The organism is [Flexibacter] sp. ATCC 35103 (genome assembly GCF_001975985.1).
In the GTDB taxonomy this organism is placed as follows: Bacteria; Bacteroidota; Bacteroidia; order Flavobacteriales; family Flavobacteriaceae; genus Flavobacterium.
In genome coordinates this window covers 1-57671 of sequence record NZ_MTQF01000017.1, presented here as the reverse complement: position 1 = coordinate 57671, position 57671 = coordinate 1, and the positions used below count along the sequence as shown (strand labels likewise).

Below are 57671 nucleotides of genomic sequence, written 5' to 3'. Positions count from 1 at the left end.
TATCAGGATTTTAATGAGTTTCAAAAAAATGCAGGAATTCAATTTATTGAAAATTCAATTTGCAACGGAAAACTACCCGTAAATATTGACTTACAATAAGTTACAAATCAACAAAAAGAATCTATAGTCAAATACTATCAATCAATAAATTTTTATAATCACAACTTATTGTAAGTAACCTTACTTATACCCTACTTTTGCACCAGAAATAAATTTTTAACGTAAAACGAAAAATATGTCTTTAGTAGGAAAAAAATTCCCAAGTATTGCAGTAGATGCTATCTCAGAAATGGGTGACAACTTAAAAATCAACATTTTTGAAGAAGCAGTAAACAACAACAAAAAAGTATTATTGTTTTGGTACCCAAAAGATTTCACTTTTGTATGTCCAACTGAATTACACGCCTTTCAAGCTGCATTACCAGAATTTGAAAAAAGAAATACTATCGTAATCGGAGCTTCATGTGACACAAACGAAGTACACTTTGCCTGGTTAAACACTCCAAAAAACAATGGTGGAATCGAAGGTGTAACTTACCCAATCTTAGCGGATACAAACCGTAACTTATCTAATATCTTAGGAATTTTAGATATCGATTCTACAGAATACAGCGAAGAAACTGACTCAGTTATCATCGAAGGTTCTAACGTAACTTACAGAGCTACTTACCTTATTGACGAAACTGGAAAAATCTTCCACGAAAGCGTAAACGACATGCCATTAGGCCGTAACGTAAACGAATATTTACGTATGGTTGATGCTTATACTCACATCCAGGAAAAAGGAGAAGTTTGTCCAGCAAACTGGGAAGCTGGAAAAGAAGCTATGTCTGCTGACAGAATTAGTACTGCTGAATACTTAAGCGCAAACTAATTTTTTTATAAAAGGTACAAAGGTTCATAGGTACAGAGTTGCAAAGGTTTTTGCTGCTCTATAACAAAGTTTAAAAACTTTGTTCTTTTGAACCTTTGTCACTTTAAAATTATTCTAAAACATACAAAGCTACAGAGCACGAAGAATAAACGAAGTTTAAAAAAAACTTTGTCCCTTTGAACCTTTGCCTCTTTGAACCTTAAAAACAAAACAAATGTTAATCGACTTAAACGAAGATACGTTAGCAGATTTAGTTGCTAAAAACGAAAAAGTAGTAGTACAATATTCAGCTTCATGGTGTGGAAATTGCCGTATTATGAAACCAAAATTCAAAAAATTAGCAACTGAAAATGAAGCTATCACTTTTGTTTTGGTTGATGCAGAAAATTCTCCGGAATCAAGAAAATTAGCCAATGTAAGCAACTTGCCTACTTTCGCAACTTTCGTAAACGGACAATTAGTTGGAGAAACTCAAACCAACAAACAAGAAGTTCTAATCGACTTGGTAAACGCAATTGCTTAATGAGATTGGTTAGACTTACTTAGATTTTTAGACTTCATAGACGTTGTCTAAATTTTCAAAAAAAGTCTAAGAAGTCTAAGAATGTCTAAAAATCTAAGAAATCTAATTATGAAATTACCCGTAATAAAGCAATTGACCCAATTTATCGAAGAAAACGATCAGGATTATATCATTGAAACGATTGAAGTTCTGGAAGCGATGACTGAAATTCCGTCTTTAAAAGATGAAGAATTAGATGTAATTGGCGAATTAATTTCAAATATGTATGGTGCGCTTGAAGTACACAAAATGGTAGTTCAGGGCACAGATAAAAAAGAAGCTTTAAATGCGTTTATGAAACGTGTTTTAGGTTCTATCGATAAATAATCGACCTCTTTTCCTAAGAAGAAAAATAAAAAAACATGACTTAAAAAACGCTTTCATTCCAAGGAGGCGTTTTTTTTTGGTTTTCAGTTTTTAGTCGCAGTTTTTAGTGTTCAGTCTCAGTGTTCAGTCTCAGTATTAAGTCTCAGTTTGCTGTTTTCAGCACAATCTTGTCATCCTGAGCGAAGTCGAAGGTTACATCAGAAACTCCGTAATCAAAAGCGAAAATCTTTGTCGAGCTTCTTGTGGAGATTTATCATTCCTCAAAATGAAAAATTGAACAACAAAGTCCCATAAGGGACGAATTATATTGTAAGGATGGATTTTAATCCATCTACACAATCATAATCGACAATCTTTATCGAGCTATTTGTTTCCCTTCGACTTCGTTCAGGATGCCAAAAATGAGAAAAAAAAATCTGTGTAAATCCGCAGAAATCTTTATTATCCGCGTACAATCCATACCCAAACCTTAGATACCTATTCATAATAAAAATCAAGTCTTAATCTATACTTAAAGCCGTAACAAATACTTTTAGATTCAAATTTTAATCCTTACTTTTGAACCTCATTAAAAAAAATTATCATGGCTTCAATAACATTAGGAGGAAATCCTGTTCATACATCTGGTGAGTTACCAACAGTTGGATCACAACTTGCTGATTTTAAATTAGTACAAAACGACTTATCTGTTGCTTCATTAAGTAATTTCGCCGGAAAAAAATTAGTTTTAAATATTTTTCCAAGTGTTGACACAGGAACTTGCGCAACTTCTGTTAGAAAATTCAACGAAAGTGCCAGCGGATTAGAAAACACAACTGTTTTATGCATCTCAAGAGATTTACCATTTGCTCAAAAACGTTTTTGTGGAGCTGAAGGATTAGAGAATGTTGTAAATTTATCTGATTTTCAAGAAGGAACTTTTGGAAAAACAAATGGTTTAGAAATCGTTGACGGACCTTTAGCAGGTTTACATTCAAGAGCTATTATTGTTGTAGATGAAAACGGAAAAATTACTCATACGGAACAAGTTGCTGAAATTGCAAACGAACCAAATTACGAAGCAGCTTTAGCAGCACTATAATACAATAATACCCTATAAATGGAGTTTCAAAAAGATAATACTTTTGTTACAGGTCGATTAAAAAGTATGACATATGCTTTTAATGGTGCTGTAAAACTTATAAGAACAGAACACAGCATTATGGTTCAATTTTCCTTAGGGATTTTTATGACCATTGCAGGGTTCTATTTTCATATTTCACAAACCGAATGGCTTTGTCAGACAATGGTAATCGGTTTGGTTTTAGCTGTTGAGGGATTAAATACAGCTGTTGAAAAAATAGCTGATTTTATTCATCCAGATTACAGCAAACGCATCGGATTTATTAAAGATATTGCTGCAGGAGCGGTATTTTTTGCCGCAATGACAGCAATAGCAATAGGCTTGATCATTTATATCCCAAAATTTATATAGGCAACAGGAACGCAAGAATGGCAAAATCAACAAAAAAAGAAACTGTAGACAAAAAAAACGCACCAAAAACCGAGATTCTGAAATCTTGGAGACCCAACAAACAACAACGCTTTGTTTTGGGTTGCCTTTTGGTACTATTTTCTATCGCATTATTAGTTGCATTTATTTCTTTTTATGTCAACGGACAATGGCAAACAGATCAAAGTGCGGTGAGCCAGCTTGGCGATCGCTCTGAAGTAGTGCAAAACTGGCTCGGGAAATTCGGTGCCTTTCTTGCCGATCTTATTGTATATAAAGGTTTCGGAATTGCCTCTTTTGTATTAGTTCGATTATTTTTTCTAACCGGAATGTTTTTAGCATTAGAACTCTCAACCAAAAAATTAAAAGGTATTTGGTTCTGGGATTTATTTGCCATAATCATTATTTCTGTTTTATTTGGGTTTTTCGCAACATCTGCACCAGAATTAGGCGGAACAATTGGATATGAACTAAATTTATTCCTGCAGGATTATATTGGAAAAACAGGTACTTTACTAGTATTGCTTTTTGGATTAATCATCTATTTGATCTTTAAAATAAAATTATCGCCGGAGAAAATTCAATCTTATTTTGATTCTACCAAAAAAGAATTCAAATCTGAATTGGGTTCTCTAAAACCTCAGGCAGAAAGTGCTTATAATCTGGAAGAATTTGCGATCGAAGAAGATCCTGAATTGGATAACATTCACTTAAAATCTAACGATACTCAATTCGAAATCAACAAAGAAGCTTTAAAACCTACTATAAATCACTCGTCTGAAATAGATTTGAATCCGGTTGTAAAACCAGTTCAAATGGATATAAAACCAACGATAGTTACTCCTGTCGTCCACACGGAAGAATTTGTTATCGAAAAAGCCGAGGAAGAAGATATTATAGAAGAAAACCTGGCTTCACGCCTTGTAGCTGATTTTGGATTATTTGATCCAACGCTGGATTTATCGAATTATAAATTTCCAACCATCGATTTATTAAAAGAATATTCGACTGGCGGAATTACCATTAATCAGGAAGAATTAGAAGAAAATAAAAATAAAATTGTAGATACACTTCGCAACTACAAAATAGAAATTGCACAGATTAAAGCAACCGTTGGACCATCTGTAACTTTATACGAGATTGTACCGGAAGCAGGAATCAGAATCTCTAAAATTAAAAGTTTAGAAGATGATATTGCGCTTTCATTATCTGCTTTAGGAATTCGTATTATTGCGCCAATTCCAGGAAAAGGAACAATTGGTATTGAGGTTCCAAACAAGAACCCAACAATGGTTTCTATGAAAAGCGTTATTGGATCTGCGAAATTTCAGGAAGCTGAAATGGAGTTGCCAATTGCATTAGGAAAAACAATTTCGAACGAAACATTTGTTGTCGATTTAGCCAAAATGCCTCACTTATTGATGGCAGGAGCTACCGGACAAGGAAAATCTGTTGGACTGAATGCTGTTTTAACTTCACTTTTATACAAAAAACATCCAGCCGAGGTGAAATTTGTTTTGGTTGATCCGAAAAAAGTAGAGTTAACATTATTTAATAAAATAGAAAGACATTATTTAGCCAAACTTCCAGATGCGGGAGACGCTATTATTACTGATAATGCAAAAGTAGTCAATACTTTGAACTCACTTTGTACTGAAATGGACAATCGTTATTCATTATTGAAAGATGCGATGGTTCGTAATATCAAAGAATACAATGATAAATTTAAAGCGAGAAAATTAAATCCTGAAGCAGGACATCGTTTTCTTCCTTATATTATATTAGTTGTCGATGAGTTTGCCGATTTGATTATGACTGCCGGAAAAGAGGTAGAAATTCCTATTGCGCGTTTGGCTCAATTAGCGCGTGCAATTGGTATTCACTTGATTATTGCAACACAAAGACCATCTGTTAACGTTATTACAGGTTTGATTAAGGCGAATTTCCCTGCCAGAATTGCTTTTAGAGTAACCTCAAAAATTGACTCGAGAACGATTCTTGATACACAAGGAGCTGATCAGTTAATTGGTCGTGGAGATTTATTATATACCAACGGAAATGATGTGGTACGTGTACAATGTGCCTTTATTGACACTCCCGAGGTCGAAAAAATTACGGATTTTATTGGTTCCCAAAAAGCATATGCCACAGCATATTTGCTTCCGGAGTTTGTTGGAGAAGAAACTGGCATTAATCTTGATATGGATATTTCTGAAAGAGATACCTTATTTAGAGAAGCTGCTGAGATTATTGTCAATGCACAACAAGGTTCAGCTTCATTATTGCAAAGAAAATTAAAATTGGGTTACAACAGGGCCGGTCGTTTGATCGATCAGCTGGAAGCAGCAGGAATTGTTGGACCGTTTGAAGGCAGTAAAGCAAGAAGCGTAAACATATCTGATTTAAGTGCTCTTGATCAATTTTTTAATAATGAACAAAATTAATCCAATCATGAAAACAAAAATTCAGGAAATCCAAAACAATTCTATTACTAAGATGACTAAAAAGTGCTTTCAAATAGCCGCTATATTGCTTTTGAGCTTCACTTCTATTCAGGCTCAGGATAAAAAAGCCAAAGATTTATTGAACGAAGTGACTAGTAAAATAAAGAGCTACGACAATATTGTTATTGATTTTAAATATTCTTTGAACAATGCTAAAGAAAATATAAATCAGGACAGCAAAGGAAATGTAACCATGAAAGGAAATCAATATGTATTGAATTTTATGGGCGTTACTAAAATGTTCGACGGGCAAAAAACTTACACAATCAACCCTGAAGACGAAGAAGTGACCGTATCTAAAGTAAACGAAAAAGATGACAATGCAATTACACCATCAAAAATGCTTACTTTTTTTAATTCCGGTTATAAATACAACATGGATATTGTGCAAAATGTAAAAGGAAGAAAAATTCAATACATAAAATTAGCCCCAACCAGTGCAAAAGATCAAAGAAAAGAAATTCTTTTAGGTATTGATGTTCAGACAAAACACATCTACAATTTAATTGAAACTGGTAAAAATGGAACAAAAACCACTTTAACCGTTAATTCTTTTAAAACCAATCAGCCTTTATCAAAAAATCAATTTACCTTTGTAGCGAGCAAATACCCAAAATACTACATCAACAAATTAGACTAATTAAGGTTGAAAATTTTAGACAAATACTTACTAAAAACATTTCTGATTACATTTACTACGGTATTTGTAATCCTTTTTTTTATATTCATACTTCAAACCGTATGGCTTTTTATCTCTGAACTTGCAGGTAAAGACCTTGATTTGCTATTGGTTATAAAATTTCTTTTATTCTCAATGCCCCGAATAATTCCGTTGGTATTACCATTATCGGTTTTACTGGCTTCTATTATGACATTTGGAAATTTGGCCGAGAATTATGAATTCGCCGCCATGAAATCTTCCGGGATATCACTTCAGAGAGCGATGCGGGTTTTGATAATTTTTATCTTCGTTTTAAGCATTGTAGCGTTTTGGTTTGCGAATAACGTGATTCCATACGCTGAATACAAGTTTATCAATTTCAGAAAAAATATCGCTCAGGCAAAACCTGCAATGGCAATTGCTGAAGGGCAATTTAATGATGTTGGTTTTTATAATATTAAGGTAAATAAAAAATCAGGTGAAAACGGAAATATTTTAACCGGAGTTACTATTCACGAAAAACCCAATAACGTTGGCGAAAACAAAACAGTTATTAAGGCAAAAGACGGGGTATTAATGAGTAATGAAAAGTCCAGCATTTTAAAACTTGTTTTAAACGATGGGTATTATTATCAGGATGTTACTCCAAAAAAATATGAAGATCGTGCAAAATTACCTTTTGTAAAATCTTCTTTTAAAAAGCAAATCATCAATATTGACTTATCTGAATTAAACAAAACCGACGAAGACAAAGAAAATATAAACGGTACAAATGCAATGCTAAATGTTAACGAATTGCGTTATACTTTAGATTCATTGAATAAAAACCTGGATAATGAGATTATATCCTTTTCAGAAAACATCAACCAGCGTGTTGGAATTAGAAAATCTCCTGTTGTTATAAAATCAGATAAGAAGAAAAAGGTACTTCCTGACAATCTTTTATCTCTTTACACGAATAAGCAAAAATCAGATATCCTGAAAATGGCTACCGGCAATGTGACCAGTAACATTTATTCGATTGAAACGACTCAAAAAGATTTAAAAGATAAACAACGCGAAATAAACAAACATCTAACTGCTTTATATGAAAAGTTTGTAATTGCTTTTGCATGCTTTTTAATGTTTTTTATTGGCGCTCCATTAGGCGCTATTATTCGAAAAGGCGGACTTGGTTTGCCAATTGTCTTCGCTGTTTTAATTTTTATTACTTTCCACTTTATCAATACTTTTGGAAAAAGAGTTTCGCAAGAAGGCGGTATGACTCCGTTTATGGGTTCATGGATGTCCTCATTTATATTGTTGCCACTGGCTGTATTATTAACATATCGTGCGACAAACGATAATGGATTAATCAACTTTGACGCCATTACTACTCCAATATCACAACTGTTTCAAAAAATTTCAGAGCGGTTTTTCCCTGCTCAAAATCAAAAATAATTATGTCAACAACAAAAATACAACTGAATACCATTGAAGAAGCTATAGAAGATATTCGTCAAGGTAAAGTAATCATTGTAGTCGATGATGAAGATCGTGAGAACGAAGGTGATTTTTTGGCTGCAGCCGAAAAAGTAACACCTGAAATGATCAATTTTATGGCTACTCACGGACGTGGATTGATTTGCGCTCCTTTAACTGAAAGCCGTTGCAAGGAATTAGATCTAAAACCAATGGTTACCAACAATACTGATCATATGGAAACTGCTTTTACAGTTTCGGTTGATTTAAAAGGACATGGTGTAACTACAGGAATTTCTGCCGCAGACAGATCTAAAACTGTTTTAGCATTGACAGATTCTAATATCAAACCTCATGAATTAGCAAGGCCAGGACATATTTTTCCTTTAGTAGCCAAGCAAGGAGGTGTTTTAAGAAGAACCGGCCATACAGAAGCCGCTATTGATTTCGCGAGATTAGCAGGATTTAAATCAGCAGGTGTTATCTGCGAAATTTTAAATGAAGACGGAACGATGTCACGTTTGCCTGAATTGGTAAAAGTAGCTAAGAAATTTAATTTAAAATTAGTTTCTATCGAAGATTTAGTTGCTTACAGAATGCAGCACGATAGCCTGATTGTTAAAAAAGAAGATTTTGATATCGAAACCCGTTTTGGAACTTTTAGATTAAGAGCTTACGAACAAACGACAAATAAACAAATTCATATTGCTTTAACAAAAGGAACATGGAATCTTGGAGAACCAATCTTAACAAGAATTAACTCTTCGCAGGTAAATAATGATTTGTTAGGCACTTTGACTAATAATGCCGAGCAGCAATTAGACGATATGTTTAAGGTTATTAATGAAAACGGAAAAGGTGCCGTATTATTCATAAATCAGGATATGACAGCTGTAAACTTACTAAACAGAATTGCCGAACTTAAAACATTGCAGGCAGAAGGTACAATGAAAGCACCAAAAGTAATTATAGACAGTAAAGATTACGGAATTGGAGCTCAAATTTTACATGACATTGATATCTCTAAAATCAGATTAGTATCAAATACAGAACAAACAAAACGTGTTGGAATGATTGGATATGGACTTGAGATTACAGAATACGTAAGCTACTAACATATGGGAACATTAGAAGAAAGAATTGTAAAATCTGAGACGCACATATTTAAAGCCGTTTTTCCGAGTACTACAAACCATTATGACACGTTATTTGGCGGAACCGCGCTTCATCTTATGGACGAAGTTGCATTTATTTGTGCCACACGTTTTAGCCGTAAAAAAGTAGTTACAATATCGACTGGCCAAATTGACTTTAAAAAAGCGATTCCGGCCGGTACATTAATCGAATTAGTAGCAAAAGTAGATAGCGTTGGAAGAACCAGCTGTAAAATTCATGTTGATATTTTTATGGAACAAATGTATTCTGAGCTTCGCGAAACGGTAGTTTCAGGAACTTTTTCGTTTGTTGCGGTTGATGAAAACAAAAAACCAACACCAATTTTAGATGATTTGGATTAATTTTTGAAAAAAAATGATTTTCGGGAATACTGATAATTAGACACTTAAAAATTAAGTTAAAAAAATCGCTAAAAAAGTTTTTATAATCGGAAAAGCGCACTATATTTGCACTCGCAATCACAAAATGATCGCGACATACTGGAGAAATGGCAGAGCGGTCGAATGCGGCAGTCTTGAAAACTGTTGACTGTAACAGGTCCGGGGGTTCGAATCCCTCTTTCTCCGCCAGTATTTAAACCCTCAACAATCGTTGAGGGTTTTTCTTTTTTATTATATTATTTTCTTTATAAATAGTTCCCGAAAAAGTTTTGAGAACCGAAAAAGCGTCTTATATTTGCACTCGCAATCACAAAATGATCGCAACATACTGGAGAAATGGCAGAGCGGTCGAATGCGGCAGTCTTGAAAACTGTTGACTGTAACAGGTCCGGGGGTTCGAATCCCTCTTTCTCCGCTGAAGGCGTAAAACGAAAGAAAACAACTTTTACAATAAGCCTGGAAAAAAGCAAAACCTGCAAATCAAATGATATGCAGGTTTTTTTATTTTATACCCGTTTTTTATATTTATAAATAGAAATCCCTCCTACTCAGGTTTATTTAGTAAAACTATTTTTAGTCACAAAACCTATAGTTATAATTGGCTATAATCAAATAGATGACCCTATTAAAAAGAAACTATTCAGTACAACATATATAATCAAATTTGATCGTTAAAAACTACTAATTTTATTCCTTTAATTTTTTAAAAAGTTAAAACTATCATTTATTGCTTTTAATTCATTACCAACAAATTCAACATCAATAATCGCAGCTTTTCTTGGAGAAACAGCACTTTCACTAAAGTGGGTATGTAAGACATAATGCATTTTATTGTTTTTATCCAAAAAAACATCGCCATGACCTATTCCGTTTTGTTTGGTATTTTTTCTACTAATGATCGGACTGTCTTTTGATTTTTCCCAAGGTCCAAGCGGACTTTTACTAGTGGCATAACCTACAGCATAATCTAAATTTCTGAAATCATTTGCAGAATAAATCAGGTAATATAAACCATTGTGTTTTAAAACAGTGGGACCTTCTGTAACTGGCCAGCTTACATTTTGCGTATTTTCCCAAGGTAAAGTTCCGGAAATACATTCGGTTAAGGTTTCCGATTTTATACTTTGAAGATCGTCGTTGATTTCTGCGACAAAAATCCTGTTACCGTTGGTTAATCGAACATGATACAAATATTTTTTTCCATCATCATCAAGAAAAACAAACGGATCAATTTGGTTTCCGGTTTTTATAATTGGTTCTTTTGATTCATTTTTAAATGGTCCAAGCGGACTGTCGCTCATTGCAATCGCAATATTTTCATTCGCCGTATAAATCATGTAAAATTTGTTTTGATACGAAAGAATCTGGGGTGCCCAAAAGCCTTTGTCTCCAAAAGCATCCCCTTTTTTTAGGGCAAGACCATTTTGTGCACCAACTGGACCTTTCCAGTCTTTTAAATCTGATGAAATATAAACCTGAAAACCTTCGCCATTTGGAGTATCTCCTGTTGTGGTTCCGTACAAATAATAGGTTCCTTTATTATAAAAAATCGTTGGATCAGCCAGTAAAATTGAATTCGATTTTACTTCTTTTGGTTTGTCTGCATTTTTTTCCTGCGAACAGGCTGAGAAAATGCACAGTGATGTTATTAGGGTTAGTATTTTTTTCATTTTTTGATGATTTAAAATTGATCCATCTCAATCGCAAAGAGCGTTAAGTATTTCTTTGAGCAGAAAATTATTTTTGCGCTCTTGCTAAAACCGCCTTTTGCGATTAAACTACTTTTTCACAGAAAACTGATAATAAGAAACCGTATGATACTTTTCTCCCGGCTTTAAAACAATTGGTGCAAATTTTAGCTGATTTGGTGCGTCTGGAAAATGTTGTGTTTCTAGTGCAAATGCCGTTCTGAAATCGTCTTTTGAACCCGATTTAAAAGTATTTTTTGACTGCATGAAATTACCGCTGTAAAATTGCAATCCCGGCTCTTCTGTAAAAACATCTAAAATAATTCCTGATTTATCTCCGGAAATAGTCGCCGCATGATTTAATCCGTTTTTCTTTGTTCCGTTTAAAACATAATTATGGTCATAGCCTTTTCCAAATTTTAACTGCTCCTCTTTTGTTTCGATTCTTTCGCCAATAGTATGTTTTGAAGTAAAATCAAAAGGGGTGTTTTTTACCGGTCTTAATTCACCAGTCGGAATTAAACCTTCATCAACAGGAGTAAATTCATTTGCATAAATCTGCAATTCGTGATTTAAAATGGTACCGCTTCCTTCTCTGTTTAAATTAAAAAAAGCATGGTTTGTTAAATTAACAATCGTCGTTTTATCTGTTGTCGCTTCGTATTCCATTTTTACCGAATTGTCATCTGTAACCGTATACGTTACTTTTACAGTCAAATTTCCAGGAAAACCTTGTTCTTTATCTGGCGAAACATAAGTAAAAGCTAAACTGCTTTCGCTTGCTTTTTCGGCATTCCAAACTACATCCTGAAAACCTTTTACACCACCGTGCAAGGCATTTTTCCCATTATTTAATGGTACCTGATATTGTTTTCCTTCTAATGTAAACCTTCCTTTTCCAATTCGGTTTCCAACTCTTCCTATTGTGGCTCCAAAATAAGGTTCAGTAGAAGTTTTAAATTCTTTTACACTGTTCATTCCAACTACAACATCAGTGGGTTTTCCGTTTTTATCCTTAACCCAAAGTCCAATTAATCTTCCGCCATAATTAGTAAAAGCAGCTTTAATTTCTTTATTTTCTATCCAGTATAAATTGACTTTTTTACCATCGATTATGGTATCGAAATTTTTAGTTTCTAAAACCGTTTTAACTGAATCTGTTTTTATTTCAACCGTTTCTTTTACAACATTATTTTCCTTTTTATTGTCTTTACAATTAAATTGAAAAAGTGCCATTAAAACAACCGCAGCAATTTGAATATTTTTCATTTTATAAATTTTAAATGTTCGTATTATTTTGAAGGAATTGCCAATTTGGTTTCTTCACTCACAGGTTCCCCTAAAACTGGAAATCCATTTGCATCCCAATTGACTTTTTGCATTCTTGGTGATCTTTTGTTACCGCAACCTTCTCCCGGATTTGAATTGGCATGATATAAAATCCAGTCTTCTTTTCCGTCAGGAGATTTAAAAAATGAATTATGTCCCGGCGCATATACCTTATTTTTATTTGATTGTTTAAAAATTGGTTCAGGAGATTTTGTCCATGCCGATGCCTCTAATAAATCAGCAACGCCATTAAAAGTTAATAATCCTAAAGAATAGAAATCTGTCCAACATCCGCTTGCCGAAAAAACAATGAAAATTTTACCATTTCTTTCTAAAAACTGAGGCCCTTCATTTACATTTACCTGTGCAGGATTTACATCATCATGCAATGCTCCATGGGTTTCCCAATCGTTTACTGGCGATGAAATCAGAACACGATCGCCGTCAATTTCAAGCGGATTTTTCATTCTTGCTATGTAAATATTCTGTTGTCCGTTTGTATCGCCTTCCCAACCGGCCCAAATCATGTAAAGCTGTTTTTTATATTCAAAAACATTTCCATCAATTGCCCATTTATCTGTTTTTGCTGCAATTTTTCCTTTAAATTCAAACTTTCCTTTAAAAGGATCTGATGATTTATTTTCTAAAACATACATTCTGTGATTGTTGTTGTCGCCATTATCTGCGGCAAAATAACAATACCATTTTCCGTTTATGATATGAAATTCAGGCGCCCATATTTCAGCCGAATAATTTGTGTTTTCAGGCGGTGTCCAAATCACTTTGCTTTCAGCATTTTTAATATCTGATAAATCTTTTGTTTTCCATAAAACTAATTTATTTCCAAGCGTATTAGTGTAGTAATAATAGCCTTTGTAATAGGTACTGTAAGGGTCTGCACCTGATGGAAGAATGGGGTTTGTGAATGTTTTTTGCTGAGCAAAACTTAGTGTTGTAAACAGAAAAAGAATGAGGTATTTTTTCATTTTAGTTTTTTATTGTTGGGCTTTTTTTATCGAAAACTTTGACAAAGTTGCATCGTGTTAAAATCAGTATTTATTTATGATTTAAAGCCCCGATTACTTCTGTGTTGATTTTATTTATAGCTTTAAAATCCATTTTATCTACTTTTCTGTCGTATGTCATGAATCCGTTTACTTCACCTTCAACATCAGTTGTTTGCGTATAAACTGCTGCCGAAAACCCTGTTTTTACGTAGTTTTTCAGCACTTGAGCATATTTGATGTATTCTGCAGTTACCTCAGCTTCATTTTTAAATTTAACATAACCCCAATTATCATTTGCTCTCCATAAATGACCTTCGAGTGGTAAACCAATTCCGCCATATTCACCTAAAACCGTAACTCTTCTGGCATCATACAAATACATTTCAGGTCCCGGATAATTGTGTAAATCAAGAATATCTCCGGTTTGAAAATGATTTCCGCCACTTGATGAATTTGTTAAGCGGCTTGGATCATGATTTTTGGTCCATTCGGTAATTTCGACTGTTTTAAATTGTCCCCAGGCTTCGTTAAACGGAACCCAAACCACAATACTTGGATACGAATACAAATGATCCATAATTTCACGCCACTCTTTTTTGTAGATTTCTTCTGATTTTGGGGAACGCTGTAATTCTGTTCCGTCAAAATATTTTGTGTTTTGCCAAATCGGCTGTTCGTCTCCACTCGGCATATCCTGCCAAACTAAAATTCCCAATTGGTCGCAATGAGTATACCAGCGTTCCGGTTCTACTTTTACATGTTTACGAATCATATTAAAACCTAATTCTTTCGTTTTAATAAGATCATATTTCAAAGCTTCGTCTGTTGGAGCGGTGTATAATCCGTCTGGCCACCAACCTTGATCTAAAGGCCCAAACTGAAAATAATCTTTGTTATTTAACTGCATTCTCACGATTCCGTTTTCATCTCTTTTTGATGAAATCTTTCGCATGGCAAAATAACTTTTGACCTCATCAACTACTTTATTTTTACTTATTAATCTAATTTTTGTCTGATACAAAAATGGATTTTCCGGCGACCATAATTTAGGATTATTTAAAACTATGTCATTACTTTCTCCCACTACTGCTTTTTCTTTCGCGATTTCTTTTCCTCCATCAAAAACTGATATTTCGATTAAATCCCCTTTTTCTGCTCCATGTACATCAGCTTTAATACTTATTGTATTTTGATCGATATTTGGGGTCGTTTTTAGTTCTGAAATGTTTTTAGCGTTTACGGGTTCAATCCAGACTGTCTGCCAGATTCCGGTAACTGTCGTGTACCAGATTCCTTCTGGTTTTTTGACTTGTTTTCCTCTTGGCTGAGGTCCGTCGTTTGAGGGATCCCAAACTTTTACAACTAGTTTTTGATTTTTTCCTTTTTGGATAAATGGTGTAATATCAAATGAAAACGGCGTATAACCGCCAGTATGTGAACCTACTTTTATGTCATTGATAAAAACTTCCGTTTTCCAGTCTACAGCTCCAAAATGCAAAAGGATATTTTTCCCGTTCCAGCTTGATTCTGTCGAAAAATGGGTTTCATACCAAAGTTCATTTTTTGAACCCACTTCTTTCATCACGCCAGACAAGCTGGATTCAGCCGCAAACGGAACCAGAATTTGCCCGTCATATTTTGAAGGTGCCGTTTTGCCAAATTCCTGAATCGCATAATTCCATAAGCCATTCAGATTTTTCCATTGGCCACGCTCCATAATCGGACGGGGATATTCCGGTAATGTTTTGTTCGGATCAACCTCTGCCGCCCATTTTGTTTTGATTTTATCTCCTTGTGGTTTCCATTGTGCATGAACCAGACAGCTTAAAAATAGCGCCACCAGAATTATAGTTTTCTTATTCATTCTATATTGTTTTATGCAATGATTTAAAAATTATTGCTGTTTCATTTTCTTCTTCATCAAATAAATTACCAGGTCATACCACACGACCTGGCAATTTCAAACACTCACTTTAACTAACCATTTTATTTAAATTGTGAATTATGAGTTTGGTTTTAGTATGGATTATTATTTATTTCCGATACAATAATCTCTGCTTCGTATTAACTCAAAAAACACTAACAACGCCTAATTCCAAACTCATAATTCATAACTTATATCTCATAATTTATTTTTAGTAATCCCAAATTTTTTCACCAAACTGTTGTATTCATTTTTAGAAATTGTAATCATACAGCCGTGACGTGCTTTTTCAGGTAAACTGTACTTATCCCAATCAGAGAAAAAAGTATAACCGGATGCTTGAAACCAGGGTCCGTTTAGATTATCTGCAATTGATAATCCGTAAGAAACTCCGGGGTATTGTTCATAATACATGTACCATATTTTATCATCTGGAGAAGGAACTAACATTGGTGCTTCTCTAAAGTTTGGACTAATCGATTGCTGGGGCAGAGAATAAGGTCCTAAAAGAGATTTTGATTTGGCTATTCTAATGGTTTTTCCGGTTGTCCAATACAAAGTTGGGTAGGTTTCATCCTTAATAACTGCGTAATAAGAGTCGCCTACTTTTCGAATAAAAACATCAATCGTTCCCATATCCCAATCAAATAAACGGTTTGGCGGTCCTTCGAAACTTTTTAGATCTTTAGACAAAACATATAAAGTTCGCTGACTTGCCCAATATCGTTCTCCATCTTCTTTTGTTCCTTCAAGATGAGGTGTGTGCCATGTCATTATAAACTTTTGTGAATCTTTGTCGTAATATAATTTTGGAGCGCCAATTCGTTGTAAAGCATTCGCATAATCAGGCGTGCTTTTTAAATCCGGTGTGTAATCTGAATGTTTTTTCCAGGTAATTAAATCATCTGAAACCCAAATATTGATAGTTTTTGCATCATCTCCGGTATTTCCTGCGATATAATATTTTTCGTCAGGACCTTTACAAATATCAGGATGCCCTTTATATTCTTCAAAAACACGTTTTCCGTTATTCAAATTTTCCCAGTGTAAACCATCAAGACTTACAGAATAATACAATCTGCCGTAATCATTGTGCGTCATGTGAGCAAAAAGATAGGCTTCGTTTTTAGGTTTTTCATTTCCCTTAACTTGTCCCGGCGGATCTGGCTGTTGTGCTTTGGCAGAAAAACCAGCCAAAATTGCTATTAAGAGAAGAAATTGTTTTGCTGTTTTCATAAGCTGTTTTTTTTTAATGTGGCAATTAGTCAATTTGATAATTAGATAATTTCTTAGATGTGATAATTTTCTAATAGCCACATTTTCTAATTATCAAATTGACACATTTTCTAATTCTTCTTATTTGTCTCAGACGTCATCTTTTTGATTAAATCTGTTTCGGCTTTTATGTATGGTGTTCCGTCGTTTTTAAGCACTTCATGAAACCAAAGTTTTGGCTCTGAATCGTATTTTTTAGTCCAGCTGTCCCAGGCATATTTGGTTTGTGTTTTTCCGTCGACAAAACCCCAGTTGATCATTCCAACATTGTATTTTCTGGCTATTGGTAAAAATCCTTCAAATGTGCTTCCGTTTGGTCTTGCCATATATTCTGTACACAATAAAGGTTTTCCGTAGCGTTGTAATTGTTTGATTACTTTTTCGAAATCTGCGGATGTATTATAATTATGAAAAGAAACTACATCTGATTGTTCGATCTGCATTTTATGCATTGGTTTCATTTTCGCTTCATCGCTCCAGTCTCCTACCCAGACTCCTGAGGTTAATGGCTGTGAAGGATTACTTTCTCTTGCCCAGATAAAAACATTTTTTAAAAGAGGCAAAATCAAATCGACTTTGTTTTTGATTTCGATTTTTTCATAAGATGGTCCCGTCATATTATCCGGTTCGTTCCATACATCCCAACCCAAAATACGTTTATCATTTGCAAATTTCGCAACGGTTTCTTTTACATATTTCTCTAAACGAGGATATTGTGTAGAATCCTGCAGCACTTTTTGTCCCGGGCTCTGTACCCAGCCTGAATTGTGTGTATGAGGTTTTGGATCACGTTGTTTTCCTAAAGTCGGAAACGGATCCCAGCAGGAATCAAATAAAACGAAAAGTATTTTGATATGGTGTTTATCTGCAATTTCCAAAAATTGATTCATGCGTTTGTAAAGTCCTTCTGCGTCTTGTTTGTGCAGTAAATCGTGCAGGTAAACGCGCATTACATTCATGCCTATATTTTCTGCCCAGCCCAATTCCTGATCAATTCTTTTGGGATCAAAAGTATCTACCTGCCACATCTCTAATTGGTTTATAGCTGTGCTGGGATAATAATTTGCCCCTACTAACCAAGGCTGTTCTGCATACCATTTATTGGCCTGATCTTTTGTCCAGATTTCTCTTTTTTCGATTACGGCAGTTTCATTTTTATTCTCTTCAGAATTGCTTTTTTTGTTGTTGCAGCTTAGCAATACTAATCCTGCCAACATAAATGTCAGACACAATTTTACTTTTCTCATTATAAATTTTGTTATTATGAACAATCGTTCTTTATGATAAGGGAATCAGACTAATAGATCTGATTCCCTCAAAAAATTCAGTTTTAATATCCAGAGTTCTGCTCCAGATTTGGATTATTATCTACATCGCTTTGCGGAATTGGCATTCTATGATTTTTACCTACCGTGAAGTTTTTAAAATCAGGATCACGAAGCGCAATTTTATCAACCGAAGCTTGAGAATTTAAATCTCCCCAACGTTTTAAATCTTCCCAGCGAACACTTTCTCCGGCTAATTCTAAAACTCTTTCTGTTTTTAAACGCTCTAAGAATTTATCATGATCGTTTCCTATTTCAGGATGTGCTGTTGCTAATGTATTTAAGTCTACACGAGCTCTTACTACGTCAACGTATTGATAAGCTTGTGCCGTATTTCCTAATTCGTTTAGAACTTCTGCATAGCGCAATAAAATATCGGCATAACGAACTAATCTGTAATTAACCTGGTTGTAATAATCTTCATTATTTCTGTAGTAATCACGGCTTCCTTTTCTAAACCATGCTTCATCATTATTCCATTCCCAGTTTCTACCGTATGTTTTGTCTCCAAAATCAGCCAGTAATTGAGGATAATATAAAGTCCATCTTAAACGAATATCCAGATTACCATCTTTATTTTTTTCTTGTTTGAAAGCATTTATCAGCCAAAAACGTGCCTGTCCATCAGACCAGCCAATTCCTCTTGGTGCAAAAAACTGAGAACGGTTGCTGGAAACTGCTGCATTTTGAGCTTCATCAGTTCCTCCTTTTCTTTGATCTCCAAACTGGATTTCAAAAACAGATTCGCTGTTGTTTTCACTTACATCTGTAAAATTGTCTCTATAGTTAGACACTAAATTGTACTTTGCTCCTGCTCCGTTAATTAAATATTCTAAAGCAACTTTGGCTTCAGGCCATTTATGCTGCTGCATATAGGCTTTTGCAAGAAAAGCTTTTGCAGCACCTTTATCTGGTCTCCCTGTTTGGTCAGATGACCAGTCTTTTGGTAAATCTTCATAAGCTTCGTTTAGGTCTTTTTCGATTTGGGCCCAGATTTCAGCCACCTTTTTTTGCTGTGGTAAATCTGCCGGTGTAGACGGATCTAAAACCAATGGAATATCTTCCCAGATTACTGCTGCATAATAGTAGTGTAATGCTCTGAAAAATTTAGCCTGAGCTATAATTTTCTTTTTATCATCTTCATTTTGAAAAGTAATATTTGGAACGTTTGCCAAAACCTGATTACATCTAAAAATAGCTTTGTAGGTATCTCTCCATGTTACGGCATTTCCTTCCCAAAAATTATAATTGATGTAATTAAATCTTGTCCAGTCTGCTAATTCTGTCCACGGACTTACGCTGTAACCTTCATCAGAGGTCAGGTCTAAACGAAAATACATCCATCTTGCCCATAATCCGTCTTTATAAAACATGGCATAAATTGAGTTTACACCGGCTTGTGCATCACTTTCAGTTTTCCAATATTGATCTACTGTTATATCATTTGGGCTGTTCAGATCCAATTCGTTTTCACAAGCTGTAAAAACAAGACCCAGAAAAGCTACTGTTATTATTATTATTTTTTTCATTACGCTGTTTTTTTAAAATTAAAAGCTAAACTCTACACCAAAAGAATAAGTCTTAAGATTTGGAAAAGAACCATTATCAACACCTCTTTCAAAAATCCTGTTATCACCGGTATTACTGAACTCAGGGTCTAAACCTTTGTACTTTGTAATCGTAAGAATATTTTGTGCAGATAAGGTTAATCTTGCTCTTGAAATTCCTGAGTTTTTTAAAACGCTGTCTGGCAGATTATATCCAAACCCAATGTATTTTAGCCTGATAAAGTCACCGCTTTCTAAGAAACGGTCGCTGTCGCCTCTGGAGTTTAAGGTTGAACCTTTTGTAACTCGGGGAAAATCAGTATTTGGATTTTCTGGTGTCCAGGGCTGGATTCCTGTTCTGTAGTTACTGTTATCGTCAAAACGATCTACAACACTTCTAAATCCGTTATAAACAGTCGCTCCGTGTGACGCGATCCAGTTCATAGAAAAATCAAAACCTTTGTATTCAGCTCCGGCGTTTAGTCCCATTTCAAATTCCGGCCATGGACTTCCTACAACAGATTTGTCTTCATTTGTAATTTGTCCGTCACCGTTCACATCTTTAAAACGAATATCTCCGGGAACAGCATTTGGCATAATCACTTTTCCATCTGCGTTTTTGTAGTTCTGAATTTCTTGCTGAGACTGGAATAAACCATCTGTTTGCAGTACATACCACATTCCTACCGGTTGTCCGCTGCGGGTCATTGTGTTTCCAATAATATTTTCATTTTGACCGTTACCCAAAGAAACCAGCTTGTTGTTTATTTTTGTGAAGTTTACAGAAGCATTAAAAGAGAAGTCATTTATTTTTTTGCTGTAAGCCAGTTCCAATTCAAAACCTTTGTTTTCGACAGTTGCAGCATTAGAAATTGGGTTTCCGCCATCATTACCTGTAGTTAGTAAAATTGGAAAACCAAACAATACATCTTCTGTACGCGCAATAAAATAATCGGCAGTAAGACGCAGATCATTATTTAAAACTCCTAAATCTAATCCAAAATTCGTTTGTTTTAATTTCTCCCAACGCAGCTGTGAATTTGATAATTTTACCTGAGCTGCTGATGGATATAAATTTTGATCTTTACCCAATACAATCTGTCCGAAATTATTAATGAAACTTTTCGATTCATACTCTCTGATATTTCCAGAACCTAACTCTCCATAACTGGCTCTTAATTTTAAATCTTTAATAAATTCTGATTTAAAAAATGATTCATTGTTTATTCTCCATCCTGCAGAAAGTGACGGGAAATTACCCCATTTATTTCCATCGCTGAATTTTGATGAACCATCACGTCTGATTACAGCATTGAATAAATAACGATTATCGTAGTTGTATTCTAACCTTCCTAAATATGATGCTAAAGCAGCTTCGTTTATAAAACCTCCAACTACCGGCGAATCTCCCTGATTTAAAACCTCATAATATTGGCCTGTTCCGGAATTCATTGGAAGATTTCTCTTTGTTCCATAAATCTGATCGTAAGTATCTTTTTGGAACGTCTGACCTACTAAAACAGTAATATCATGTTTACCAAATTCTTTTTTGAATGTCAGTGTATTTTCAAATAACATGGTCTCAGATCTTCCTTTATTCTGATCTGTCTGAGATGGATCCTGAGGCTGATTTAATGTCCAGCTTCCTTTTTTTCTCATGTATTTATAAGAATCAAAACTAGTTTCATATCCAAAATTGAAACGGTATTTCAACCAAGGCACAAATTTTAATTCTGACCAGATATTTCCTCTAATCCTAAAGTTTTGGTTTGTTGTATTAGAAAAATCAGCCAGTGCCAAAGGGTTTGTTCCAAAAGTATCCGCAACACCTTGTTTTCCGTAACCGTATCCGCCCGGATTAGAAGGATCATAAAGCGGAATTGTTGGTGTCATTCTGTAAACATCAATAATTGGGTTTCCAGACATTTCATCTGTTTTAGAATTACTGATCGCTAAGTTTTCTCCAATACTAAAAATTCCTTTTGTACCGCTTGAATTTACACGAAATGAAATTCTGTCAAAATCAGTTCCAATAACAGTTCCTTCATTTCCAAAATAATTCGCAGACATAAAAAATGTCGAATTTTCGTTTCCTCCGGAAAAACTTGCATTATAATCCTGTATCATTCCTGTTCTAAAAACTGCATCCTGCCAGTCAGTATCAACGGCCATATTTAAATTTTGTCTTGTAAATCCGGCATTGTCATACGCCATATTGTTATATTTTGCAAACTCTTCGGTTCCCATTAAATCATAACGAGGCATAACTGTAAAGCTTGATTTTGCTGAAACTTCAACTTGCAGCGGCCCTTTTTTACCTTTTTTGGTCGTAATGATAATTACTCCATTTGCAGCTCTGGAACCATAGATAGCGGCAGCAGAAGCATCTTTTAAAACCTGAATAGATTCGATATCATTTGGGTTAAAATCGCGATTTGCAGTTGTTACCAAACCATCAATTACATAAAGCGGATTAGCATTTTGAAGATTCTTTAATCCACGAATTTCGATATTGGCTTCCTGTCCCGGGCGTCCGCCGCCACGAACTTTTACTCCGGTAACCAAACCTTGCAGTCCGTCAGCAACTGTAGTAACCTGTCTTTTTTGAATTTCAGTGGCTTTTACCAGCGCAACGGCTCCTGTAAGGTCCTTTTTTTGCTGCGAACCGTAACCTACCACTACAATTTCATCGAGTTTATTAGCATCTTCCTGTAAAGAAGCGTTTACTATTGTTTTGCCATTAATCGCGATTTCGGTTGTTTTATATCCCTGTGAGCTAAAAACAAGTGTTTGATCTGAAGATGCAGTAATTTTAAATGTCCCGTCAAAATCGGACACGGCGCCATTTTTTGTGTTTTTGATCACAACGTTAGCAAACGGAATTGGTTCTCCTGTTGCAGAAGCCACTTTTCCGGTTATGGTTATTTGCTGTTGTGCATAAGTTTGTTGTAATAATAAACTAAAGAAAAACAAGAGGTAATATCTCTGCTTTAAAATTTGAGTGAACTTTGTTTTCATTGATTTTTCATTTTAGATAGTTTTCTTTTCTTGGTTGGTTCATGATTGTTTTTTAAATTCTAGTCATCTCTAATACGAGCAAAAAAATAATTAATATTGCTCAACAATAATAATGTGTTCATTTTAATTCAAAATTAGTAATGGTATATTTTTTTAAACTTTATTTTATTGATACTCTATTTTTTTAGTATAAAAAATATCAAATTCACTTATTTAAAAAATCAAAGTAGATGATTTTAATTCAAAATAAAATGATTCATTTGTGTCAATTTCTATCTTAAATGATTCAAATGGTATAAAAAAGACCAGAAAAATCGAGACTTGCAACATTTTGTAGAATATTGACACGATTTGAATAAGTCCCGATTTATCATAAAAAATACAACTATGCGTAAATTCTTTCTTTTATTATTTCTTTCGATTTTTTCGATAAATTTTATTCAGGCACAAGAATATTATTTTAAACATTTTCAGGTTGAAGAAGGACTTTCAAACAATACTGTTTTGACTTCTTTACAGGATGAAGATGGTTTTATGTGGTTTGGAACAAAAGATGGTTTAAACAGATTTGACGGTTATCGTTTTAAAACTTATCGCAGCAATGCGGACCCAATTCATAGTTTAGGCAGCAATTATATCCAGTCTTTGCATGAATATAAAGGTGTAATTTGGGTAGGTACAGATAAAGGCCTGTATCAGTATAATAAAAAAACAGATCAGTTTACGGTTTTAAATGAAGCCATAAACGATCGAATAAACGATATTAATCATGATAAAAAAGGGAATATCTGGTTTATATCAGGAAATATCCTGTATAAATATTCTACAACAAAAAAGGAAACCAAGACTTTTAATCCCAATAAGTATTTTGTTGCAACTTCGATTTCAAGAGGTGCTAATGGCGAAATATGGGCTTCGTCTTTAAATAAAATCTACCATTATTCTGAAGAAAGTCTTTCGTTTGAAAATCTTCCGATAACGCCTCCTGCAAGTTCTGCCAATTTTAGAATTACGGTTATTTATGCTTTGGATAAAAACAATATTGTAATTGGTACACAGGATGATGGTGTTTTGATGTATAATATTCCAAATAAAACAACTTCGGCTTTGCAATTTTCGACAAAAAATCCGGTTTATGTGCGACAATTCAAAAAGAAGGACAATGACGAACTCTGGATTGCAAGTGAATCCGGGATTTATGTTTATAATCTGAGAACAAAAACAAACGTTAATCTTAGAAAGAATTATAATGATCCGTATGCAATTTCAGATAATGCCGCGTATTCTATAACTGTCGATAAAGAAAACGGAATTTGGGTGGGAACGTATTTTGGCGGAATTAATTACCATCAAAAACAATACACGCAATTCAAAAAATACTTTCCTCAAAAAGGGCAGAATTCAATTAGCGGAAGTGCCGTCAGGGAAATTCATAAAGATGACAAAGGTGATCTTTGGATTGGGACTGAAGACGCGGGTTTGAACCGATTTAATCCGAAAACGCAACAGTTTACTTCGTATTTACCAAACGGAAGTAAAAGCGGTGTGTCTTATTATAATATTCACGCTTTAATGCCTAGAAAAGATAAAATCTGGGTGGGAACTTTTGAACATGGTCTGGATGTTTTAGACAGAAATTCAGGTAACGTTGTACGACACTATAGTGCTAATAATTCAGGATCCGGATTGCGCAGTAACTTTATTTTTTCTTTTTATGAAACTAAAAAAGATGAATTAATTGTTATTACCACAATGGGGCTTTACCGTTACAATGAACAAAATGATAATTTTGAAACCTTAAAATTTTTCCCTGAAACCACTCATTATACTACTTATAAAGAAGACAGCGACGGAAATTGCTGGGCAGGAAGTTATCGCGATGGTTTATTTTACTATAATCCGAAAACCAAAAAGAAAGAAGTTTTTATTTATGATTACAAAAATCCAAACGGGATTAGTAATAATTCCATCAATTATATTTTTGAAGACAGTTCGAAAAATTTATGGTTTGCTACTGAAAACGGACTGGATTTATTCGATAAAAAAACAAGAACTTTTAAAAAATTCACTACAAAAAATGGTTTTCCAAGCAATGTGGTATATTCTATTTTAGAAGATGATTCGAAAAATTTATGGCTTACGACTTCTAAGGGTCTGGTAAAATTTAGTCCGGATCATAAAAGCATTAAAATCTTTACAACAGCAAATGGTTTATTGAGCGATCAGTTTAATTATGCTTCTGCATTTAAGGACACAAACGGAACGATGTATTTTGGAAACTTAAACGGGATGATTAGCTTTAATCCCAAGAATTTTACCAAAAACAAATACACACCTTCTATTTTTATTACCAATTTGCAAATCAATAATAAGGATGTTGATGCCAATAAAAATGATTCGCCTATAAAACAGTCTATTTCGCATATTGATGAACTGGAACTCAACAACAGTCAAACATCATTTAATCTTGAATTTGCTTCGTTAAATTATACGGCACCGGAACTTACTGAATATTGGTATAAACTTGAAAATGTTAATAATGAATGGGTATTTCTGGAACGCAATAATAAAGTTTTCTTTACAGAACTGGCGCCCGGCGATTATGTTTTTAAAGTAAAATCACTAAATAGTTTTGGTGTTTGGAGTAAAGAAGTAAAATTAAAAATCCGGATCCTGCCACCATTTTGGGCAAGTTCTTATGCCTATTTTTTCTATTTTTTACTGATATGCGGTTCGTTTTATTATATCATTCGTTATTCTCAGAATTTGACGCAGATTAAAAATAACCGAAAAATAAAACATCTGAATGACGAAAAGGAGAAAGAAATCTATCAGGCAAAAATTGACTTTTTTACCAATGTGGCACACGAAATCAGAACACCTTTGACATTGATAAAAGGTCCTTTGGAAAAACTTTTAATAATGGAACACCAATTACCTGAAGTGCCTCAGAATCTTTCTATCATGAAAAAAAATACTTCGCGCTTATTAAAATTGGTAAACGAATTACTGGATTTTAGAAAATCGGAAATTGGCGGATTAAAGCTCACTTTTGTAGAAGCGAATATTTCATCGATGGTCAGGAATTTACATTTGAGATTTAGCCAGCTGATCGAAGAAAGAGGAATTGAATTTGAAATGGAACTGGGCGAAAAAGACATTTTTGCTTTTGTGGATAAAGAAGCTTTCAAAAAAATACTGAGCAATTTGATGAGTAATGCTATTAAATATTCTACAAATAAAGCTTCGATCACGCTTTTCAGGGATGAAAAAAAGTTGACTTTAATCGTTAAAAATGATGGGAATCTGATTCCGTTTCATCTAAAAGATAAAATTTTCGAACCGTTTTTCAGGGTTGATAATATGGATACAACTTCAGGAACAGGAATTGGGCTTTCATTGGCACATTCGTTAACGCAATTGCATAACGGAAATCTCCAGGTAATTCCGGATTCAAAGGTGAATATTTTTGAATTGGTGGTTCCGCTTCGTCAGGAAGAAGAATTTATGTTTTATAATGAATCTGAGAAAGAAGAAATTGAAACTGAACATGAAACTGTTGAAATCGAAAATAAACACGAGAAAACACAGCTTTTGGTGGTTGAAGACAATGAAGATTTATTGAATTTTATTACAACAGAATTAGCTCCATTTTACACTATTCTAAAAGCAGATAATGGTGAAAATGCCTTAAAAATAATTCATAACGAGAATATTCAATTGGTCATAAGCGATGTTTCGATGCCGGTTATGGACGGAATTACATTGTGCAAGGAGATTAAAACGAATCTTGAAACAAGCCATATTCCGGTGATTTTGCTCACCGCAAAAAATTCGCTTAAATCTCAGATTGACGGTCTTGAAGTGGGTGCCGATGCCTATATTGCAAAACCTTTTTCAATGGATTATTTAAAAGTTCAGGTGAACAATCTGATCGAAAACAGAAAGCAGATTATGAATTATTATGCGAGTTCTCCTCTTTCGCATATTAAAAGTATCGCCCACAATAAAACCGACGAAAAATTCCTGAAAAAACTTGACGAAGAAATCCTGAAAAACATTACTGATTCTGATTTAAGTGTAGAATCTCTGGCTGAGATTATGAATATGAGCCGATCTACTTTATACCGAAAAATTAAGGATCTTTCGAATTTGAGTCCAAATGAATTAATCAATATTGTACGTTTAAAACGTGCTGCAGAACTGCTTTTGAATGAAAACTACAAGATGTATGAAATCGCCGAAATAGTGGGATATAAATCGCAAACGAGTTTTGGCCGAAACTTTCAAAAGCATTTTTCGATGACACCTTCTGAATATATTGCTATGAATAAATAATAAAGATTTTAGAGCTATATTCTCCAGTATTAAAACCCTCAACAATTGTTGAGGGTTTTATATTTAATAATCACTATACCAAACCTCAACTACTCCCTCCTATTCAAATTTGCTTCAAAGGGTGAAGCCGGCAAATTCTCTTTGTTATATAAATTAGCTTCTACGGGATTATCTGCCCAAGCATATCTCACTTTGGTTGGATTTATGATGGTTTCGCTCCAAACTATCACTTTATTGTTTTCTATAGTCGCATTTGCCCAAACAAATTTTCCGTCATTTCCTGCAATTGCAAATCCTTTTAATACAGGAGAATCTTTTGAAGTTAAACCAGATCCTATGTCTGTAAAACTCAGGATTAGTTTGTTTTCTTTTTGTTCTATTGATTTAAAAAGCGGGCCTGAAGCTACTAGATTTTTCTCGCCATATGCGACCTTTCTGGCTTGAAGAGCAAGCCTTTTACCAACATCGTATTTATTTAAAGGGTGAATGTCGTTCCATTCTCCTAAATCTATGGTGACCGCCATTCCTGTATTGGGTATTTTTAAAACATTTAATTGCTGCTGTCTTAATGCTGCCCAATTGCTTTCGGCTGGTTCTGGTTTTGGTTCCATGAAATTAGTTAATTGCACGACTAAAAACGGTAATTTTTCTTGTTGCCATTGGGCGCGCCAATTTGCAATTAGAGTTTCTATTAGTGCAAAATATTCTGATGGTTTTTTAGTGCTGGATTCTCCCTGATACCATAATACTCCCTTTATGGAATAATTTTTTAATGGCGCAATCATAGCGTTATAAAGTCCAACAGGTTTCCATCGCACAAAAGTTGGCGAAGGCAAAGGCAACATTTTTGTTCCTAATTTATATTTCCATGATCCTTTTAAATCAATTGTGTCGTTTCCTGAAACTAATTGATACGGTTTGTCAATAACAAATCCTCCTTTTCCTGAATTATTAATAATACGAACAGAGATTTCATTTTTCCCCTCTTTTAAAATTTTGCCATCAAAAGAATAGATTCTTGGAGGATATTGATATGAAGTTGTACCAACAAAATTACCATTTACATAAACGGAATCGGCATCCACAATTCGGCCTAAAATAAGTTTTGCGGTATCGCCTTTTACTTTTGAAACAACAAATTCTTTCCGGAACCAGACTACTCCGTTACTATTTCCTAAATCATTGTCTGCCCAATAACCCGGGATATTCATTGTTTTCCAATCAAGATCATCCAGATCAGCACTTTTCCAGTTGCTCTTTAAACCTTCATCCGTATTATTGGCTAATTTGTACCAATCATTACTTACTTTTTGATCATTTTCTTCGATTTGTTTTTCGAGTGTTCCGTCTTTATATTTTAAATATTCCTGATAATAATCGGGAAATTTCTTAACGCTTTCCTCACTGATCCAGGATTCTGCCGGAGAACCTCCTAAAGCTGAGTTTATCAACCCTATCGGAATTTTGTATTTTTCATAGATTTCTAAGGCGAAAAAATAAGCAACTCCTGAAAATTGCAAAACACTTAAAGGGGTTGCCGAAATCCATTCTCCGGAAGTAAAATCTTCTTTTTCATTGGCGAAATAATATTGATCCGGAACTAAAAACTGTCTGATATTTGAATTTTCCGCTTTAGCGATAACATCTTTGTATTTATCTTTCAGACGATTCATAGGAAGCTCCATATTTGATTGTCCGGAACAAACCCAAACGTCTCCAAAAAGAATATTCTTTAGTATGATTTTATTATTTCCCTGCAAAGTCATTTCATAAGGACCGCCGGCTTTTTGAGACGGAAGTACAATCTCCCATTTGCCCTCTTCGGTTGTGACGGTTTTGTATGTTTTATAATTGAAATTTAGTTCGATTTTTTCTTTGGCAGAAGCCCAACCCCAAATTTTCACTTTTGTATCGCGCTGCAAAATCATACCGTCACTAATTAAACGCGGTAATTTTATTTGTGCAGCTGCACCAAAGCTTATAAATAAGATGATTAATGTTATTGATTTTTTCATTTTTATATTCTTTACTGCAATGATTTGTTGGGTTTAGAACTCGTTTTTTTGCCACGAATTACACTAATTTTCACTAATTTTCACTAATTTTTTGTGTTGATTTTATTAAATATTAATTGGTGTAATTCATGGCTAACTTTTTTAGGTTTTAATACCTAACAGATTTTAAAAACCTGTTAGGATATGTTATTCATAGGTGTATAATTTTAGTTTTTGAATTTCATAATCGCCCACTGAAATCCTTAAATGTCTTCCCTGATGGGTTTGATCTCCATTAAAATGTCTAATGGTTCTCCAGACTTCATTTTCAAATTTTCCCAGATCGGTTTTCAAAATACCTGTATTAAGATTTTTATTTTTTAAGGATTTAAAAGTGACTACAATTCCGGATCCGGCGATATAAAACTCATCATTTCCTATTTCTATAATAATTGCACTTGACATGGGCCATTTTTCTTCTTTAGCACCATCTGACCAATTCAAAGTATAATCGTGCTTAAAAGTAAACTCATAATTTCCTAAAGTAATAATCTGCAATTGATTTTCTTTGTCTAATAAAACGCCGTCAATTTTACCCTGCCCTTTATTTGATTCGATAACTGGGGTTAGCTGTTTGACCAAATCATAAATTTTCCCGAGTGGTTCTTTTTTGGCATCAGAAACAGATTCAATAGAAAAAGGCGAAAACCCCATTGCTTCATAATGTGCAATAGCATATAATCCTTTGAATGGTGCGGTGGAATCAAAACGATGTTCCGGTATAAATAAGGGATCTCCCTGACGGGTAAATAAATCATTCCAGTGTTTAAATGATGGATTATAAAAATCAGGTGACAAAAAATCGATGGCTGTGCCTGCTGCTTTCCATACATCCATTACATGCGGTAACGGGCCTGCGCTTGGATATTCTCCCGGCTTTTTTTCGGGAGCATTCAAAGCAGCATTTACAAACATAGGAATGGCATAACTGTCTTTTCCTGCTTTGGCTATTTTATTGGTGAATTTGGCAAAATACCACGCCATAAAAATCTCATCTGTATGGAGTCCTTTTCCAAAAACCTGTTCCCAATTTCCTGAAGTTTTATAACCATTGGTTTTCCATATTTCTAAAAACTCAGGAACTAATTTTGCTTTATTTTTCTGCATATATTGTAGTAACTCTGCCGGAACTTCTTTTTTGAAAGCTTCATTTGCCAATGGATGATAATCTCTGGCTGTTGGCAACATTCCTATTTCATTCTCGACTTGTACCATAATTACAATTTGGTTCTTTTGATCGAATTCTTTAATATGTGCCATTAGTTTCTGAAAAGCATTTAAGTCTGCCTGCAAATTGTTTTCGCTAAATGGTGTGAGTATTTCATGACTTCTGTCTTTATCGTCTTTAACCCTTGGATATTTTTTCTGATTTAGTTTTACCCATTCCGGAGCATGACTTGACATACTGTTTTTCCAGGATCCAAACCACAAAAAGACTAATTTCAGGTTTTCTTTTCTGGCTCTCAGAATTAAATCATCAACCAGTGAGAAATCGAATTTACCTTGATCTTTTTCTATTAATTCCCAATAAATGGGCGTTAATACGGTATTTAGATTCATATCTGTTAATTTGGCCCAAATGGGCTCTATGCTTTCCATGGTTGTCGCCGAAGAATTCCCCAATTCTCCGCCAAGTATAATAAAAGGTTTTTTATTGACGATTAATTGTGTCTTGTTTCCTTTTTTCTGAAGGTTTGGCATTGCATTTTGGCTAAAGCCTAATTGCATCGTAAACAATACAATTATGAAAAGAACATTTTTTATTGATCCAACCATTCTATTTTTTTTTAATTTGATAACAATCTCTTTAATAACAAAAAGCCGAATTAAGATCCGGCTTTTTGTAAACAAACTCAAAAAGAACATTTATTACTTAAACTTACTAAAATAAACGATTATTAAAGTTTTAAAAATCTTCAATTTTATCTTATTTTATTAGTATCCAGGATTTTGATAGGCAGCTTTATCGCCTGCTGACATCTCCATACCGTCCAGTTGAGTCGTTGGTATAGGGCGCAGATAATCCTTTGCTGTTATGGTACGGGTAAACGTTTTTACGGAGTGATCTTTCCAATCATTAGGGTTTGTTGCACCGGCAATGGTAAATGCACCACCATATTCTATCCAGTTTTGTGTACGTGTTAAATCATACCAGCGATAACCTTCGCCAAAATATTCACGGGAACGTTCAGCAAGAATATAATCAATGTCTATAATTGCCGGAGTAGCAGCAATCATAACGGCACTATTATCCTGAGCAACAGCAGTATTAGCTTTGTTATTAAAATTCCATTTTCCTGCTCTTGCGCGAATAACATTAATAAGATCTCTTGCACTTTTACCACCCTGAACAGTCGCACCTTTTACGGCCGCCTCGGCTGCTATAAAATACAGTTCAGAGAATTTAGCCACTGGAAAAGGGCGTGTGCTGCTGCCATTAGGCGATCCTAAACCAGTACCATTATCTGTACGATAAGGTCCAAGTTTCCAGTTTCCCGGGTAACATATTCTGGAGAAATAACTCGGTTCGATTACAAAATCTGCTCTTCCGGGTAAAATACCTGCTCCTACAGAACTGTTATAAACAGTGTTTGAATAATCTACACCTGACACATCATTATCCAAAAAAGTTAATACTGCGTCTCCATTTGCTATTGGTAAATAATTTGCATTGTATAAAGTAGGCGAAGTAATTCCGGCTTTAGCCCAATTGCCACGATATGCTGTTGTAAATGTTCCGTCGTAGCGGGAATCATTTGTTTTGTCTGCAAAGGTCTTTTTAAATACTTCTATTGGAGGTGCCAGCATGGTCCAGGGGCGACCCAAAGGTTGCGAAGCTTCCCGCTGAACTGAACTTACTGCTGCCCAACTTGTTTTACTGGAGGAGCTTCTAACACCTGTATAGTTAAACTGACCAAACCAGCCGGCAAAATAATCTGTACTAAAACCACCACCGCTATAACTAAGATCGCCTCCGTTATACGTTGCACTGGATTGTGTGTGATCTGCATATAACAACATTTCTTTGTTTCTGTCTTTTGTAGCCACATTTACATCATAAAATGTTGGTTGCAAACCAAATGGTCCCGGATCATTTATAGCTGCTACTGCAGTATCATATGCCTGCTGAAAATACCATGCTGCATCGTGTCCGTCCAGATCTTTTCTATCTGATGCAGGATAAGTAGGAATGTTTTTTGGATTTTGAAGCCACCATCCAAAAGTAAGATACGCCTTTGCTAAAAAAAGCCTTGCAGCGGTTTTCGTTAAGCCTCCTGTAACACGCCCTGCTACCGGTAAATCTTCAACAGCTTTCTTTAGATCTGGAAAAATGGCTTTACTGTAAACTTCAGGAACTGTATTTCGAACAGAAGACCGCATTGTCGAAGAATTAAATTTTAATTCTCCTGCACCCAAGTCAAGAGGTACACCTCCATAAGTCTGTACAAGTAAAAAATAATCAAAAGCACGAAAAAATCTGGCTTCTGCAATAAGGGCGGGTGAAATAGTTCCAATTGCCATTCCGTTTTCAATAACACCGCTGGCAGTATTAATATTTGGGAAAGCATTATTCCAGACTGCACTTGTATTACTTGTTGAAGGATCTATAATTCCCACTCCTGAATAATCCAGGTTTTTGACATTTCCATCTGAATTCTGTCCCCATGTTGATTCATCTGTGGCTATTTGTCCTACATTTAAAAAATATCCATTACCATACATATAGCGTAAATGTCCGTACATAGAAGTTACTCCTCCCATTACCCCTTCTGGTGTTGAGAAATAATCCGGTGTAAAAATAGCACGCGGTTTTTCGTCTAAGATATCATTAGAACAGCTGAAAAGAACTAATGAAAGTATTGCTGCGCTTATATATTTTTTCATTTTAATCTGTTTTTTCATTTTTTCTGTTTTTAGAATGTTACGTTTAGCCCTAACATAAAATTAGTAGACTGTGGAGTATTGTATCCCACTGTAAGCAAGCGGCTTAAATTCCCTGAATAGGCCACAGCCATATTGGTACCGTCATTTGCGTATGAATTCGTTTCAGGATCTAAACCTGATAATTTATGATAAGGCGAATATATCACCCAAGGGTTTTGAACTGTACAGTAAAGTCTCAGTCTTTCCATACCGGCGGTTTTGATCCAGTCTTTTTGAAGATTATATCCTAAAGTAATGGTTTTAAGTTTTACATAAGATCCATCAAAATATCCTAAGGTTGAACCATATTTTGGATTATTACTTTCTGTTGGACCTCCCGGCAACGGAAATTGTGCTCCGGTATTCGTGGACGTCCAGTAATCAACATCTATCTGCCCTCTTCGTCCATCGTTGATATTAAGATACCCATTAGAACCATAAAGTGTACTATTCAGGATACCTCCGCTTTGAAAAATTCCTACTATCGAGAGATCAAATCCCTTGTATGCGACTCTGGTATTAAAACCACCCTGAAAATCAGGATCTGCATTCATAACTTGTCTGTCATCAGCACCAATTAATCTTTTTGGAGTACCATCAGCATTATACTCGCCGGTATATTGTACTCTAATCATTCCTGCTGCTCCTGCCGGTCCTTCGTATTGTTTTGCTTCGGCATCAGTCTGCCAGATTCCCACTTTTTTATAATCATAAATTACATTAATAGGTTTACCAACAAACCACCAGTTGTTTTTATCTTCGGTTGTTCCTGAAGCCAGGGACACCAGTTTATTTTTATTACTGTATATATTTGCTCCTGCTTCCCAGGTCCATCCGTTATAATTGTCCAGGATTACCCCATTTAATGAAAATTCATAACCTTTATTCTGAGTAGATCCCACATTCCCTACATAACTGCTTACTCCTGAAGTCACTGGCAGGTTTACGCTAAGCAAAAGATCTTTTGTATCTGTAGTATAATATTCTATAGTACCGGATAAACGATTTTTTAAAAAGGCAAAATCAAGTGCGTAGTTTGTTGTTATAGAATATTCCCAGCCAAGATCCGGATTAGGTAATGTCGAAACATAATATCCGGTTGCATTTGTGTCTCCAAAATTATATGGTCTGGTACTTAAGTTCCCTAATGTAGCATAAGGAGCTACTGACTGGTTTGAAGTCTGACCATAACCTGCACGTAATTTTAATGAATTAACCCAGGAAACATTATTCATAAAGGATTCTTTCTGAATATTCCATCCGGCTGATATAGCCGGATAACTGTGCCATTGATTCGATGGTGCCAGTCTTGATGAGGCGTCTGATCTATAAGTTGCGCTTATCATGTAGCGATCTGCATAAGAATACATACCTCTGACCATGTAAGACATAAGACCACTTTGCGTATAAATTTGATTATTATTATTGATCGTAATATCGTCATTATCACCTGTAGAAGTCTGACCAAGGTTAAAGTACTGAAAACTGTCGCCTGCAATATTTCTTCTGGAAATTGATGAGCTGTTGTATGTTGCTTGTTCTGCTGAATACATCGCCAGCGCGCTTACTTTATGTTTTTGTCCAAAAGTGTGGTCATAGTTTAACAAGCTTTCGATGGTCCAGCTTGTATTTAGAGAATTTCCTATTGAGGCTACGTTAGGATTATTAATATTAGAATTAAAAACTCCAATTCCGGTATAATTACCTGTATTGGTGGTACGGAGATTTCCTCCAATATTAACTCTGGCTTTTAAACCGTCTATGGCCGGAATTTTTAACTCGGCATAAGCTGAATTATAAGTACCAAAAGCCTTGTTGCGATCAACAAATTTGTCGCCCAGATTTTTCATGCTTTCTCGTGTATACACCCAGTTTTCATCCTGTGGCATTCTCACTGTTCTTTTTAGGGAACCATCTGGATTGTAAGGATTCGCAATTGGCGACATACTAAGAACGCCATACATTCCTATACTTGCACCATCTGTTATACTATAATTATTATTAGACGAAAAACCAATACGAAGTAAACCCAGTTCCTGATCAAGACCTGCACGAACTGAATAACGATTGTATTCTGATCCCGGTATAACGGCCTGATCTTTATAATAATTAGCTCCAAAATTGTAATTACCTTTTTCACTTCCGCCTGTAACTGCGATATCATGACTTGTCACAATACCTGTTCTATAAAACAAATCCTGCCAGTCTGTATCTACATCATTCGATTCATCGATACCATTTACAAGGTTTTTACCAGCGAGTTTACGAAACTCTACATACTTAGGTCCGCTCATCATAGGATATTTTACCGCATTTTTATATCCTGTATAGGTATTATAGGCTATCTGGGCTTTTTGACCTTTTGTTCCTTTATTACTGGTAACCAATATTACACCATTTGCACCTCTGGAACCATAAATAGCGGTTGCCGAAGCATCTTTTAAAATATCTATACTTTTTATGTCATCAGGGCTTATATCTGCTAATGTTCCTGAAAAAGGAATTCCGTCCAGAACTACTAATGGGTCGTTTCCGGCTGTTAATGATCTTGTACCACGAATACGGACCTGCATAGTAGCACCGGGTTTTGTAGAAGTCTGTGTCATTTCGACTCCTGCCAAACGCCCCTGAAGCGCCTGCGTAACATTTGCCGAAGGTACTTCTCTAAGAACATCTCCTTTTATAGATGCCACAGAACCCGTGACAGCTTCCTTTCGTTGTGCCCCGTAACCTATAACTACAACTTCCTGCAGTGCATTTGAATTCTCCTGTAATAGTATATTAATTTTAGTTTTACCATCAACAGATACTTCTCTGGTTGTTAAACCCAGAAAGCTAAATACCAAAACACCATTGGCAGGAACATTTGTTATCGTATAATTTCCGTCAAATCCTGTAACAACTCCTGTTTTAGTGCCCTTTATATTAACATTTGCTCCGGGTATTGGACCACTAGCATCAGATACTGTACCTGAAACTGTGGTCTGCGCATTTGTATTCCAGGAGAATAGAAACAATAAGGTTAGAAACCCCAAAAATCTTATGATTTTTGATTTGCTTTTTTTAATTAAAAAGTTAGTCATAAACAATTGGTTTAATTAGTTAGTAGTATGGTTAGTTAGGTTTTTTGTCTGTGGACTTATAAATTATTCTTTATATAGTACAGAGCATTATAAGTCTTTATTGAAACAAATATATATAAAAAACAACAATACACAATCGGTTGCGTTAATTATTTTTCCGAATTATTAAAAAATAGTATTTAAAAAAAACGTAATACTTATTTATACCTACAAAATATTAAAAATATCGCAAAATAGATATTCTTACTTACGAAAACGTTAGAGATATGAGATCATTTTATCTCCAATATTAGAAAAAACATAAAAATCCTGAAATCAATATTTTTTTGATTAAAAAGTTTTTTTAATCAAAATCCAATTACAAAAAAGAAGCATAATTTTAGCTAAAAACATCAAATAAATAAGAAATAAGACTTATATATTTCTGAATTGCAATATTTTACCACTAAAACCTTCATCTTTATAATAAAAGGCTAAACAGGCAATCGGTTGCTTATAAAACAAAAAAAATCCTCTCAAAATGAATTGAAAGGACTTAATACTGGGTTACAAAAATGCAGCCTTGATAGTCGTTTATTTTATAGAATCTTATAATTTAATTGTTACTATATTATAAATTCAGGGATTCAAATTTTTTATAAAGAAATTCAAAAAAATAACTTTCTATAACTATCATATTTTATAATTATCATAAAAATATCTTTTTAAGAAATTTCAAACTGCCCTGAGAAGTTTTTCAAAACCTGTTAGATATTTCTATTCATTAAATATATTGATTAATGATATTTTCAAACAATTCCTGTTTTCCGCTTTGCAGGTTTAATTCTCCATTTTCGTTTGCAATCGCATATAAGTCTTTTAGGTTTAGTTTTCCATCAGCAAAATCTTTTCCTTTTCCGGAATCAAATGAGCTGTATCTTTCTTTTCTTAATTTTTCATAAGGAGAAGAAGTAATGATTTTATCAGCAGTTAACAATGCTCTTGCAAATGTATCAGCACCGCCAATGTGTGCCAGGAAAACATCTTCAGGATCTGTAGAATTTCTTCTAATTTTTGCATCAAAATTTACTCCTCCGCCTTGTAATCCGCCTGCTTTCAGAAAAACAAGCATTGCTTCTGTCGTTTCCTGAATGTTGTTTGGAAACTGGTCTGTATCCCAACCGTTTTGGTAATCTCCTCTGTTTGCATCAATGCTTCCTAACATTCCGGCTTTTGCAGCTACTTCAAGTTCATGCTGAAAAGTGTGTTGTGCCAATGTTGCATGATTTACTTCAATATTAATTTTGAAATCTTTATCTAAACCATATTCACGTAAAAATCCAATTGCTGTTGCAGAGTCAAAATCGTACTGATGTTTTGAAGGTTCCATAGGTTTTGGCTCAATAAAAAAAGTTCCTTTAAATCCCTGCGCTCTTGCATAATCTCTTGACATGGTTAAAAATTGTGCCATATGATCGAGTTCTCTTCCCATGTCTGTATTTAATAAAGACATATAACCTTCACGTCCGCCCCAGAATACATAGTTTTCCCCATCTAAAGCAATTGTTGCATCAAGCGCTAATTTTACTTGTCCTCCGGCTCTTGCCACGACATTAAAATCAGGATTTGTAGCTGCTCCGTTCATAAATCTTGGATTCGAGAAACAATTTGAAGTTCCCCACAGCAACTTAATTCCTGATTCAGCTTTTTTCTGTTTTAAATATTCTGTAATGGTTGCCAAACGTCTTTCTGATTCTGCAAAAGTTGGTCCTTCAGCAATTAAATCATAATCGTGAAAACAGAAATAATCAAATCCCATTTTGCTGATAAATTCAAAAGCAGCATCGGCTTTATCTTTAGCAGCCTGAACAGGATCTGCTGATTGATCCCAGGGAAAATTTTGAGTTCCTGGCCCAAATGGATCACTTCCTTGTCCGCAGAATGTATGCCAGTATGCGACAGCAAACCTAAAATGTTCGCGCATTGTTTTTCCCGCTACAACCTGATCCGGATTGTAATATTTAAATGCCAGTGGATTATCAGATTCTCTTCCTTCAAATTTAATCTCACCAATACCTTTATAGTATTCTTTATTGCCTAAAACTATCATTTTTTTATTTTTTATGTGTTAATATAAATTCTAATTCTTGTTTCCATTTTTGATATGCCTTCTCATATGGCTCTTTGTTTTTTAGCGGTAAAAAAGTCATGACGTGATCGTTGGTCGTAATACCCGAACCAAATTTTTCATAATCACCATCTTTTAAACCTACTGCTCTGGCAGCTCCTACTGCGCCTGTTGTGTTATAAATCTCGATTTCATGTCCTATTAATGTGGCCACAGTATTCGAGAAAATCTCTGAACGAAATAAATTATCATTCCCTGCCCTGATTACATTTATAGTTGTATCATCCTCTTTTAGACATTCCATTCCGTACATAAACGAAAAAGCAATTCCTTCTAGAGAAGCTCTGAACAAATGTGCATTATTATGAATGTTTAAGTTGAGGTTTAAAAAATGTGTTCCAATGTTTTTATTGTTGAACATACGCTCGGCTCCATTTCCAAACGGAATCACGACTACGCCATCTGAACCTATGTCAATTTTTGAAGCTTTCCGGTTCATCGACTCGTAACTTTCATCTCCCATATTATTTCGCAGCCAACGGTACTGAATTCCGGCTCCGTTTATATTTAATAATTTACCAATTCGCGGAGTTTCCAGTTCATAATTCACGTGTACAAAATTGTTCACTCTCGTACTTTTGCCTGAAGACAATTCACTAACGGCATAAAAAACACCCGATGTTCCTCCTGTTGCAGCAACTTCTCCCGGATTCAATACATTCAGTGATAGCGCATTATTGGGCTGGTCTCCGGCTCTGTAAACTACCGGAATACCTGCAGGAAGTCCGGATTCTCTTGCTCCTTTCTCGTTTAAAACTCCCTGATTGGTGAAATTTTCAACAATATTAGGCGTCAATGACTGATCAATTCCGTAATAGTCCAAGAGCCAATTGGCAACTTTGTTTTCTTTATAATCCCAAAGCATTCCTTCAGACAAACCATTTTTTGTGGTCGTAATATCACCTGTTAATTTATAAGCGATATAATCTCCGGGCAGCATGTATTTATAAACCTGATGATAGATTTCAGGTTCATTTTCTTTTACCCATTTAAGTTTCGAAGCGGTAAAATTTCCCGGAGAATTCAGTAAATGATCCATACATTTTTCTTCTCCAATTTCGGCGAAAGCCTTATTGCCAATTTCAACTGCACGGCTGTCGCACCAAATAATAGAATTGCGAAGTGCATTTCCTTCTTTATCCACAATAACCAATCCGTGCATTTGGTACGAAATTCCAATTCCCTGAATTTTAGACGCCTCAATATTGGCTTCGCGAATTGCTCTTTTAGTTCCCGTGCAAATGTGCTGCCACCAAATTTCAGGATCTTGTTCTGCCCAATCTGCATGTAAGGACACAATTTCCATTTCGTTTTGAGGTTCATTCAAAACGATTATTTTTTTCCCTGTTTCAGCTTCCACTAAGGCAACTTTTACAGAAGAACTTCCAATGTCATATCCTATATAATACATAACTTATAATGATTCTCTTAAAATTAAATTTGTTGGCACATAACGCTGCACAACCTCATCGTGCGTAATAAATGCCGCTGCTTTTGTTCCTAATTCATTAAAATCAGTCGAAACAACTGAAATCCCTTTATAAATAAATTTCTTCATTGGCGTTTCGTTATAAGACAAAAACCCAACATCTGTTCCCGGCTCCAGGTCTTTCTCTTTGCATTGCTCTAAAAAATGACCTAAAATTCTATCACTCACACTGATGTAAGCAATTCCTTTTTCGATATTAAACTTTTTTGAATTTGTAATAACCTCATATTTAAACTTGAAATCGATACAAAACTTCTTAAAATATTCTAATGTTTCTTTAGGATGATGGGTATAATCCGGATAAATGAAATGAACGCTTTTATACTTTTTAAATAAATCTTGCGCCTTTTCTAAAGACTCATAAAATGCTTTGCCAAAATCCTGAAAAACATAATTATTTTGCTTTTCAGTATGAATATTCCAATCAATCAGTAATAACTTATCATTTGCAATGGCAGATAAAGTGGGTAAAACTTCTTTATGGTCAAAATTCATCACTACGTATTTATAATACTTTCCAACACTATTATTAATGATGGTTTTAAAAACATCAATATTATAATGATGAAACTGCACATCTGTAATCACATTATCTGGCAGATTATTTACAAACGAATGGTACAAAACTTCTTTGTACGCTTTGAAAGTATCTAATACTAAAAGCACTTTTCTGGTTTCTCCCAATACATAATATCCCTTATTAGGTACAGAATCAACGACTTTTTGATCCTTTAAAATAGAATAAGCCTTAAAAACCGTATCTCTGGATAACTGATTCGTTTTGCAAATACTATTCACAGACGGTAACAAATCACCTTTTTGTAAAATATTTTCTGCAATTGCATTATTGATTCCGTTTACTAATTGCTGGTATTTCGGAATATCACTTTCGTGATTTATGGTAAAAACAAATTTCTCTATATTTTCGCTTATCATACTGTTCTGTTCTGGTATGCTAAAATAACTATTCGCTTTTTATAAAAAATCACTAATTGTGCTAAAAATGTTACGCCATTCAATCTTATAATTTGGGCGTGTCCCTCCGGGTCGGGCTATTCGCTGCAAGTCCTCGCTCTTCCTTCGTCAGGCTGTGGGCTTTACGCTGCTATCCCTCACGCAAACCATCATCAGTTGAAACGATTCTTTAAAAATTAAAATTTAGTTCTCTATGAGCTAACATTTCATGTTGCTGCATATTGAGACTGTAAAATTTTGCAGCCCGGTGCGAAACAGCTTCTTCTTTCTGGTTTGAATCGTGTACTAAATTCATTTGCAATATCTTTCTTCTAAAGTTAGATTTATTGATTTCTATTCCAAGGATTTCTTCATAAAGATGCATGACTTGCAATAAGGTAAATTTCTCCGGCAACAAATTAAATCCAATGGCACTTTTGCAAATATTTTGTCGCAATTCTTTTAGGCTATAATCTAATATTACTTTATGTTTATCATTTAAACCTGAAATTTCGTTAACCGCAACCCACTCCACATTTAAGTTAAAAACATTATTTTCTACATCTTTATCCTCAGTTTTTACCATAGCATAATATCCTATCGAAATGTCTTCATAAGAGGATGATGGAGACGGATAACCAAAGGCTTTCAATTGTTCCAGAAAGAAATTACCAACACCAATATACTTTTTCAGAATATTTTGTGCCGTGCCTGATATCGTTTCCCCTTTTTTTATACAATCATTAGCAAGTTGACAAGTTGTGTTTCCCTGATTGTCTTTTTGTTTTACCAGCAAGACCTTCAAAATTTCACCTTCAAAATTAAAGATCACACAATCAATTTCTATTTTGTTAGCGGTATATTGACTGGCTGTATTTGTATCCTTTTCATCTCCTTTTTTCATAGAAAATAAAATTTAAAACCGATTATTATTATTTTCAACAAACAAAATCTTACTCTATTTTTCTTCGTATACCATAAGGATCTATGGTGACGATTGTACCATCTTCGAGATAATCAATTTTAGTTACCTTCATGCTTCGCAAATGTGTTACTCCTTTTGACAAGCTCGAATCGTGATAAAATAAATACCATTCGTTATCGACTTTACAAATAGAATGATGTGAAGTCCAGCCCACAACAGGATTTAAAATTCGCCCCTGATAGGTAAAAGGCCCATACGGATTATCGCCTATTGCGTAACAAATAAAATGAGTGTCACCGGTAGAATAGGAAAAATAATATTTATCATCGTATTTGTGCACCCATGAAGCTTCAAAAAAACGACGATCATTGTCGTTTGCCAGTAAAACTGCTCCTTTTTCATCCAGGATTTTGATTTCTTTTGGATCTTCGGCAAATTCTAACATATCATCTCTTAACAAGGCAACTATAGGTCCTAAAGCCGGTTTGATGCCTGTTGGTTCTTCATAATCAGAATTGTATGTATTGTTTCGGTATTTTTGAAGCTGTCCGCCCCAAATTCCGCCAAAATAAATATAATGTTTCCCATCTTCGTCCTCAAAAACAGCAGGATCAATGCTATAACTTCCTTTTATAGCATCTGGTTGCGGTAAAAAAGGACCAACAGGCGAATCGCTCACGGCAACACCAATCTGAAAGATTCCATTGGCGCGTTTCGCCGGAAAATACAAATAATACTTTCCATTTTTACAAGCTGCATCAGGCGCCCACATTTGCTTTTCGGCCCATTCAACCTCATTTACATGCAACGCAATGCCATTATCGACCACTTCTGACTGAATATCTTCCATCGAAAAAACATGATAATCTTCCATACCAAAATGATCTCCATTATCATTAAATGGAATCCCGGCATCGATATCATGCGAAGGATAAATATAAATTTTCCCGTTGAATACATGTGCTGATGGATCAGCCGTATACATATGCGAAACTAAAGGCTTGGAAATGGCCAATTCATTAATTCTTTCAAAATTAATTTTTTCAATACTATCTTCAGGCATAGTCGTTTTTATGTTATATTTTAAATAATTAAGTTCTTCTTTCTTTTAAATCAGTTTCGATCTGAACTTCCATTTTTTTATTGATTTTATAAAAAAACAATAACGCAGCCCCAACTAAAAAGGGAATGGAGGGAAATATACTTACCAATAATTTTATGCCGTTTATAGCAGTTTCTGTTTGCGTTAATGAATTGGGTTTATAATGAAAATATCCTAAAACCAGTGTTGTTAAAGCTCCTCCAATGCTTAAACCGGCTTTTAAACCTACCATCATTGCCGAAAAAATGATCGCTGTTGCGCGGCGATTATTCAGCCATTCTGAGTAATCTGCAACATCTGCAATCATCGCCCAAAGAATTGGAATTGTTATGCCGTAGAAAAATCCGTGAAAAATTTGGGAGAAGAATATCAAACGAATAGACGTTGACGAAAAAAAATAAAACGCCATAATAAACAAAGTCGAAATGAATAGAAATAACCCAAATATGTTTCGTTTCCCGTATTTATCTGCCAGACTTTTAGACAATGTGATTCCAACAATCATAAAGATGATTCCGCCAGCATTAAACAATCCAAATCCTGCCGCTATTGGATCATTCCCAAAATAATTTAATCCTATGTTTGATAATACCTCTAAAATTGGCTGGATAAAAATGGCCAATTGTTCCTTATTTACATAATTTTCAAAATAATACACATACGATCCTCCTTTCATTGCCAGGGTTATAAAAACTAATGTGGTTAAACTCAACATGATTACCCACGGCTTATTTTTCATTAAATCGCTTAAATCTTCTTTTATGCTTGATTTTTGTTCCGGTTTTGGAATAATACGTTCTTTTGTAGTCAAAAAAGTGATTAAAAGCATTATTGTCCCAATAATTGCCAGAGCAGTCATTACTTTCTCGATACCAATTGCTTTGTCACCATTTCCAGCACTTTTAATAATCCCGAGCATAAAAACCTGAACAAAGAATTGTGCAAACATTACCGCTACAAAACGGTAGGATGACAAACTGTTTCTTTCTCGCATATCTCCGGTAATTACGCCGCTTAAAGCTGAATAAGGCAAATTATTACTGGCGTAAAAAAGCAATAATAAAGTATAGGTTATAACAGCATAAATTACTTTTCCCTGATACGAAAAATCAGGTGTTGTAAAAGCTAATAAAGCAATTGCTCCTAATGGTATTGCAGTAATTAAAATCCAGGGCCTGAACTTGCCCCATTTTGTACTTGTTCTGTCTGCCAGAACTCCAATAATTGGGTTAAAAATAAAAGCGGCAATTAAACCTACTACCAGCATTATTATTGAGGAATGAGTTGGCGATAATCCGTAAATATCTGTATAAAAATAAGCCAGATACGTCATCAGCGTCTGAAAAACTAAATTTGCCGCAAGGTCGCCTAAGCTGTATCCGATTTTTTCTTTAATTGATAATTTTTGAGAAATGTAATTCATTATTGGTTTGTGGTTATTTTGGTTAGTTTAAAATCAAAATTGTTTTTTTGACTTTATAATAATAAGAATTTATTTTATCATTTTTTGATTCATTTTATCTCTCTAATGCTTTAAAAACAAGTACTATCCGATTTAAACAATCGGTTGTGTAAATTTAGCTAAAAAAACATATTATGCAAATTTAGTTTGCTTTATTTCATTAATAATTCTAAAAACAACCGATTGTAAAATATCTTGCAAAAAGGATTTCTTTTTCACTTCAAAAATTATTGTTTTACCGCTTTTAATTCCATTACGCTATCGTATGCTTTTTTAGGCTGCAGCATTGTATCAAACAATAAAGGATAATTTGTTCTGCCTTTTATTGGCCAGTCATTCAGCCAGGATTGTCTATCGTGAACGCCCCAAAAAGTTACTCTGCTAATTTTATCTTTGTGTTTTAGAAATAGTTTAAAAATATCAGCATAACGCCGCGCTAATTTAGTCTGAACAGAATCCGGAAGAGTTTTAGGATATGGATTCATCTTAGGGTTATTTTCAAAATTCTGATTTACATCAGCGCCTTTTAAATCCCATGGATTTGGTAAAACAGTAATATCCAATTCTGTAAAAGCAACTTTAACCCCTAAAGCCGAATATGCTAAAATACTTTTCTCAATTTCTTCCAGCGATGGACTATTCAATTTCCAATGTGCCTGAGTTCCTATTCCGTCAATTTTTCCTCCGGCAGCTTTTATTTTTTTTACCAGTCTGATTGCACCTTCTCTCTTTGCCGGATCTTCAAGATTATAATCATTGTAATATAAATCGACTTTTGGGTCAGCAGCTGCTGCCAATTTATAAGCATCAACAAGGTAATTTTCTCCAAGGGTATTCAAAAAAACCGATTTTCGTAATGTTCCATCTTCGTTTAAAGCTTCATTAACAACATCCCACGAATTGATCCTTCCTTTATATTTAGAAACAATTGTCGTGATATGATCTTTCATAAAAGCTTTCATCTCAGTACTGTCTTTAATCTTTTCCATCCATGGAGCAAGTTGACTGTGCCAAATCAAAGTATGTCCGTGAATAAACATTTTATTTTTTTCTCCAAAAGTCACAAATTTATCTGCCAATGCAAAATCATATTTGTCCTTTTGCGGATGTATAAACATCGATTTCATAATGTTTTCGGCCGTAATTGCATTGAATTGTTTACAAATCAGCGAATCTTCTTTAGCATCTTTTTCTTCAATTTGACTGGCGCTTAAAGCTGTACCAATATAAAAATCGTCTTTGTACGCTTCTTTTAATGAAGCAGTTTCTTTATGCGAAGTACAACTAACAGCCAGCAAAGTTGTGACAGCAATTAAATAAGGATTAATAAATTTCATATCTTTTGGTTTAATAGTTAATAGTTTAACATAGTTTCTCAACGGAGATCTGACAGGTTTTAAAAACTTTTCAGGTCTAATTTATATTCAGAAACAAAAAACGTGTTATGTTACAGAATCATTCTTTCTTAAAACTCTCTGGCGGTCCTAAATACGACTCCAAAACTTTTCCTTCTTCAGTTTCTATTACAATCTTCTGAAGCACCAAAGCCGTATCAATTCCGTAAATCTTTAAAACGTGGTTTCCAGGGTTGTCAATCGTATGCGTTGAAGTTATTATTTTGATATTATTCGCAACAGATTCAGCCCAGGCTTTCTCTGAAGAATCTGCGTTGAGGTTCATTATCTGCGGTTTTTTATCATCAAACGCAATTCCGTATTTCAAGCCGTCACCGATTTTAAAATTTATTGTTGGCGAAAAATAGGCATACACTTTCACGTTTCCTTTACTGAAAAAATGCACATCATATTCTAATCTTGGCGATTTTTCTGAGATTTCAATTGCCTGAATATTCGAAGGCTTTATTGTTATTCCAGAATCTGTTTTACCAAGATTTGGAATTATGGTCCATTTTGCTGCATCAGAATTTATTGCTTTAGAATAATTTTTACTTTCTATTGAAATGTAACCGTTGTTCTCAACAAAACCTCGAACAGAATCTAAATCTCTGTTTTTATTAATCGCTATTTCAGTCTTTGAAAAATCCTCTGCAGCAATCTTTGTCTCCTCTTTTATGGCAGGTTCGATTGTTTTTGTTTTTGGAATTATATTTTTATCTGGTTGCTGCCAATTATCATAACCAATATGTGTTTGTGACATCATATAATTCCATTTGCCATTTGCTAATTGCGTATGAAAATAATTCGTGAGCAGACTGTCTCTTTCAAATAACTTTTTTACTTTTTCAGCATACACATTTGCAATGGCATTTCCCTGACTTACATACAGCTGATTTTTAGCGGCAGCGACATACATTTCATTCAAATTTGAACTTGCTAAAACAGGAAATAAAACCAATTGATAAAAAGCATCTTTATATTCTGGTTTCAAATTTTCATTGATTGAATTGGCTTTTTCAACCAGTTTTTGATACTCTGCCACAACGCGATTTGCTTCATTATAATTGATAATACTATAAGTTTTAGCATCCAGCAATTCAGGTTTTCTGCGCGCATTGTATTTCGTGTATAATTTTATGATTTCGGCAATTTCTTCAGGATATTGATTCGCAAAGTTTTCTTTAGCCCAATTCACATAATAATCATCTAAATTTCCGGCATTAAAAGCTTCTGGATTCCATGCCATATCCAGAAAAAATTCAATAGGAAATTCCATTGGTTTAATATCCCCCACATTTACAATCCAGATTTTATCAACACCATATTGATACGCCAGATCCATTTGCTCCCACGTACGCTCGATTTGGTTGGTATTGATCCATTTATAATTTCTTGGTCCTCCAACATAATCATAATGATAATAAATACCGTAACCGCCTTTTCTTGGTTTTGAATTCAGTTCTGGTAATTTCCTGATATTCCCCCAATTATCATCACACAGCAAAAGTGTAATATCATCCGGAACTTGCATTCCTTTATCATAATAATCCTGAACTTCTTTATAAAGTGCCCACATTTGCGGCGTTTCTTCAGCTGGTTTTTTAGTTACTTCTGCAATGATATCTCTTTGTGTTTTTACGATATTTTCTAACAAACCAATTGCCGTTCCCTGCGTCATCGGCTCATCACCATCACCACGCATCCCAACAGTTACAATACTTTCCTTATTGCCCATTCTCTTCATTCCGTCTTTCCAGAACGAAATCAAATTTTCAGAATTGGTACTAAAATCCCATTTTCCTTTTCCTAAAGCTGACCATTCTGCATGTGCTCTGGTCAAAGGTTCGTGATGCGAAGTTCCCATTACAATTCCGTACTCATCTGCCAAAATCGCGTTTTGAGGATCGTCAACATAAAACATTCTTCCCCACATCGATGGCCACAAATAATTTCCTTTCATTCTCAGGATCAATTCAAAAACAGTATCATAGAATTTAGCATTAAATCCGCCATATTTTTCAAATGCCCAACCGGATAATGCAGGAGCTTCATCATTTATAAAAATGCCGCGGTATTTTACTTTTGGTTCTCCTTTTGTGTGAATTCCGGGGATTACATGCAATTCTTGTTGTTTTTGAACTGGAACATCTGCCCAGAAATACCACGGAGAAACTCCTATTTGATTCGATAAATCATAAATTCCGTAAATCGTTCCGCGTTTATCTGAACCTGCAATTACTAATGCTTTTTTAACCCCTTTTACAGGATTATCGACAATTTGAGTCGTGAATTTTTCCCATTTTCCTTTTAGTTTATTCCCATCTATTTTTCCTTTTCGGGCTAATTGGTCTATAATTTCACTTTTACCAATCGTTCCTATAATGACAATAAAATCCTGCGCCTCTGAAATTTTATTTATTCTTTTTGGATGTAAATCTGAAACCTTAAAAAGATCATTTTCTAAATGTCCTGCAACTCGCAAAACTCCGGAAAAATCTTTTTCGCTCACCAAAACTGAAGCTATTTTCCCTTTTGAAACCAAAGGAAAATTCTTGACAGAAGCTTGGTTTACAACATACTTATCTGGATTTATTGCATATGAACTCATGCTTATTCCGAATAGAAATAACACTAGAAATAACTGAAAAATAGGAGATTTAATAAAATGCATTGTTTAAATATTTTTATATTATTAACCTGAATCCTAGCTTTCTGAAAGCTTAACTGAGATCTCACAGGTTTTTAAAATCTGTCAGGTCTAACTTCAAAACTTATAAATTTAATTTATACGCAATTCCCATTTCCAGACCTCTTAATTCCGCAAGTCCTTTTAATCTGCCAACAAGAGAATAACCCGGATAAGTTTCTGTTCTTTCATCAACAGCATGCAAAAAACCGTGATCCGGGCGCATGGGTAAACTCACTTTTAGTGCATTCATCAACAATAGTATTTTCTCCACAATAACTTCCATTTTTGTATCTCCTTTTAAATGCTCCGATTCCCTAAAAATAGTTTTGCTTTCGCGGAAAGTGTTTCGAAGATGTAAAAAGTGAATTCTGTCTCCAAAATCATCAATTATTTTTTCCAGATTATTATCCGGATTTGCTCCTAAAGAACCGGTACAATAACACAATCCATTTGAATTGAAAGGAACAGCATCAAAAATGGCTTTGAGATCTTGTTCTGTAGAAACGATTCGTGGTAGACCTAAAACCGAAAATGGCGGATCATCCGGATGAATCGCTAGTTTTGCTCCATATTCGGAAGCAAACGGAGCTACTTCTGATAAAAAATAAATAAGATTTTCTCTAAGTTTATTATTATCAATATCAGCATAATTATCTAATAACGAAAGAATTTGCTCTGCCGTAAAATTAATTTTGCTTCCCGGTAATCCCAGTAATACATTTTTAAAAAGTAATTCTTTCTCTGATTCTGATAATCTACTTCCAAACTTCAAAGCATTTTCTTTCTGATCTTCAGAATAATCATTTTCTGCATTGGGTCTTTTTAAAAGAAAAACATCAAAATAAGTAAAAGCATCCTGATTGTATAGCAAAGCTTTACTTCCGTCCGGATTTATATAATTATGATCTGTTCGCACCCAGTCTAAAATGGGCATAAAATTATAGGTGATAATTTTAATACCGCAATCTGATAAATTTTTTATACTGGTTTTATAGTTCTCAATGTATTGCAAATAGTTTCCTGTTCTTCGTTTTATTTCTTCATGAACCGGCAAACTTTCTACAACGGTCCACTCTAATCCTGCTTCTTTAATTATTTGTTGTCTTTCTTTTATATCAGCAGCCTGCCAAATATCACCAACCGAAATTTGATGCAAAGCCGTTACAATTCCTGTTGCTCCGGCTTGTTTAATATCGATTAAAGTAACATTGTCCTGAGGTCCAAACCATCGCATTGTCTGCTGCATTTTTATCATAATACTAACTATTTATGAATACTTTAAAATTATAACATATAGAAAAATAGCTTAAACTGTCGCTATCTATATTTGAGAAATAAATTTTCTAATTGCTTAATACTGTTTATAATTAGAAACCAATACTGTTTCCGCCATCAACAGGCAAAACGGTTCCTGTTGTATATTTTGATTCGCTTAAAGCGAAATAATATACGGCATCTGCAATATCAGATGGTTCTCCTAAAAATCCCATTGGCGTTCTGGAAAGCACTTTATTTTTTCTTTCAGGATCATTGTCAAGCGCTGTAGATGACATTTTTGTTTTGATAAATCCCGGTGCAATACAGTTTACACGAATACCAAACGGAGCCAATTCTACCGCCATTGCACGCGTCATAGATTCTATCGCACCTTTACTTGCTGAATACGCAATTACTTTCGGGATTCCGTATTGAGAGGCCATCGAGCTGATGTTTACAATACTTCCGCCCGTGTTTGCTTTCATGTTTTTTACAACTTCTCTACTCACAGCAAAAACGCTCAAAAGATTGGTATGAATTACAGATAAAAAATCTTCATCTGTTACGTCTGAAAATTCTTTTTTAAGATTGATTCCGGCATTATTTACCAAAATATCAATTGGATTATTTTTTACAATACTTTCAATCATTGTCGGAATCCCAGCAATATCGTTTAAATCAAATAAAACCGGAATCGCATTTTCGCCAATTTCCCTGCAAGCTTCTTCTGTTTTTTCTTTTGCTCTTCCAATTATATAAGTTTTGATTCCGTTCTCACATAATTTTTTTGCGATTGCAAAACCCAAACCTGAATTTCCTCCGGTTACAATAGCCGTTTTTGTACTCATATTCTTTTATTTTTATATATTAATTTCCTGGTGTAAACGGAAATTTTAATGATTTATAATACTCTAATGTTTGTGTTGGTTTTTCTACCCCAACAGGTAACTCTTTACCAGAATATTGCTGAAAATACAACAAACACGCGTCTCGCCACCATTTTGCTTCCTTATGCTGAATTTCTAGCAGCATCTTTACTTCTTTAAAACGTTCAGCATCAATATATTTTTCGGTTTTATTCCATGTATTTTGCATTTCCTGAACCTGATTTACACCTTCCTGGTATTTTAATGCCAAGCCATTCCAGAGTGTTTGACCATTTTTTAATTTATAATCCCAGGAAACATGATGAAACCATAATAAATCTATTTCCGGACATGTCGCAAGATTGTCAAACATCTTTTCTACTTCTGTTGCATATTGAGCAGTTGCATTTGTTCCTGTTTTTGACCGGTCAAAACCAATTCCGTTTTTATCTGCTTTATGATAATAAGTCGGATTCCATTCTGGTCTTGATAAATTACTTACCCAAGGTCCGGGACCATAATGATGCCCAGTATCCATGATATGATGCAAACCAAGTGGTGTCATATAATTTACAACTGCTTCACGTGATTTTATCATCATATCCTTAACCGGTTTAATAAAATTTTCGTTGTTCGAAAAAGTACATTGCAGCCATTCATTGGCAATAACTTCAGAATCTAAATACGGATCCCAGGCCAGTCTCCCAAAGCCATACCAATTTGCCTGTGCAAAAGGATGTCCAGTCCAGTTAAGATCATTACCAATATTTGAAACTCCGGCAATTCCGGTACGCTTGCTATGATTTAAAGATCCGTCAACTACTTTGGCAACAGTAGAACCTTTACCCTTTTGATACGTATCTGATTCTAAAACTTCCTGAAATAATTTAGGCAAATACACCAAATGAGTACTAAATCCCAGATATTCCTGCGTAATTTGAAATTCAATCATTAAAGGTGTTTTTGGCATAGCGCCAAATAATGGATGAAAAGGTTCTCTGGGCTGAAAATCTATAGCTCCGTTTTTAACCTGAACGATTACGTTATCCTTAAATTTTCCGTCATATGGCTGAAATTCGGCGTAAGCTTGTTTGGCACGATCATTTGTATCATGTTCAGAATATACAAAAGCCCTCCACATAACCACACCTCCAAAAGGAGCTAAAGCATCTGCAAGCATATTGGCGCCGTCAACATGATCTCTGCCATAATTTTGCGGACCAGGCTGACCTTCTGAATTTGCTTTTACCAAAAAACCACCAAAATCAGGAATTCTTTTATAGATTTCTTTCGCTTTTTCTTTCCACCAATTGGATACAGCCACATCTTTTGGATCAGCAGTTTTTAAACCTCCAATTTCTATTGGTGCCGAAAAACGCGCCGTTAAATATACTTTTATTCCATATGGTCTGAATACATTGGCTAAAGCCTCAACTTTCTCTAAATATTGTGGCGTTAAAATCAAAGCATTTGCATTTACATTTGTCAAAACCGTTCCGTTAATCCCAATTGAAGCATTTGCTCTCGCGTAATCAATATATCTTTGATCGATAAAATCAGGAAGTTTTTGCCAATTCCATAATGAGAAACCTGCATAACCCCGCTCTACAGTTCGGTCTAAATTATCCCAATGATTTAAGATTCTGATATTTGTTTTGGGAGAATCAACAATACTCAAATTTTTAATTGATTTATTAGTCTGAATGAGCCTCAGAAAATTATAAACGCCATACAAAACAGCAACATCGTTTTTTCCGGTAATTACAATCTGCTTTTTATTTTTTATTGAAATAGATTTAATAATAAAACCTTCGTAATTTATTTTTTCAAAATCAGATAGTAGCATTTTTTGAATATCGGAGCTTAAAGAAGATTGAGAACCAATGATTAGATTGTCCTGACCTTCTAATTTTGACTTGATTTCAATTTTATTTCCTAACATACTAAACAAAGCAGATTCTATTTCATTTAAATAAATCTTTGATGTTTCAGAATTTCCTGAAGAAACTATCCCTTTAATAGCTAAATTATATTCCTCAACAACTTGAGGATTTGTAATCTTATCATATTGAAGCCATAACTTATAATCCTTTTGAGCAGAAGCAGAAAGGAAAATCAAGAAAAATAAAAAAACAAATCTTAATGAAGTCATGTATTTATTTAATTTAATCCGTTAAAACTTTAATTCCAAAATCTCAATAATTTACATCACAATAAGAATATTTAATAAAATTTTAAATCAAAAAATATATTATCATAAATAAAACAATAATTGCAATCGGTTGCGTAAAAATATAAGATTGTTATTTAAGAAAAAAATTTTAGCTCTCTTTTTTTGAAAAAAAATATTGCCATAACAAATAAAAGCAGGATAATTTAAAAAACTATCCTGCTTTAACGGGGTCAATTTCAACATTTAAATCCTGAAATTCTAATAATATATTTACATTTATCGCTTATAATAAGCCACAATACTAGCTTTAGCCAATGTTTGATTCCAAAGATTAAAACCTACCACAGCAGGATTTGTATTTGCATCGGTTCCCAATTTATCAGTTTTAAGAGCATAAACTGTTATGATATATTGATGAAATCCGTGACCTTCAGGCGGACAAGGACCTCCAAATCCTTTAATGCCATAATCAGTAATACTTTGAATAGCACCTTTTGGGATTAGATTGTTTTTAGTTCCCGCATTGGTCACTAATTCATTGACATTTGCCGGAATATCAAAAACGATCCAATGCCAAAATCCGCTTCCGGTTGGCGCATCAGGATCGTACATTGTTATAGCAAAACTTTTTGTTCCCACCGGAGCATTCTTCCATAACAATTGCGGCGATTCATTTTCTCCGGAACAGCCAAATCCGTTGAATTCCTGAGTTTTAGAAGCCTGACCTCCTAAATCATTACTGGTTAGTGTAAATGTCTTTTGTCCAAAAATTGTTGTGGTAAAAATCAAGGATAACACCAAAATTAAATTTACTTTTTTCATTTTACTGAGTTTTAAAATTTAAAGTAAATTTAGAGTCCGTAAAGCAAAAGAAACTTTAGAGAAAGAGTCAAAAACTATTGCTAAAAGCTCAATTTTTCTGATGATATTTTGGCGTAACGCCATACTTTAATTTATACGCCTGCGTAAAGCTTGATAAATTTTCATAGCCCGCTTCAAAATAAATTTCAGATGGATTTTTTTGTTCTTGCTGAAGTAAATAATGTGCAAATTCAAGTCTTTTATTCTGAAACCATTTTATAGGTGATTCTGAATAATGCTTTTCGAATTCTCTTTTAAAAGTAGATATACTCATATTACATAAAAAAGCCAATTCTTTTAAGGTTAACTTATTAAGATGACTGTTTTCTATAATCTGAATAAACTTTTGCGTAGCATTATCACTATTTAGAGCTAAAGAATGAAGAAATTCGGTTCCATACTTTGCTGTCAAATAAAGCATTATTTCTTCAAATTTAACTTCCAGTATTTTCTTTTGAAAATCTTCTGAAAGTTTTGAAATATCTACTAAGCTGTCTACAAAACGTTCTAGAAATGCATCATATTCAAAAGCATAAACAGATCTATAAGTTGTTAATTCCAACTTATTTAATTCCATTTTTCTAATAAATCGTGATACTATTTCATTAGAAAAAAACAATAATACACTTCTGTAATTTGAAACATTCGAGAGTTTTTCCGTCATCAGACAATTGCCGGATTTCATTACCAGAAATTTAGAGTCATCTATCGCCAAAGCCGAATTATCAAAAATAACTTCCTTTGTTCCTTCAATAAGAAAACTAAATATGTTTTGATTTAAAATGATTTTCTGTTTAGATATTCCTTTTGAACTAGTATAATCAAAAACCTGAACATGCTGTGAATTTTCCAGATTTAAATCATCAGGAATTATGATCGTATTCATACTATTATTTCGATGCCGTTTCTAAAGTTTTTTTTCTATCAGATGATTCTCTGGCAAGTACTTCAGTATTTAAAAAGGTAATTTCTTTTGCATCATCACTTTTTTGTGATTTCAAATTTTTGATGATAATTTCAGCAGCTGCTTTTCCCATTTTTTCTGCAGGATGGGTAATTGTCGAAATATTAGGATCGATTATTTGAGAAATTGGATCATTGTTAAAACCAATAATGGCTATTTCATCCGGAACTTTTATCCCTCTTTTTTTAGCTGTCTGAACTGCACTAACTGCAATAATATCTCCCGGTGCAAAAAGTCCATCCGGAATTGGATCTAAATCAAACAATTGATTACTGGCTTTTACACCTTCTTCATAAGTAACTGATTTTAAATTAATGATTAATTCTTCATCAATTGGCAAATTATGATCTTTTAAGGCTTCAATATACCCTCTTTTTCTTTCGTTATAGAGATTTCCAAATTCTGATCCCGCAGTTAAATGGGCAATACGAATACACCCTTGCTCTATAAGATGTTTGGTCGCTTTATAACCCGCAGTATAATTATCAATAACCACTCTAAAAGTATTATAATCTTTAGGAACCCTGTCTACAAACACAAGTGGAATATTATTATTCGAGAATTGCTGAAAATGGGCAGTATCTCTCGTTTCCATAGCCAGTGAACAAATAACGCCACTTACACGATTACTATACAATGATTTAGCCATATTAACCTCTTCATAATAAGAATCATGCGATTGCATAATAATGACAGTATAATCAGATTTTTGAGCTGTAATTTCGATACCACTAATTAACGAAGAGAGAAAAGGTTGTGTAACAGTTGGAATCAAAACCCCAATAGTCCTGGTTTTGTTTCCGCGCAAACCAGCGGCTAAAGTATTGGGAACAAAACCCATTTCTTCAGCTGTTTTTTTTACTTTTTTTATCGTTTTATCACTTATAGTGTGATGATCCTTTAAAGCACGCGAAATAGTTGACGTAGCAAGATTTAGTCTTTCAGCAATGTCGTAAATCGTTACATGTTTATTTTCTTCCATGAAATAAATGATATGAGATGTAAATATAAACTATTTTATGACAAGATAATCTTTCGAAAAAAAAGCAGTTTTTAAATAAAAAATATCTGAATTAATTCCATCAGTAAGGGTAATAATTCAAAGAGCTTTAGTTTGGTAAACAATATATTATCTGTCTTTTTTATCTTTTAGGATTTTACCCTCTTTACTAAATTCCAAATCGATATTATTTGTTAAATCCACATCAAGATCTTTGTGACCGTAATCGATATGCGTTATTTTTTCTTTTGGGTGATTTTTTGCTACATAATCTTTTACAGATGCAGGAATAAATGCAGTGGGAATTGGTTTTTTACCTCCGTCGACTTCCCGATATGAACCGTCTTTCCAGAACTCTACTTCCGTACCATCTTTAAGTTTTACTTCATAACCTTTTTCACCGTGTTCTGCGTCTTTTTTAACAACATCTACAGATGTATAGCTAAAATGTTTCTTTAAAAAATCCTGTGCTGGCTTTGGCAATTCATTAATTTCAATTTTTTTCTGCGCATTGACTGACGTTGTCAAACCAAGTAATAATACAGCAATAAGAATGATATTTTTCATGATTTTAATATTTAAATTAGTAATTTTCTTTCACTAATTTACAACAAGCAAAAAAATATTCAAATCAATTTAAGAATCCTTTATTATTTTAAAAGGAGTTTTATTATATTGTAACTCATTATCATTAAAAAAGTTACAACAAAATTTCACCACTTTAAAAATGGATAATGCCACTGACCATACACGAAATAGTTTCCATTTCAACAATCACGATCATAATATTCTGTCATATATTTTAATAGACATAAAAATTAAACTAAGATAATTTAATAACTCAAATTCTAATTATGCGCTTTATTACCTTCTTTGCTACAATTTTACTATTTACATCTTGTAAGAATGAACCTAAATCAAATACTCTTTCTGATTATTTTACTTACAATAAAGAAAACAATACAGAAACAGCGGGGGTTCGATTAATTCCCATAAAGACTCCTGTTGGAGAATTTAAAGTATGGACGAAACGCTTTGGTAATAATTCCAAAATAAAAATTCTATTACTACACGGAGGCCCGGCAATGACTCACGAGTATATGGAATGTTTCGAAACATTCTTTCAACGTGAAGGATTTGAATTTTATGAATACGACCAATTAGGTTCTTACTACAGCGATCAGCCTAAAGACAGCAGCTTATGGACAACCGAACGTTTTGTAGAAGAAGTTGAACAGGTACGCAAAGCTATAAATGCAGATAAAAACAATTTTTATGTCCTGGGTAACTCGTGGGGAGGAATTCTCGCGATGGAATATGCGTTAAAATATCAACAAAATATGAAAGGTTTATTGATCTCAAATATGATGGCAAGTGCACCAGATTATGGAAAATATGCAGATGAAGTATTAGCTAAACAAATGAAACCTGAAGTTTTAGCAGAAATTAGAGCACTTGAAGCAAAAAAAGATTTTAGTAATCCCCGTTATATGGAATTACTCATTCCAAATTATTATCAACAGCATTTATGTCGATTAAAAGAATGGCCAGACGGATTAAATCGCGCCAGTAAACACATAAATAATGAAATCTATACCATAATGCAAGGTCCGAGCGAATTTGGTATCAGTGGTCGCTTAGCCAAATGGGATATTAAAAATCGCTTACACGAAATTACAGTACCTACCTTAATGATTGGCGCTAAATACGATACAATGGATCCAAAAGCAATGGAAGAACAAAGTAAATTAGTTCAAAAAGGCCGTTATTTATATTGTCCTAATGGAAGCCATTTAGCTATGTGGGATGATCAAAAAGTTTTCATGAATGGTGTAATTACTTTCATAACAGATGTAGATAAAGAAAAAATTTGAATACGACATAAAAAGAAGTATAAAAATAAGCTTTACAACGGTACAAAATTAAAAAATCATTATGGCGTTTCCCTCCGGGTCGGGCTTTACACTAAATCTTTTGCGAAAAATTTTAGAGGCTTCGAAGGGAATTTAGTCTCGCAAAAGGATATCGATCCAATCCCTAACGCAATCTAAGTTTAAATAGAGCTCTTTTTAATAGAATTTTCACTTACTTTAAAAAAAATATTTTTTCACTTTAAGCCAAAAAAAAACTTTAATTAGCATAGCCAATTAAAGTTTTTAGTACTCAGAGCGGGACTTGAACCCGCACGAACATTGCTGTTCACTGGATTTTAAGTCCAGCGTGTCTACCAATTTCACCATCCGAGCATTATGTGGTACCTCCAGGGATCGAACCAGGGACACATGGATTTTCAGTCCATTGCTCTACCATCTGAGCTAAGGTACCTTATTTACTTAAATCAATTCAAGTAAAAAGTTTGAATAAAAAACCCTGTTTTGTTAGAAACAGGGTTTTGAAAAGAAAGGCGACGACATAC

General features: G+C 34.2%; 40 protein-coding genes and 4 tRNA genes (1 of these 44 running past the window's edge). 15 read left to right on the top strand and 29 right to left on the bottom strand.

What is annotated here, in order from left to right; genetic code table 11:
- The 13 genes from BXU01_RS23035 to BXU01_RS22975 form a co-directional block, all read left to right on the top strand.
- Positions 1-99, top strand: partial view of a glycoside hydrolase family 3 protein gene (locus BXU01_RS23035; RefSeq protein WP_083696091.1) — the 3' end only. It extends 1515 nt beyond the left edge of the window; the window shows 99 of its 1614 coding nt (coding positions 1516-1614); its start codon lies beyond the left edge, outside the window; the stop codon is at positions 97-99.
- Between the two features lie 136 nt (positions 100-235).
- Positions 236-874 (top strand): peroxiredoxin, encoded by a 639-nt coding sequence (locus BXU01_RS23030; protein ID WP_065450690.1) that lies wholly within the window; start codon positions 236-238, stop codon positions 872-874.
- Positions 875-1088: 214 nt separating this feature from the next.
- Complete coding sequence (locus BXU01_RS23025; RefSeq protein WP_007805605.1) at positions 1089-1397, top strand: co-chaperone YbbN; 309 nt, start codon at positions 1089-1091, stop codon at positions 1395-1397.
- A 108-nt stretch (positions 1398-1505) separates the two neighbouring features.
- Entirely contained in the window at positions 1506-1763 is a 258-nt protein-coding gene (locus tag BXU01_RS23020) for a hypothetical protein (protein WP_017495510.1), read from the top strand.
- Between the two features lie 583 nt (positions 1764-2346).
- On the top strand, positions 2347-2844 hold the full coding sequence (tpx, locus tag BXU01_RS23015) for a thiol peroxidase (protein ID WP_083696089.1): 498 nt from the start codon (positions 2347-2349) through the stop codon (positions 2842-2844).
- 18 nt (positions 2845-2862) lie between these two features.
- Positions 2863-3237, top strand: a complete 375-nt coding sequence (locus tag BXU01_RS23010; protein ID WP_083696087.1) for a diacylglycerol kinase — start codon at positions 2863-2865, stop codon at positions 3235-3237.
- 17 nt (positions 3238-3254) lie between these two features.
- Positions 3255-5699, top strand: coding sequence for a DNA translocase FtsK (locus BXU01_RS23005; RefSeq protein ID WP_083696085.1), 2445 nt, complete (start codon positions 3255-3257; stop codon positions 5697-5699).
- 7 nt (positions 5700-5706) lie between these two features.
- Complete coding sequence (locus tag BXU01_RS23000; RefSeq protein WP_165689827.1) at positions 5707-6399, top strand: outer membrane lipoprotein carrier protein LolA; 693 nt, start codon at positions 5707-5709, stop codon at positions 6397-6399.
- 6 nt (positions 6400-6405) lie between these two features.
- Positions 6406-7860 (top strand): LptF/LptG family permease, encoded by a 1455-nt coding sequence (locus BXU01_RS22995; RefSeq protein WP_083696083.1) that lies wholly within the window; start codon positions 6406-6408, stop codon positions 7858-7860.
- A gap of 2 nt (positions 7861-7862) precedes the next feature.
- Positions 7863-8996, top strand: coding sequence for a 3,4-dihydroxy-2-butanone-4-phosphate synthase (gene ribB / locus BXU01_RS22990; RefSeq protein ID WP_083696081.1), 1134 nt, complete (start codon positions 7863-7865; stop codon positions 8994-8996).
- Between the two features lie 3 nt (positions 8997-8999).
- A complete protein-coding gene (locus tag BXU01_RS22985) occupies positions 9000-9398 on the top strand; it encodes an acyl-CoA thioesterase (protein WP_056249405.1) in 399 nt (132 codons plus the stop codon).
- A gap of 140 nt (positions 9399-9538) precedes the next feature.
- Positions 9539-9626, top strand: a tRNA-Ser gene (locus BXU01_RS22980).
- A gap of 141 nt (positions 9627-9767) precedes the next feature.
- Positions 9768-9852, top strand: a tRNA-Ser gene (locus tag BXU01_RS22975).
- Between the two features lie 280 nt (positions 9853-10132).
- Here BXU01_RS22975 and BXU01_RS22970 read toward each other — a convergent pair.
- The 8 genes from BXU01_RS22970 to BXU01_RS22935 all read right to left on the bottom strand — a co-directional run bounded on the left by BXU01_RS22970 (position 10133) and on the right by BXU01_RS22935 (position 22550).
- Positions 10133-11107 carry a glycoside hydrolase family 43 protein gene (locus BXU01_RS22970; RefSeq protein WP_083696078.1) on the bottom strand — a complete coding sequence of 325 codons (975 nt, stop codon included), beginning with the start codon at positions 11105-11107 and terminating at the stop codon, positions 10133-10135.
- A gap of 108 nt (positions 11108-11215) precedes the next feature.
- Positions 11216-12394 carry an aldose epimerase family protein gene (locus BXU01_RS22965; RefSeq protein ID WP_083696076.1) on the bottom strand — a complete coding sequence of 393 codons (1179 nt, stop codon included), beginning with the start codon at positions 12392-12394 and terminating at the stop codon, positions 11216-11218.
- 23 nt (positions 12395-12417) lie between these two features.
- Positions 12418-13440 (bottom strand): family 43 glycosylhydrolase, encoded by a 1023-nt coding sequence (locus tag BXU01_RS22960; RefSeq protein ID WP_083696074.1) that lies wholly within the window; start codon positions 13438-13440, stop codon positions 12418-12420.
- Positions 13441-13510: 70 nt separating this feature from the next.
- Entirely contained in the window at positions 13511-15325 is a 1815-nt protein-coding gene (locus tag BXU01_RS22955) for a glycoside hydrolase family 2 protein (protein WP_083696072.1), read from the bottom strand.
- Between the two features lie 258 nt (positions 15326-15583).
- Positions 15584-16621: a glycoside hydrolase family 43 protein gene (locus tag BXU01_RS22950; RefSeq protein WP_083696070.1), complete on the bottom strand. Its 1038-nt coding sequence runs from the start codon at positions 16619-16621 to the stop codon at positions 15584-15586.
- A gap of 110 nt (positions 16622-16731) precedes the next feature.
- On the bottom strand, positions 16732-17907 hold the full coding sequence (locus tag BXU01_RS22945) for a cellulase family glycosylhydrolase (RefSeq protein ID WP_083696068.1): 1176 nt from the start codon (positions 17905-17907) through the stop codon (positions 16732-16734).
- An 83-nt stretch (positions 17908-17990) separates the two neighbouring features.
- Entirely contained in the window at positions 17991-19514 is a 1524-nt protein-coding gene (locus BXU01_RS22940; RefSeq protein ID WP_083696065.1) for a RagB/SusD family nutrient uptake outer membrane protein, read from the bottom strand.
- A gap of 18 nt (positions 19515-19532) precedes the next feature.
- Positions 19533-22550 carry a TonB-dependent receptor gene (locus tag BXU01_RS22935; RefSeq protein WP_083696062.1) on the bottom strand — a complete coding sequence of 1006 codons (3018 nt, stop codon included), beginning with the start codon at positions 22548-22550 and terminating at the stop codon, positions 19533-19535.
- Between the two features lie 387 nt (positions 22551-22937).
- Between BXU01_RS22935 and BXU01_RS22930 the strand changes: the two genes are divergently transcribed.
- Positions 22938-26888, top strand: a complete 3951-nt coding sequence (locus BXU01_RS22930) for a two-component regulator propeller domain-containing protein (RefSeq protein WP_083696060.1) — start codon at positions 22938-22940, stop codon at positions 26886-26888.
- Between the two features lie 89 nt (positions 26889-26977).
- On the opposite strand, the gene BXU01_RS22925 is transcribed toward BXU01_RS22930, so the two are convergent.
- The 19 genes from BXU01_RS22925 to BXU01_RS22835 all read right to left on the bottom strand — a co-directional run bounded on the left by BXU01_RS22925 (position 26978) and on the right by BXU01_RS22835 (position 55822).
- Complete coding sequence (locus BXU01_RS22925; protein ID WP_083696057.1) at positions 26978-28903, bottom strand: sialate O-acetylesterase; 1926 nt, start codon at positions 28901-28903, stop codon at positions 26978-26980.
- Positions 28904-29089: 186 nt separating this feature from the next.
- A complete protein-coding gene (locus BXU01_RS22920) occupies positions 29090-30718 on the bottom strand; it encodes a DUF5597 domain-containing protein (protein ID WP_083696126.1) in 1629 nt (542 codons plus the stop codon).
- A gap of 159 nt (positions 30719-30877) precedes the next feature.
- On the bottom strand, positions 30878-32827 hold the full coding sequence (locus tag BXU01_RS22915; RefSeq protein ID WP_255373832.1) for a RagB/SusD family nutrient uptake outer membrane protein: 1950 nt from the start codon (positions 32825-32827) through the stop codon (positions 30878-30880).
- Between the two features lie 29 nt (positions 32828-32856).
- Entirely contained in the window at positions 32857-35949 is a 3093-nt protein-coding gene (locus BXU01_RS22910; RefSeq protein WP_083696052.1) for a TonB-dependent receptor, read from the bottom strand.
- A gap of 763 nt (positions 35950-36712) precedes the next feature.
- Positions 36713-38038, bottom strand: coding sequence for a xylose isomerase (gene xylA / locus BXU01_RS22905; RefSeq protein WP_083696050.1), 1326 nt, complete (start codon positions 38036-38038; stop codon positions 36713-36715).
- Positions 38039-38042: 4 nt separating this feature from the next.
- Positions 38043-39527 (bottom strand): xylulokinase, encoded by a 1485-nt coding sequence (locus BXU01_RS22900; RefSeq protein ID WP_083696047.1) that lies wholly within the window; start codon positions 39525-39527, stop codon positions 38043-38045.
- Between the two features lie 3 nt (positions 39528-39530).
- Complete coding sequence (locus BXU01_RS22895; RefSeq protein ID WP_083696044.1) at positions 39531-40541, bottom strand: GntR family transcriptional regulator; 1011 nt, start codon at positions 40539-40541, stop codon at positions 39531-39533.
- Positions 40542-40749: 208 nt separating this feature from the next.
- Positions 40750-41463, bottom strand: a complete 714-nt coding sequence (locus BXU01_RS22890) for an NUDIX hydrolase (protein WP_083696042.1) — start codon at positions 41461-41463, stop codon at positions 40750-40752.
- Between the two features lie 49 nt (positions 41464-41512).
- Complete coding sequence (locus BXU01_RS22885) at positions 41513-42547, bottom strand: glycoside hydrolase family 43 protein (protein WP_083696039.1); 1035 nt, start codon at positions 42545-42547, stop codon at positions 41513-41515.
- A gap of 28 nt (positions 42548-42575) precedes the next feature.
- Positions 42576-44009, bottom strand: a complete 1434-nt coding sequence (locus tag BXU01_RS22880; protein WP_083696036.1) for an MFS transporter — start codon at positions 44007-44009, stop codon at positions 42576-42578.
- 266 nt (positions 44010-44275) lie between these two features.
- Entirely contained in the window at positions 44276-45385 is a 1110-nt protein-coding gene (locus BXU01_RS22875) for an endo-1,4-beta-xylanase (RefSeq protein WP_083696124.1), read from the bottom strand.
- Positions 45386-45503: 118 nt separating this feature from the next.
- Positions 45504-48116: a glycosyl hydrolase 115 family protein gene (locus tag BXU01_RS22870; protein ID WP_083696034.1), complete on the bottom strand. Its 2613-nt coding sequence runs from the start codon at positions 48114-48116 to the stop codon at positions 45504-45506.
- 100 nt (positions 48117-48216) lie between these two features.
- Positions 48217-49380, bottom strand: coding sequence for a mannonate dehydratase (gene uxuA / locus BXU01_RS22865; protein WP_123774171.1), 1164 nt, complete (start codon positions 49378-49380; stop codon positions 48217-48219).
- A 121-nt stretch (positions 49381-49501) separates the two neighbouring features.
- Entirely contained in the window at positions 49502-50239 is a 738-nt protein-coding gene (locus BXU01_RS22860; protein ID WP_083696028.1) for an SDR family NAD(P)-dependent oxidoreductase, read from the bottom strand.
- A 19-nt stretch (positions 50240-50258) separates the two neighbouring features.
- A complete protein-coding gene (locus tag BXU01_RS22855) occupies positions 50259-52409 on the bottom strand; it encodes an alpha-glucuronidase family glycosyl hydrolase (RefSeq protein ID WP_083696026.1) in 2151 nt (716 codons plus the stop codon).
- Between the two features lie 297 nt (positions 52410-52706).
- The gene (locus BXU01_RS22850; RefSeq protein ID WP_083696023.1) at positions 52707-53252 is read right to left on the bottom strand and encodes a YbhB/YbcL family Raf kinase inhibitor-like protein; all 546 of its coding nucleotides are present in this window, start codon (positions 53250-53252) and stop codon (positions 52707-52709) included.
- An 88-nt stretch (positions 53253-53340) separates the two neighbouring features.
- Positions 53341-54177 (bottom strand): AraC family transcriptional regulator, encoded by an 837-nt coding sequence (locus BXU01_RS22845; RefSeq protein WP_083696020.1) that lies wholly within the window; start codon positions 54175-54177, stop codon positions 53341-53343.
- Positions 54178-54181: 4 nt separating this feature from the next.
- On the bottom strand, positions 54182-55237 hold the full coding sequence (locus tag BXU01_RS22840; protein WP_083696017.1) for a LacI family DNA-binding transcriptional regulator: 1056 nt from the start codon (positions 55235-55237) through the stop codon (positions 54182-54184).
- 147 nt (positions 55238-55384) lie between these two features.
- Complete coding sequence (locus BXU01_RS22835; protein ID WP_083696014.1) at positions 55385-55822, bottom strand: PepSY-like domain-containing protein; 438 nt, start codon at positions 55820-55822, stop codon at positions 55385-55387.
- A gap of 287 nt (positions 55823-56109) precedes the next feature.
- Between BXU01_RS22835 and BXU01_RS22830 the strand changes: the two genes are divergently transcribed.
- The gene (locus tag BXU01_RS22830; protein WP_083696011.1) at positions 56110-57129 is read left to right on the top strand and encodes a proline-specific peptidase family protein; all 1020 of its coding nucleotides are present in this window, start codon (positions 56110-56112) and stop codon (positions 57127-57129) included.
- A gap of 286 nt (positions 57130-57415) precedes the next feature.
- Here the strand turns inward: BXU01_RS22830 and BXU01_RS22825 are convergent.
- Together BXU01_RS22825 and BXU01_RS22820 are read right to left on the bottom strand one after the other, a co-directional pair.
- Positions 57416-57501: transfer RNA gene (locus tag BXU01_RS22825), tRNA-Leu, on the bottom strand.
- A 6-nt stretch (positions 57502-57507) separates the two neighbouring features.
- Positions 57508-57580, bottom strand: a tRNA-Phe gene (locus BXU01_RS22820).
- Positions 57581-57671: the final 91 nt, after the last annotated feature.

Bases quoted from the DNA above. Each gene is read 5' to 3' on its own strand.
- BXU01_RS22950 (WP_083696070.1), bottom strand. From the start codon at position 16,621: ATGAAAACAGCAAAACAATTTCTTCTCTTAATAGCAATTTTGGCTGGT.
- BXU01_RS22860 (WP_083696028.1), bottom strand. From the start codon at position 50,239: ATGAGTACAAAAACGGCTATTGTAACCGGAGGAAATTCAGGTTTGGGT.
- BXU01_RS22915 (WP_255373832.1), bottom strand. From the start codon at position 32,827: ATGAAAAAATATATAAGCGCAGCAATACTTTCATTAGTTCTTTTCAGC.
- BXU01_RS23010 (WP_083696087.1), top strand. From the start codon at position 2,863: ATGGAGTTTCAAAAAGATAATACTTTTGTTACAGGTCGATTAAAAAGT.
- BXU01_RS22930 (WP_083696060.1), top strand. From the start codon at position 22,938: ATGCGTAAATTCTTTCTTTTATTATTTCTTTCGATTTTTTCGATAAAT.
- BXU01_RS22970 (WP_083696078.1), bottom strand. From the start codon at position 11,107: ATGAAAAAAATACTAACCCTAATAACATCACTGTGCATTTTCTCAGCC.
- BXU01_RS22945 (WP_083696068.1), bottom strand. From the start codon at position 17,907: ATGAGAAAAGTAAAATTGTGTCTGACATTTATGTTGGCAGGATTAGTA.
- BXU01_RS22835 (WP_083696014.1), bottom strand. From the start codon at position 55,822: ATGAAAAATATCATTCTTATTGCTGTATTATTACTTGGTTTGACAACG.
- BXU01_RS23025 (WP_007805605.1), top strand. From the start codon at position 1,089: ATGTTAATCGACTTAAACGAAGATACGTTAGCAGATTTAGTTGCTAAA.
- BXU01_RS22940 (WP_083696065.1), bottom strand. From the start codon at position 19,514: ATGAAAAAAATAATAATAATAACAGTAGCTTTTCTGGGTCTTGTTTTT.
- BXU01_RS22965 (WP_083696076.1), bottom strand. From the start codon at position 12,394: ATGAAAAATATTCAAATTGCTGCGGTTGTTTTAATGGCACTTTTTCAA.
- BXU01_RS22935 (WP_083696062.1), bottom strand. From the start codon at position 22,550: ATGAAAACAAAGTTCACTCAAATTTTAAAGCAGAGATATTACCTCTTG.
- BXU01_RS22840 (WP_083696017.1), bottom strand. From the start codon at position 55,237: ATGGAAGAAAATAAACATGTAACGATTTACGACATTGCTGAAAGACTA.
- BXU01_RS22885 (WP_083696039.1), bottom strand. From the start codon at position 42,547: ATGCCTGAAGATAGTATTGAAAAAATTAATTTTGAAAGAATTAATGAA.
- BXU01_RS22985 (WP_056249405.1), top strand. From the start codon at position 9,000: ATGGGAACATTAGAAGAAAGAATTGTAAAATCTGAGACGCACATATTT.
- BXU01_RS22875 (WP_083696124.1), bottom strand. From the start codon at position 45,385: ATGAAATTTATTAATCCTTATTTAATTGCTGTCACAACTTTGCTGGCT.
- BXU01_RS22895 (WP_083696044.1), bottom strand. From the start codon at position 40,541: ATGATAAGCGAAAATATAGAGAAATTTGTTTTTACCATAAATCACGAA.
- uxuA (WP_123774171.1), bottom strand. From the start codon at position 49,380: ATGCAGCAGACAATGCGATGGTTTGGACCTCAGGACAATGTTACTTTA.
- BXU01_RS23005 (WP_083696085.1), top strand. From the start codon at position 3,255: ATGGCAAAATCAACAAAAAAAGAAACTGTAGACAAAAAAAACGCACCA.
- BXU01_RS22880 (WP_083696036.1), bottom strand. From the start codon at position 44,009: ATGAATTACATTTCTCAAAAATTATCAATTAAAGAAAAAATCGGATAC.
- BXU01_RS22890 (WP_083696042.1), bottom strand. From the start codon at position 41,463: ATGAAAAAAGGAGATGAAAAGGATACAAATACAGCCAGTCAATATACC.
- tpx (WP_083696089.1), top strand. From the start codon at position 2,347: ATGGCTTCAATAACATTAGGAGGAAATCCTGTTCATACATCTGGTGAG.
- BXU01_RS23030 (WP_065450690.1), top strand. From the start codon at position 236: ATGTCTTTAGTAGGAAAAAAATTCCCAAGTATTGCAGTAGATGCTATC.
- BXU01_RS22900 (WP_083696047.1), bottom strand. From the start codon at position 39,527: ATGTATTATATAGGATATGACATTGGAAGTTCTTCTGTAAAAGTTGCC.
- BXU01_RS22870 (WP_083696034.1), bottom strand. From the start codon at position 48,116: ATGCATTTTATTAAATCTCCTATTTTTCAGTTATTTCTAGTGTTATTT.
- xylA (WP_083696050.1), bottom strand. From the start codon at position 38,038: ATGATAGTTTTAGGCAATAAAGAATACTATAAAGGTATTGGTGAGATT.
- BXU01_RS22845 (WP_083696020.1), bottom strand. From the start codon at position 54,177: ATGAATACGATCATAATTCCTGATGATTTAAATCTGGAAAATTCACAG.
- BXU01_RS22925 (WP_083696057.1), bottom strand. From the start codon at position 28,903: ATGAAAAAATCAATAACATTAATCATCTTATTTATAAGCTTTGGTGCA.
- BXU01_RS22920 (WP_083696126.1), bottom strand. From the start codon at position 30,718: ATGGTTGGATCAATAAAAAATGTTCTTTTCATAATTGTATTGTTTACG.
- BXU01_RS23020 (WP_017495510.1), top strand. From the start codon at position 1,506: ATGAAATTACCCGTAATAAAGCAATTGACCCAATTTATCGAAGAAAAC.
- BXU01_RS22960 (WP_083696074.1), bottom strand. From the start codon at position 13,440: ATGAAAAAATACCTCATTCTTTTTCTGTTTACAACACTAAGTTTTGCT.
- BXU01_RS22850 (WP_083696023.1), bottom strand. From the start codon at position 53,252: ATGAAAAAAGTAAATTTAATTTTGGTGTTATCCTTGATTTTTACCACA.
- BXU01_RS23000 (WP_165689827.1), top strand. From the start codon at position 5,707: ATGAAAACAAAAATTCAGGAAATCCAAAACAATTCTATTACTAAGATG.
- ribB (WP_083696081.1), top strand. From the start codon at position 7,863: ATGTCAACAACAAAAATACAACTGAATACCATTGAAGAAGCTATAGAA.
- BXU01_RS22855 (WP_083696026.1), bottom strand. From the start codon at position 52,409: ATGACTTCATTAAGATTTGTTTTTTTATTTTTCTTGATTTTCCTTTCT.
- BXU01_RS22955 (WP_083696072.1), bottom strand. From the start codon at position 15,325: ATGAATAAGAAAACTATAATTCTGGTGGCGCTATTTTTAAGCTGTCTG.
- BXU01_RS22910 (WP_083696052.1), bottom strand. From the start codon at position 35,949: ATGACTAACTTTTTAATTAAAAAAAGCAAATCAAAAATCATAAGATTT.
- BXU01_RS22830 (WP_083696011.1), top strand. From the start codon at position 56,110: ATGCGCTTTATTACCTTCTTTGCTACAATTTTACTATTTACATCTTGT.